Annotated in this window: 63 protein-coding genes and 1 riboswitch (2 of these 64 running past the window's edge); of the genes, 10 read left to right on the top strand and 53 right to left on the bottom strand. The window is 47.2% G+C overall.

From position 1 onward, the window contains the following. Positions 1-490, bottom strand: partial view of a genetic competence negative regulator gene (locus AC1TPC_RS12195; protein ID WP_482067115.1) — the 5' portion only. It extends 125 nt beyond the left edge of the window; only the first 490 of its 615 coding nucleotides appear in the window; its start codon is at positions 488-490; the stop codon falls past the left edge of the window. Positions 491-693: 203 nt separating this feature from the next. Beyond that, entirely contained in the window at positions 694-1,017 is a 324-nt protein-coding gene (locus AC1TPC_RS12190) for a hypothetical protein (RefSeq protein ID WP_482067114.1), read from the bottom strand. Positions 1,018-1,194: 177 nt separating this feature from the next. Between AC1TPC_RS12190 and AC1TPC_RS12185 the strand changes: the two genes are divergently transcribed. Next, positions 1,195-2,058 (top strand): polysaccharide deacetylase family protein, encoded by an 864-nt coding sequence (locus AC1TPC_RS12185; protein WP_482067113.1) that lies wholly within the window; start codon positions 1,195-1,197, stop codon positions 2,056-2,058. Here the strand turns inward: AC1TPC_RS12185 and AC1TPC_RS12180 are convergent. Continuing rightward, positions 2,048-2,281: a hypothetical protein gene (locus AC1TPC_RS12180; protein WP_482067112.1), complete on the bottom strand. Its 234-nt coding sequence runs from the start codon at positions 2,279-2,281 to the stop codon at positions 2,048-2,050. The genes AC1TPC_RS12185 and AC1TPC_RS12180 overlap by 11 nt on opposite strands. Continuing rightward, the gene (locus AC1TPC_RS12175) at positions 2,278-2,871 is read right to left on the bottom strand and encodes a CPBP family intramembrane glutamic endopeptidase (protein WP_482067111.1); all 594 of its coding nucleotides are present in this window, start codon (positions 2,869-2,871) and stop codon (positions 2,278-2,280) included. Before AC1TPC_RS12175 ends, AC1TPC_RS12180 begins: the two co-directional genes overlap by 4 nt. Positions 2,872-2,982: 111 nt before the next feature. Between AC1TPC_RS12175 and AC1TPC_RS12170 the strand changes: the two genes are divergently transcribed. Further along, entirely contained in the window at positions 2,983-3,903 is a 921-nt protein-coding gene (locus AC1TPC_RS12170; RefSeq protein WP_482067110.1) for a hypothetical protein, read from the top strand. 21 nt (positions 3,904-3,924) lie between these two features. Here the strand turns inward: AC1TPC_RS12170 and AC1TPC_RS12165 are convergent, their stop codons facing one another. Continuing rightward, on the bottom strand, positions 3,925-4,251 hold the full coding sequence (locus AC1TPC_RS12165; protein ID WP_482067109.1) for a rhodanese-like domain-containing protein: 327 nt from the start codon (positions 4,249-4,251) through the stop codon (positions 3,925-3,927). 240 nt (positions 4,252-4,491) lie between these two features. Here AC1TPC_RS12165 and serA point away from each other — a divergent pair, with 240 nt between their 5' ends. Continuing rightward, complete coding sequence (serA, locus tag AC1TPC_RS12160; RefSeq protein WP_482067108.1) at positions 4,492-6,084, top strand: phosphoglycerate dehydrogenase; 1,593 nt, start codon at positions 4,492-4,494, stop codon at positions 6,082-6,084. 125 nt (positions 6,085-6,209) lie between these two features. On the opposite strand, the gene AC1TPC_RS12155 is transcribed toward serA, so the two are convergent. The 33 genes from AC1TPC_RS12155 to ald form a co-directional block, all read right to left on the bottom strand. Continuing rightward, a complete protein-coding gene (locus tag AC1TPC_RS12155) occupies positions 6,210-7,685 on the bottom strand; it encodes a HAMP domain-containing sensor histidine kinase (protein WP_482067107.1) in 1,476 nt (491 codons plus the stop codon). Then, complete coding sequence (locus tag AC1TPC_RS12150; protein WP_053376699.1) at positions 7,686-8,402, bottom strand: response regulator transcription factor; 717 nt, start codon at positions 8,400-8,402, stop codon at positions 7,686-7,688. It lies immediately after the preceding gene. Between the two features lie 27 nt (positions 8,403-8,429). Continuing rightward, entirely contained in the window at positions 8,430-9,689 is a 1,260-nt protein-coding gene (gene ccsA, locus AC1TPC_RS12145; RefSeq protein WP_482067106.1) for a cytochrome c biogenesis protein CcsA, read from the bottom strand. Then, positions 9,686-11,350, bottom strand: coding sequence for a cytochrome c biogenesis protein ResB (gene resB / locus AC1TPC_RS12140; protein WP_482067105.1), 1,665 nt, complete (start codon positions 11,348-11,350; stop codon positions 9,686-9,688). The genes ccsA and resB overlap by 4 nt, the downstream gene beginning before the upstream one ends. Positions 11,351-11,361: 11 nt before the next feature. Continuing rightward, positions 11,362-11,895: a redoxin domain-containing protein gene (locus tag AC1TPC_RS12135; protein ID WP_482067104.1), complete on the bottom strand. Its 534-nt coding sequence runs from the start codon at positions 11,893-11,895 to the stop codon at positions 11,362-11,364. Positions 11,896-11,979: 84 nt separating this feature from the next. Then, on the bottom strand, positions 11,980-12,726 hold the full coding sequence (locus AC1TPC_RS12130; RefSeq protein ID WP_482067174.1) for a pseudouridine synthase: 747 nt from the start codon (positions 12,724-12,726) through the stop codon (positions 11,980-11,982). A 54-nt stretch (positions 12,727-12,780) separates the two neighbouring features. Beyond that, positions 12,781-13,308, bottom strand: a complete 528-nt coding sequence (locus AC1TPC_RS12125) for a spore maturation protein (RefSeq protein WP_482067173.1) — start codon at positions 13,306-13,308, stop codon at positions 12,781-12,783. A 1-nt stretch (position 13,309) separates the two neighbouring features. Further along, a complete protein-coding gene (locus AC1TPC_RS12120) occupies positions 13,310-13,969 on the bottom strand; it encodes a nucleoside recognition domain-containing protein (protein WP_482067103.1) in 660 nt (219 codons plus the stop codon). A 68-nt stretch (positions 13,970-14,037) separates the two neighbouring features. Beyond that, positions 14,038-15,228, bottom strand: coding sequence for a D-alanyl-D-alanine carboxypeptidase family protein (locus tag AC1TPC_RS12115; RefSeq protein WP_482067102.1), 1,191 nt, complete (start codon positions 15,226-15,228; stop codon positions 14,038-14,040). Between the two features lie 130 nt (positions 15,229-15,358). Then, a complete protein-coding gene (gene ytfJ / locus AC1TPC_RS12110; RefSeq protein WP_482067101.1) occupies positions 15,359-15,844 on the bottom strand; it encodes a GerW family sporulation protein in 486 nt (161 codons plus the stop codon). Then, positions 15,817-16,512 carry a DUF2953 domain-containing protein gene (locus AC1TPC_RS12105; protein ID WP_482067100.1) on the bottom strand — a complete coding sequence of 232 codons (696 nt, stop codon included), beginning with the start codon at positions 16,510-16,512 and terminating at the stop codon, positions 15,817-15,819. Before AC1TPC_RS12105 ends, ytfJ begins: the two co-directional genes overlap by 28 nt. Positions 16,513-16,567: 55 nt before the next feature. Then, entirely contained in the window at positions 16,568-17,170 is a 603-nt protein-coding gene (gene scpB, locus AC1TPC_RS12100) for an SMC-Scp complex subunit ScpB (RefSeq protein ID WP_482067099.1), read from the bottom strand. Beyond that, positions 17,139-17,918, bottom strand: coding sequence for a segregation and condensation protein A (locus AC1TPC_RS12095; protein WP_482067098.1), 780 nt, complete (start codon positions 17,916-17,918; stop codon positions 17,139-17,141). The genes scpB and AC1TPC_RS12095 overlap by 32 nt, the downstream gene beginning before the upstream one ends. A 36-nt stretch (positions 17,919-17,954) precedes the next feature. After that, positions 17,955-18,425 carry a 6,7-dimethyl-8-ribityllumazine synthase gene (gene ribH, locus AC1TPC_RS12090; protein WP_441960079.1) on the bottom strand — a complete coding sequence of 157 codons (471 nt, stop codon included), beginning with the start codon at positions 18,423-18,425 and terminating at the stop codon, positions 17,955-17,957. Between the two features lie 21 nt (positions 18,426-18,446). Next, the gene (locus AC1TPC_RS12085) at positions 18,447-19,682 is read right to left on the bottom strand and encodes a bifunctional 3,4-dihydroxy-2-butanone-4-phosphate synthase/GTP cyclohydrolase II (RefSeq protein ID WP_482067097.1); all 1,236 of its coding nucleotides are present in this window, start codon (positions 19,680-19,682) and stop codon (positions 18,447-18,449) included. Between the two features lie 1,111 nt (positions 19,683-20,793). Continuing rightward, a complete protein-coding gene (ribE, locus tag AC1TPC_RS12080) occupies positions 20,794-21,453 on the bottom strand; it encodes a riboflavin synthase (protein ID WP_482067096.1) in 660 nt (219 codons plus the stop codon). Positions 21,454-21,473: 20 nt separating this feature from the next. Next, positions 21,474-22,571 (bottom strand): bifunctional diaminohydroxyphosphoribosylaminopyrimidine deaminase/5-amino-6-(5-phosphoribosylamino)uracil reductase RibD, encoded by a 1,098-nt coding sequence (ribD, locus tag AC1TPC_RS12075; RefSeq protein ID WP_482067095.1) that lies wholly within the window; start codon positions 22,569-22,571, stop codon positions 21,474-21,476. Between the two features lie 222 nt (positions 22,572-22,793). Continuing rightward, positions 22,794-23,003: riboswitch (FMN riboswitch) on the bottom strand. Positions 23,004-23,036: 33 nt separating this feature from the next. After that, positions 23,037-23,468, bottom strand: coding sequence for a peptidylprolyl isomerase (locus AC1TPC_RS12070; RefSeq protein ID WP_482067094.1), 432 nt, complete (start codon positions 23,466-23,468; stop codon positions 23,037-23,039). 53 nt (positions 23,469-23,521) lie between these two features. Continuing rightward, entirely contained in the window at positions 23,522-24,853 is a 1,332-nt protein-coding gene (lysA, locus tag AC1TPC_RS12065) for a diaminopimelate decarboxylase (RefSeq protein ID WP_482067093.1), read from the bottom strand. Positions 24,854-24,984: 131 nt separating this feature from the next. Next, entirely contained in the window at positions 24,985-26,634 is a 1,650-nt protein-coding gene (locus tag AC1TPC_RS12060) for a spore germination protein (RefSeq protein WP_482067092.1), read from the bottom strand. A 25-nt stretch (positions 26,635-26,659) separates the two neighbouring features. Beyond that, a complete protein-coding gene (locus tag AC1TPC_RS12055; protein WP_482067091.1) occupies positions 26,660-27,088 on the bottom strand; it encodes a stage V sporulation protein AB in 429 nt (142 codons plus the stop codon). Continuing rightward, the gene (locus AC1TPC_RS12050) at positions 27,081-27,731 is read right to left on the bottom strand and encodes a stage V sporulation protein AA (protein WP_482067090.1); all 651 of its coding nucleotides are present in this window, start codon (positions 27,729-27,731) and stop codon (positions 27,081-27,083) included. Before AC1TPC_RS12050 ends, AC1TPC_RS12055 begins: the two co-directional genes overlap by 8 nt. A 115-nt stretch (positions 27,732-27,846) precedes the next feature. Further along, a complete protein-coding gene (sigF, locus tag AC1TPC_RS12045) occupies positions 27,847-28,602 on the bottom strand; it encodes an RNA polymerase sporulation sigma factor SigF (protein ID WP_053376717.1) in 756 nt (251 codons plus the stop codon). A 19-nt stretch (positions 28,603-28,621) separates the two neighbouring features. Then, positions 28,622-29,068 (bottom strand): anti-sigma F factor, encoded by a 447-nt coding sequence (spoIIAB, locus tag AC1TPC_RS12040; protein ID WP_482067089.1) that lies wholly within the window; start codon positions 29,066-29,068, stop codon positions 28,622-28,624. Then, complete coding sequence (gene spoIIAA, locus AC1TPC_RS12035) at positions 29,065-29,418, bottom strand: anti-sigma F factor antagonist (protein ID WP_169081868.1); 354 nt, start codon at positions 29,416-29,418, stop codon at positions 29,065-29,067. The genes spoIIAB and spoIIAA overlap by 4 nt, the downstream gene beginning before the upstream one ends. Before the next feature lie 257 nt (positions 29,419-29,675). Continuing rightward, positions 29,676-30,881 (bottom strand): D-alanyl-D-alanine carboxypeptidase family protein, encoded by a 1,206-nt coding sequence (locus AC1TPC_RS12030; protein WP_482067088.1) that lies wholly within the window; start codon positions 30,879-30,881, stop codon positions 29,676-29,678. Positions 30,882-31,038: 157 nt separating this feature from the next. Next, positions 31,039-32,370, bottom strand: coding sequence for a pyrimidine-nucleoside phosphorylase (locus AC1TPC_RS12025; protein WP_482067087.1), 1,332 nt, complete (start codon positions 32,368-32,370; stop codon positions 31,039-31,041). Positions 32,371-32,407: 37 nt separating this feature from the next. Continuing rightward, on the bottom strand, positions 32,408-32,566 hold the full coding sequence (locus tag AC1TPC_RS12020) for an aspartyl-phosphate phosphatase Spo0E family protein (protein ID WP_169081870.1): 159 nt from the start codon (positions 32,564-32,566) through the stop codon (positions 32,408-32,410). A 110-nt stretch (positions 32,567-32,676) separates the two neighbouring features. Continuing rightward, the gene (locus AC1TPC_RS12015) at positions 32,677-33,531 is read right to left on the bottom strand and encodes a purine-nucleoside phosphorylase (protein ID WP_482067086.1); all 855 of its coding nucleotides are present in this window, start codon (positions 33,529-33,531) and stop codon (positions 32,677-32,679) included. Between the two features lie 61 nt (positions 33,532-33,592). Beyond that, on the bottom strand, positions 33,593-34,768 hold the full coding sequence (deoB, locus tag AC1TPC_RS12010) for a phosphopentomutase (protein ID WP_482067085.1): 1,176 nt from the start codon (positions 34,766-34,768) through the stop codon (positions 33,593-33,595). A 45-nt stretch (positions 34,769-34,813) separates the two neighbouring features. Beyond that, positions 34,814-35,704, bottom strand: a complete 891-nt coding sequence (xerD, locus tag AC1TPC_RS12005; RefSeq protein WP_482067084.1) for a site-specific tyrosine recombinase XerD — start codon at positions 35,702-35,704, stop codon at positions 34,814-34,816. Positions 35,705-35,821: 117 nt separating this feature from the next. Then, positions 35,822-36,055: a DUF4227 family protein gene (locus AC1TPC_RS12000; RefSeq protein WP_482067083.1), complete on the bottom strand. Its 234-nt coding sequence runs from the start codon at positions 36,053-36,055 to the stop codon at positions 35,822-35,824. Positions 36,056-36,150: 95 nt separating this feature from the next. Continuing rightward, positions 36,151-37,275: an alanine dehydrogenase gene (gene ald, locus AC1TPC_RS11995; RefSeq protein WP_482067082.1), complete on the bottom strand. Its 1,125-nt coding sequence runs from the start codon at positions 37,273-37,275 to the stop codon at positions 36,151-36,153. Positions 37,276-37,531: 256 nt separating this feature from the next. Here ald and AC1TPC_RS11990 point away from each other — a divergent pair, with 256 nt between their 5' ends. Further along, positions 37,532-38,692: a S8 family peptidase gene (locus tag AC1TPC_RS11990; protein ID WP_482067081.1), complete on the top strand. Its 1,161-nt coding sequence runs from the start codon at positions 37,532-37,534 to the stop codon at positions 38,690-38,692. Positions 38,693-38,750: 58 nt separating this feature from the next. Here AC1TPC_RS11990 and fur read toward each other — a convergent pair whose 3' ends face one another. The 3 genes from fur to AC1TPC_RS11975 form a co-directional block, all read right to left on the bottom strand. Next, positions 38,751-39,227 carry a ferric iron uptake transcriptional regulator gene (gene fur, locus AC1TPC_RS11985; RefSeq protein ID WP_482067080.1) on the bottom strand — a complete coding sequence of 159 codons (477 nt, stop codon included), beginning with the start codon at positions 39,225-39,227 and terminating at the stop codon, positions 38,751-38,753. Between the two features lie 92 nt (positions 39,228-39,319). Next, complete coding sequence (gene spoIIM, locus AC1TPC_RS11980; protein ID WP_482067079.1) at positions 39,320-39,967, bottom strand: stage II sporulation protein M; 648 nt, start codon at positions 39,965-39,967, stop codon at positions 39,320-39,322. A 534-nt stretch (positions 39,968-40,501) separates the two neighbouring features. Further along, positions 40,502-41,065 (bottom strand): NUDIX hydrolase, encoded by a 564-nt coding sequence (locus tag AC1TPC_RS11975; protein WP_317618279.1) that lies wholly within the window; start codon positions 41,063-41,065, stop codon positions 40,502-40,504. Positions 41,066-41,162: 97 nt separating this feature from the next. Here AC1TPC_RS11975 and mciZ point away from each other — a divergent pair, with 97 nt between their 5' ends. Continuing rightward, a complete protein-coding gene (mciZ, locus tag AC1TPC_RS11970; RefSeq protein WP_082198572.1) occupies positions 41,163-41,327 on the top strand; it encodes a Z-ring formation inhibitor MciZ in 165 nt (54 codons plus the stop codon). Between the two features lie 127 nt (positions 41,328-41,454). On the opposite strand, the gene AC1TPC_RS11965 is transcribed toward mciZ, so the two are convergent. The 6 genes from AC1TPC_RS11965 to lpdA all read right to left on the bottom strand — a co-directional run bounded on the left by AC1TPC_RS11965 (position 41,455) and on the right by lpdA (position 48,481). Next, on the bottom strand, positions 41,455-42,588 hold the full coding sequence (locus tag AC1TPC_RS11965; RefSeq protein ID WP_482067078.1) for a M20/M25/M40 family metallo-hydrolase: 1,134 nt from the start codon (positions 42,586-42,588) through the stop codon (positions 41,455-41,457). 188 nt (positions 42,589-42,776) lie between these two features. Then, positions 42,777-43,478: a lipoyl(octanoyl) transferase LipB gene (gene lipB, locus AC1TPC_RS11960; RefSeq protein WP_482067077.1), complete on the bottom strand. Its 702-nt coding sequence runs from the start codon at positions 43,476-43,478 to the stop codon at positions 42,777-42,779. 17 nt (positions 43,479-43,495) lie between these two features. Next, complete coding sequence (locus AC1TPC_RS11955; protein WP_482067076.1) at positions 43,496-44,815, bottom strand: dihydrolipoamide acetyltransferase family protein; 1,320 nt, start codon at positions 44,813-44,815, stop codon at positions 43,496-43,498. 121 nt (positions 44,816-44,936) lie between these two features. Beyond that, the gene (locus AC1TPC_RS11950) at positions 44,937-45,920 is read right to left on the bottom strand and encodes an alpha-ketoacid dehydrogenase subunit beta (RefSeq protein WP_482067075.1); all 984 of its coding nucleotides are present in this window, start codon (positions 45,918-45,920) and stop codon (positions 44,937-44,939) included. Next, positions 45,920-46,954 carry a thiamine pyrophosphate-dependent dehydrogenase E1 component subunit alpha gene (locus AC1TPC_RS11945; RefSeq protein ID WP_482067074.1) on the bottom strand — a complete coding sequence of 345 codons (1,035 nt, stop codon included), beginning with the start codon at positions 46,952-46,954 and terminating at the stop codon, positions 45,920-45,922. Before AC1TPC_RS11945 ends, AC1TPC_RS11950 begins: the two co-directional genes overlap by 1 nt. Positions 46,955-47,053: 99 nt before the next feature. Beyond that, on the bottom strand, positions 47,054-48,481 hold the full coding sequence (lpdA, locus tag AC1TPC_RS11940; RefSeq protein WP_482067073.1) for a dihydrolipoyl dehydrogenase: 1,428 nt from the start codon (positions 48,479-48,481) through the stop codon (positions 47,054-47,056). 217 nt (positions 48,482-48,698) lie between these two features. Between lpdA and AC1TPC_RS11935 the strand changes: the two genes are divergently transcribed. Next, positions 48,699-48,992: a DUF2627 domain-containing protein gene (locus tag AC1TPC_RS11935; protein WP_482067072.1), complete on the top strand. Its 294-nt coding sequence runs from the start codon at positions 48,699-48,701 to the stop codon at positions 48,990-48,992. A 118-nt stretch (positions 48,993-49,110) separates the two neighbouring features. On the opposite strand, the gene coaD is transcribed toward AC1TPC_RS11935, so the two are convergent. After that, positions 49,111-49,587, bottom strand: a complete 477-nt coding sequence (gene coaD, locus AC1TPC_RS11930; protein WP_482067071.1) for a pantetheine-phosphate adenylyltransferase — start codon at positions 49,585-49,587, stop codon at positions 49,111-49,113. 135 nt (positions 49,588-49,722) lie between these two features. Between coaD and AC1TPC_RS11925 the strand changes: the two genes are divergently transcribed. Further along, a complete protein-coding gene (locus tag AC1TPC_RS11925) occupies positions 49,723-49,890 on the top strand; it encodes a mechanosensitive ion channel protein MscL (RefSeq protein ID WP_482067070.1) in 168 nt (55 codons plus the stop codon). A gap of 185 nt (positions 49,891-50,075) precedes the next feature. Here the strand turns inward: AC1TPC_RS11925 and AC1TPC_RS11920 are convergent, their stop codons facing one another. After that, positions 50,076-50,279: a dockerin type I domain-containing protein gene (locus tag AC1TPC_RS11920; protein ID WP_482067069.1), complete on the bottom strand. Its 204-nt coding sequence runs from the start codon at positions 50,277-50,279 to the stop codon at positions 50,076-50,078. A 91-nt stretch (positions 50,280-50,370) separates the two neighbouring features. Here AC1TPC_RS11920 and AC1TPC_RS11915 point away from each other — a divergent pair, with 91 nt between their 5' ends. The 3 genes from AC1TPC_RS11915 to AC1TPC_RS11905 all read left to right on the top strand — a co-directional run bounded on the left by AC1TPC_RS11915 (position 50,371) and on the right by AC1TPC_RS11905 (position 52,224). Further along, positions 50,371-50,700: an AraC family ligand binding domain-containing protein gene (locus AC1TPC_RS11915; RefSeq protein ID WP_482067068.1), complete on the top strand. Its 330-nt coding sequence runs from the start codon at positions 50,371-50,373 to the stop codon at positions 50,698-50,700. Continuing rightward, a complete protein-coding gene (locus tag AC1TPC_RS11910) occupies positions 50,630-50,926 on the top strand; it encodes a helix-turn-helix transcriptional regulator (RefSeq protein ID WP_482067172.1) in 297 nt (98 codons plus the stop codon). Before AC1TPC_RS11915 ends, AC1TPC_RS11910 begins: the two co-directional genes overlap by 71 nt. 77 nt (positions 50,927-51,003) lie before the next feature. Beyond that, positions 51,004-52,224 carry a GNAT family N-acetyltransferase gene (locus AC1TPC_RS11905; RefSeq protein WP_482067067.1) on the top strand — a complete coding sequence of 407 codons (1,221 nt, stop codon included), beginning with the start codon at positions 51,004-51,006 and terminating at the stop codon, positions 52,222-52,224. Between the two features lie 120 nt (positions 52,225-52,344). On the opposite strand, the gene spo0A is transcribed toward AC1TPC_RS11905, so the two are convergent. The 4 genes from spo0A to ahrC form a co-directional block, all read right to left on the bottom strand. Next, positions 52,345-53,157: a sporulation transcription factor Spo0A gene (spo0A, locus tag AC1TPC_RS11900; RefSeq protein WP_482067066.1), complete on the bottom strand. Its 813-nt coding sequence runs from the start codon at positions 53,155-53,157 to the stop codon at positions 52,345-52,347. A gap of 305 nt (positions 53,158-53,462) precedes the next feature. Continuing rightward, complete coding sequence (spoIVB, locus tag AC1TPC_RS11895) at positions 53,463-54,791, bottom strand: SpoIVB peptidase (RefSeq protein WP_482067065.1); 1,329 nt, start codon at positions 54,789-54,791, stop codon at positions 53,463-53,465. A 123-nt stretch (positions 54,792-54,914) separates the two neighbouring features. Further along, the gene (gene recN / locus AC1TPC_RS11890; RefSeq protein WP_482067064.1) at positions 54,915-56,627 is read right to left on the bottom strand and encodes a DNA repair protein RecN; all 1,713 of its coding nucleotides are present in this window, start codon (positions 56,625-56,627) and stop codon (positions 54,915-54,917) included. A gap of 15 nt (positions 56,628-56,642) precedes the next feature. After that, positions 56,643-56,989 carry the 3' portion of a transcriptional regulator AhrC/ArgR gene (gene ahrC / locus AC1TPC_RS11885; protein ID WP_482067063.1) on the bottom strand. The gene runs 106 nt beyond the window's last position, so the window shows 347 of its 453 coding nt (coding positions 107-453); its start codon lies off the right edge, out of view; its stop codon occupies positions 56,643-56,645.

Genomic DNA, 56,989 nt, shown 5'->3' with positions numbered 1-56,989 from the left:
CAGCATTGTGCCTGGAAACATCGATCAATGCTGGCTCTAACGCTAAAATATACTTGCCATTATAGGAATACAAACGTCCATCCTCGGTGAGAGTGGAGCTTTGCAATTGCTTGCATACCGAGATGACATCCTCAAATTCTCGAAAGGAATACATCACGACATCGCTTTGCTCAAGCGTAACTTCCATCTCATATATTTCATCTTCCGTGTCGTCATCTTCGGTTGCCCGATCAACTGCATGACTGTTCATTTTGCCACGGGTGACAATCACTACCATACCTTGAGCGGGGAGGGCAAACACTTCGACCGCTAATGGGCCGCTGGCATCGAATCCAAGTTCACTATATGCTTGATCCATCATTTCACTGAATAGTTCGTGTACTTTTGGAATTTCGCGCCACATGTCGTCCTTCTGGATCCCCCGTTCCAGCAGGTCGTCGAACGTCAGGAAAATCCGTATCTTATCCTGGCTCAGTCGTTCGATCTTCATGACAGGATCCTCCTCTGCAGCATCTGTTGTAATAACGTATGAATTTTTTAGAAAGATGTGATCAAATTGACCAAATCATACTATGTAACTACTTTATCATTTCTTTTCTTCGAATGCACTAATATTGAATGAAAAAAAAGAATCGTTTGGCCGTTTTGCATCACTGCTTAACGTCCAACGATTCAGCTATCTTGCTGTGTTTTTTAATGGGCAACTGCCGACGATTCCGCCTTGATTTTATCCGTTTCCCGCTTGAGGGCGGGGTCACTATTTACAATAGTTTCAATTTGTCCCCAAGCGGCATCTGATTTTTCGACGGTATCGTCTGAATGCTTTGGGGCTAGATTTACCGCCTCTTCTTTAAACGATTTGCTCATTATTTTCGAGACCGATTTGCGGGCAACCGACGAGCAAGCATCCGACAATGTGTTTGCTGCCCATGCCACAGCTCCAGGCTTCCTGCGCGAGACATACACGGTAGCAGCCGCACCAATTAATCCACCGACCAAAAAACCACTCAACTTCATGATCACGAACACCTCTTTCCTAGATCATCTTGTGTATTCAGGTGTTAGTTTGACCGTCAGAACAGACCCTCATTCGATATAAAATAAGGAAATCATTCTAGCTCTTTGATTAGGCAAGTATGATACAATGATGTCGATTTAGCTTGAATGACAACTTAGCCATGGAGGTCCATCACAATGAAGCGAATCACTCTAACGATCAGCATCCTGCTAATTGGTGCAATGCTGGCATCCTGCTCTGCACAGCAGCCTGACGAGAATTTTCCTGCTTCAGGAGAAGCCGAAGCGACGATGCAGCCTGCTGCTTCACCAGCTCCTGTAAGGCTAGAGGATAATGGAAATACGCCAGAAACGATACAGCCTGCTGAAACGAATGCTCCTGTCAGCAAGGATGAGACGCTGAATGCTCCTTTATACCGAATGAACGAAGCCTATCGCCTCGTACCGATCGAGGAAAGCACACCGAGCAAGGTCGTATTGCTGACCTTTGATGACGGACCGAAGGATGAAGCGGTACTGACAAGCATACTAGACACGCTTGATAAGCATAAGGCGAAAGCTATCTTTTTCGTTAACGGCTATCGGATCAAGCAAAACCCTGAGCTACTCCAACTCATCAAAAATCGTGAACAGGCAATCGGGAACCATTCCTGGGACCATATTAATCTAAAAGATGAAAACAAATCGGTCGTTGAAAAACAAATCGGTGACGTTCAATCTGATATTGATAACTTAATCGGACAAAAACCTGTATTTTTTAGACCGCCCTACGGCTCAGGCGGAGAAGTCGTGAAGGAAACAGCAAAAAACCACGGCATGCTTTACATGACGTGGTCGAATGGTTCCCTTGATTGGGATAAAACGGCTAAAGATAAGCCGGATGTGGTCATCAAAAACGTGCTCGAGCAGCTCCATCCCGGAGCCAATATATTGATGCATGAGCTGCAATGGACAGCAGATGCGCTTGAGGAATTGTTGACGACATTAGAGAGTATAGGCTACGGGTTTATTGACCCAGCTGCAATAGAGCTTATTCGCTAAATTTTAGTCCGTACCAGAACAAGCCCCCCACCAGACAAACGAACAATAAAAATAAAAGATTATAATACCATTTTGTTACTTTATTAATGCTGGAAGGATGTTTTCTCCGCCTTGGCGGCAGAGCCTCACCTTCATTGGAATCCGTTCCGATGATTGACGGCTCCGCCGTCATTTCTTGCTGACTTGCCACCCTCGGGCTTCCAAATTTCTCTTTCCTGCTCATGACTCCCTCCTGAATCGTATAATTAACCCCATTATGAAATCAATTAGAAAATGAGCGATAATCGGTGCCAATATAGAATCTGATTGTATATAGATCCAACCCAAGCCATAGCTAATCGAGAAAACGAGACCTGTCGGAATCCAGTGCTTTAAATACCTTACATGTATCGTAGCAAAAATAATGCTTGTCCAATAGGGACCAATGGCATGCTGCAGCGCCCCGCGAAATAGAAGCTCCTCGCATACCGCGACTACGAATGAAAGAACAGCAATATGCCAGATTGGTCGAGTTCGGAAAATTCGGTCGTTGACACCGCCGTCGTCAGCCGCTTCTTCTGGAACAAAACGGGAAATCAGTAGATCCACAACGACAACGGCGGCAGCGAGCCCAAGTCCCCAATATACAAATGCAAGCTCTTTAGGAGGCGTAAATAATCGGATCACATTTTGATGCTGAAATAAAACCCATATCAAACCGATAATAAAAGTAACAGCCTGTGTAGTATATAGATTGATAAGGAGCATACGGTCATCTAGATCATCAACGGACACCTTGCGAATGCGAATATTGCGAATATCAAATTTCTTCATAGCTTCCCGCCTGTCTGAATCATTCATATTTTCTTTTTCGACCTTTTCACCTATACTGGTAGAGCAATTCGACAGCATAATTTTTTTACATAGAAGGAGATAAAGGAAGAGATGGAAAAAAGATTAACGACCACCGCAATGCTATTTAGTATTGGATTTGTGTTTATGCTTATTTGTACGGTTGGAGCGTTCTTTTACGGCGTTCAAATCGGTACAGAAAAGACAGAAGCAAAATACGTGACCAAGGACGACGGCTCGAAGAAGGCGACTGCTTCTGTAAACCCTTATCAGCAGCAAGATCTTGTTTCTTTCTATCATACTGTATTTTTGCCTTATCGTGAATTTCAAAACGAATGGTTCGCAGCCATGAATAAATTGTCGCAAGGAAAAACAAGCGAAGCAACTTCCATGTTCAAGGATTTGGCCAATCTTGCCAATGCGAAATCAAAGGATGTGAGCTCGGTTGACATGCAAAAGTCTCCTCTGCTTGGACAATCACAGGTTAGCTACATTCGCAGCCTAAAGCTGTTTGAAGAAGCAGCAGACAAAGCGGCGATCAGCGCAAAAACATTGTCGTTCAACGAGCTTAAGAAAAATGTTGAGCAGGAGAAAACCTATCTCTCCGCCTCTCAGTTTGCGCTTAGCGCGCAGCAAGCCTATTATTCAGCTATGCTGAAGTGGTCAGCAACGGTTGATCTTAATATTCCTGGGGATTTCAAATCTCCCGCGCTGTTAGAGCTAAAGACGTGGAAAAGCCTTCCTATTACGATAAAAAACAAGCTGATAGCCGATCAGCTCATGACGCGCAAAAAGCTGACTCCCTACTATCCGCAGGATTTGACCAGCCGTGTTGACGAATTCGTCCTATCCGGACAAGCTGCAAAAATGAAGATGCGAACCTTGTCAGCGGTCGTTGATCTCCTCATTAATACGGAGGCCGTGCGCACTGGCGATTTTATGGAGAGCAAATCACGACTATACCAGAAGGCCCTTCTGCCTCAGCTTCCGTTTTTCTATCCAGAAACCAAATAGCCATTCTAAAGGATGCAACGATTAATCGTATTGAAATCCTTTTAACGAGGCTATAGCTGCCATCCCGCCTTCAACGTTGTGGAGGCCGCTGTAGCCTTGTTCTTCTAAATAATTGCAAACCGCAGCACTGCGAACCCCATGTGCGCAAACGATGTAAATAGGCTTTGAATCATCAATTTCGCCTATGCGTGCCGGGATCGAATTCATCGGGATCAACACCGAAGGCTCCAAATGATAAAAATCCCATTCAAACGCTTCTCTCACATCTATGATTTGTTTCCCGTCAACTTGTCCATTCTCCAGCAAATCAAGCAGATGTTGAGGAGTCATATCTTGCCAATTATTCATGCATAATGGCCCCCTATGTCATATTATGTTGTTAATGATGCTTGAATCATAACGAAATTTTCACAATTCAGCAAGTTTGAGGATTGCTTTTGTCCACTGCCTTGCATTAAAATAGTAAAGTCTGAGATCGATGATCAAACTCTCGTCCCGCTGCTGCATATCGGTGCCGGTAAGAGGGTTTTTCTGTTCATATTCAGCGAGGCGTCATAGCTTCGCCCCAATTTAGGAGGCATACTTCACATGTTTAAAGTGTTAGTTTCCGATCCAATCAGCGATTTGGGCATTCAGCAGCTTGTTGATGCGTCTGATGTCGCAGTCGACAAAAAACCTGGACTAAGCGAAGACGAATTGGTTGCCATTATCGGCGAATACGATGCATTGCTTGTTCGCAGCCAAACGCGCGTAACACCAAAAATTATGGAGGCCGGCAAGCAGCTCAAAGTTGTTGGACGTGCAGGCGTCGGCGTCGATAACATCGACCTTGAAGCCGCAACTCAACGCGGTATCATCGTAATCAATGCACCAGATGGCAATACCATTACGACTTGCGAGCATACTTTTGCGATGATGATGGCGGTTGCTAGGCATATCCCGCAAGCGTACATGAAAACCGTTAATGGGACATGGGATCGCAAATCGTTCCTAGGCGTTGAGCTTCGCGGCAAAACGCTTGGCGTACTTGGCATGGGCCGTATCGGAAGCGAAGTTGCTAAACGCGCTAAAGCTTTCGGCATGGAAATTATGGGCTACGACCCGTTTATGACGGAAGAAAGAGCGGAGAAAATCGGCGTTAAGCTAGCTAGCGTGGACGAGATCGTTCGCAATGCTGATTTCATGACGGTACATACGCCGCTCACTCCTGAAACTCGTCATATGATCGGCAAAGCACAATTTGAAGTAATGAAGCCTGGCATGCGTATCGTAAACTGCGCACGTGGCGGCATCATTGATGAAATCGCATTGGTTGACGCTGTAGATGCTGGAATTGTAGCTGGCGCAGCATTTGACGTATTTGAGGTAGAGCCTCCTGCAGAGGATCACCCTTTCCTTACTCATCCTAAAATTATCGTAACACCGCATCTTGGCGCATCTACTGTTGAAGCGCAAGAGAACGTAGCGATCGATGTATCGGAGCAAGTGCTTCACATCCTTCGCAACGAGCCGTTTATCAATGCGGTTAACATGCCTCCGATTCCGGCAAATCTGCAAAGCATCCTTCAGCCTTACTTTACGCTTGGCGAGAAGCTTGGCAGCTTCATTTCACAATCGACAGAAGGCGCAGTAATCGAAATCGTAGTTGGGTATGCAGGTGAGCTTGCAGAGGTTGATACTCAGCCGCTTACACGCCATATCGTTCGCGGTGTTCTTGCTTATCACCTTGGCTCAGAGAATGTCAATGTGGTTAACTCCCTGCACCTTGCGAAAGTACGCGACGTGAATATCGTTATTCAAAAGTCGCATGCTTCGAAGGACTTCACAAACCTTGTAACGGTAGCCCTTCGCACGAAGAAGGAAGAGCGCGTTGTATCGGGTACATTGCTGACGGGCTACGGTCCTCGCATCGTACAGATCGACAAGTTCCCTGTCGACGTCACGCCAGAAGGAAACCTGATTCTTATCTCGCATAACGATAAGCCTGGTATTATCGGGCGCGTAGGAACGCTGCTTGGCAATAATGACGTTAACATCGCTACGATGCAAGTAGGTCGTCAGCTTGTTGGCGGATCTGCCATTATGGTGCTGAGAGTCGATAAGGCTACGCCTAAAAATGTGCTTGAGCAGCTTACGAGCATGCCTGAGCTGAATACAGCTAAAGAAATTACACTATTTTAGTAGTAGCTAACAAAATGCTTAAAAGAGCCAATCGGGTGACCGATTGGCTCTTTTTGTTTCACGAACAACAAGAATTATCTGCTGTATTCTACAAAAAAAGCGTTCCCGAAGGAACGCCGTGACAACTATTGATGCGCTTCGACAGGAAGCAGAAGCGTAAACGATGTTCCCGAACCGGAACTGCTTTCGACAACGATACGTCCATGATGGAGATCAATTAAGTTTTTGACGATGGCAAGTCCTAGTCCAGTCCCGCTCGAAGCTCCTCGTTTGCGTGCTTTATCTGCCTTGTAGAAGCGTTCAAATATATAAGGAACGTCTTCGCTAGGGATGCCTTGTCCTTCGTCTCTAACACTCAGCTGAACATATAAGCTGTCATTTACATTTTCAAGCTGTCCAGCTAGTGTAATGGACTTTCCTGAAGGCGTATGCCTTAAGGCGTTATCAAGCAAATTTGTCAACACCTGCTCAAGCCGATCTTCGTCAGCTTCCTTGACGATAAGAGGCTCTAGCGGCAGTTCTGCCACCAGTTTAACCTCGCGCTCCTTCGCATACACTTGGAACTTCCGATGCACTCGCTTTAAGACATGCTTCAAATCAACCTCTTGAAAATTCATGTCCACATGTCCAGCTTCCATACGAGCGATATCCAGAAAATCATTGACAAGCCTGCCCATTCGAAGCGATTCATCATAAATGACTTGAACGAGCTCCTTGCGGTCTTCCTCGGATACAACGATATCGTCAAGAAGCGCTTCGCTGTAGCCTTGCAGCATAGACAGAGGCGTCCTAATCTCATGCGAGATGTTCGCGACAAAGTCACGCCTAAGCTTCTCCAGCTTATGCTCCTCCGTCACGTTCCGAATAACGGCAATCGCTCCCCGAACAACGCCTTTGGATTGCAATGGCGCCATAACAACGGACCATACATTGCTGAGCACATGAATCTTATCCGTCGCGTCGCGCCCCTCTTCCATGACGCTCTGAAACAAATCGCGCAGCGGCATCGGAACTTCAGAATTGGATGAATAGCTGTCATACATATCCTCTTGCCAAGCAAGCTCTACACCAGACCATTGATTAATTAGCAAATGTCCGCTTGGATTCGTAAGAATCACCTTGCCATTCGCATCGAACGTCATAACCGAATCACCCATACTCCGTAAAATGCTGGCAAGATGGTTTTTCTCATGATTCAAGTCATGAATAAGCTTATCCAGCTGCTCTGTCATATGGTTAAACGTATTTGCAAGCTCTCCGATCTCATCGCTGGAGCGAATATTCACTCTGGTCGAATAATTTCCTTGAGAGATCGAAACAGCGGCATCCTTAAGCTGCAACAGCGGCTGTTGAATCTTTTTGGATAAGAAGAAAGCAAAGAATGTCGATAATAAAAAACCAACAATCGCCGTAAGGACAAATAACACTTTTACTTGATGAGAGCTGCCATGTGATTTATCATCAAACCAAATATCGACATACTGGAGAAGAAAAACACCTACAATAAGCAATACGACTGCAACGAGCAGCATAATCGTCGCCCAAAGCTTCCCGACTACACTGCGCCACAGCTTTCCGATCAAGCGATGCCACCACTTCATTTACTTAGGCACCTCAAGCTTGTAGCCGACACCCCAAACCGTCGTTATCATCGATGCAGCATCGGGCGATACTTTGTTCAGCTTCTCGCGAAGACGCTTCACATGCGTGTCGACCGTTCGCAAATCGCCAAAAAACTCATAGTTCCAAACATCCTTAAGCAGCTCCTCGCGCGAGAAAACCTTATCTGGCGATACGGCCAAGTAATGAAGCAGCTCATACTCCTTAGGTGTTAAGCTTACTTCCTGACCGCCTGCTGTTACGCGGTGCGCATCATGCTCAATCACAAGATGCGGAAATACGATGTTGTTGCTCGAATTAATTTCTTTCGTAAGAAACGCTGTAGCCGATGAACGTCTCAATATCGCTTTCACGCGGTAAATGACCTCGCGAGGGCTGAACGGCTTTACGACATAATCATCCGCTCCAACCTCAAAGCCTTGCACTCGGTTCATCTCTTCGCCTTTTGCGGTTAGCATAATGACAGGAGTTGCCTTCACTTGGCGCAGACGCGAGCACACTTCAACCCCATCGATTCCCGGAAGCATCACATCCAGCAAGATGAGCGCATAATCGGTATTCGAGGCAAGCCTTAGCGCGGTTTCACCGTCTTCCGCCTCGTCGATTGTGTAGCCTTCCTTCTCTAAATACATTTTGAGCAAACGACGAATGCGTTCTTCATCATCTACGACCAAAATACGGCTTGAATAATCAGACATAGGGCACTACTCCTCTCAATCTATATTCTAAACACCCGAATATGAATGTAAACCCGCTATAACGAGGTTGACCCCGACAAGCGTGAACAACACCACAACAAAACCGATTACCGCAAGCCAAGCGGAGCGATGGCCCTGCCAGCCGCGCGATAGGCGGAAATGCAAATATGCACTGTAATACAGCCAAGTAATGAGCGCCCATACTTCCTTCGGATCCCAGCCCCAGAAGCGGCCCCAAGCTATATTGGCCCAGATCATCGCGAATATTAAGGCGCCCAGCGTAAAGATCGGGAAGCCAATAGCAATTGAGCGATAGCTGATTTCATCCAAATCCTCCGGATCGATGCCTTCCATAACGGGGTGAATGACTGCGCCCAGCGGCTTGCGGAATACGAGACGCAGCAAGCCATAAAGCAAGGTGCCTGCAATGACGGACCATACGACCGTATTTAGCTTTCGGCCGGAATTCGCGCCCGTCATCCAATATGGAGCTTCGAAGATTGGTTCCTTCATGCCAAGGAACGAATCAAATTTCACAATTTCGCTGTTATAGGGCTTAACGATTGCCGGCAGCGTATAAATGACTGTCTCCGTCGTTGTTGACTCAACGCCCTTTGCGTCAATGTTCGATTTTTCTTGAATAAATTGTGCTTCGTAGCCCATACCGCGGAACGCAAACACGGCTACGATAAAACCTACGATAAGGATAATGGAGTATAACGAAAATTCGACCCAGAACTGCGATCTTTTCGCTTCCTTCGTTTTCCCTTTAAAATCCACTACGCGCAAAAGGTACATAAGTCCAGCAGCAAATCCAACTGCAAAGAAGGCTTCGCCTAGAGCAGCTGTCGTAACATGCACTTTGAGCCAATAGTTGTTGAGAGCCGGTATTAACGGCTGCACCTCCTGTGGAAATACAGATGCGTATGCAACGATAATAACGGTGAGCGGCAATGAGAACATGCCGAGCAATGGTTTTCTATAGATGCTGTAAACGATTGTGAATGCGATCATAATCGCCATGCCGAGGAAAGTCATAAATTCATACATATTGCTTGTTGGAATTTGACCGCTTCCTGCCCAGCGGGTGAAGAAGAAGGTCATATGCGATGCTAATCCTAGGCTGGATGTGATGAACGCGATCCGACCCCATCGTTTCTCATGCTGCTTGGGGTCACGATTGCTCCATTTCTTGCCCGCAATCGCGATCACATAAAACATAAATGCAAAACAGTAAAGGAAAAATGCGACGATAAATGCGTCGCTGCTAAAATCGACTAAACTCACGCGTTGTTCCCTCCGTTATCAAGCGACTTCGGATCTACGGTTATCCCTATTTTTTGAAGCGCTCCCGCAACATCTGAACGCATACCGTACCAGTTTTTATTCGTATGTGCGCCTAATGAAAGCTCATTGCCATCAACACGCAGCCATATGCGGCGGTGCTGCCAATACGATCCCATTAACAGGCCGACCATAGAGAAGGCTGCTCCAACCCATACATAAGGCAGCGCCTTATCCATACGGACATTTAAGTAAGTGGATGCTTCGGAAAAATCTACGTTTTCCATCCCGTCGACCCGGATTTCAATTTTATCCGCAATGCCATGATTGATGGCGTCCTGCGAAAATTTCACCTTGTCCTTCTGCATCGGGAAATACATATACGGCTCGCCGTCTGCCGCGAGTCCCGGTCCTTTAACCGTAAATACAAACGCCGGAGCGATCGGATCACGAGATAAGGTAGTCGGCTCGCCGTTGTCGCCAATCGCAAATTCCATGTAATTGGCATATAAGTCCAGCGTGTATGGCCCAAGCTTATGCTGAAGCGCCGAGTCCTTCATCGGAAGATCAAACGGACCATATTTTTCACCTGTTTGTTTATTTACAAGAACGGGATGAACCGCATTCAAACGAGGTGTCGTATCAAAATCGAATTGGTATAGCTTTAGCCCCTTGTAATCTAGCGGCTCGTTTACGATAATATCGTGACGCTTCACTTCCTTGAGCTCCGGCTTCTTCGATTGATCGCTGCAGTTGCTTACGCATTCATATAATACCGCTTTCGTTTCGAAGAGCTTGGCTCGAGCTGTTCCCTTAAGCTTATCAGGCAATTCCTCATCCTTGTAATACTCAACGGTAAACTTTTCATTTTTGACAAAATAATGTGTATCCGCAATTTGTACGGTATCGCCATCGGGAACCGTAATGTAGCTATCCATCTGCCAGCTTGGTATGCTTCTAGCCAATATCGCCAGCAGAAACAGGATAAGACCGATATGATTGATATAAGGTCCCCAGCGGCTGAAACGATTCTTCTCGGCAAGAAGCGCCGAGCCGTCGCGATGAATACGATAGCCCTTGCGCTTAAGCTGTGCGCCGAATTTTTCTACCCATTCCTCAGAGTCGCCATCAATCGTATGCTTGTACACCGTTTTTTGGCGATGAATGAACTGCAAATGCTTCCGAATTTGCTGCTTGCTCAGTGCCCGGTAAAGCGGCAGCACCCGGTCAAGACTGCAAATAACAAGCGACGTTCCGATCATCACGAGCAAGCCGATAAACCACCAGGTTTCGTAGGTGTGCGACAACCCGAACAAATAATATAATTTGCCGGGCAAGCCGTAGGTTTCCTCATAATAAACAGATGGATCAAAGTTATTTACAAACGTGTTTTCTTGGGGATATATCGTTCCCAGCATCGCAGTCAAAAATGTGATAACGATCAAGTAAATCGCGATTTTGACGGACGAGAAAAAATTCCAAATTTTATCGATGTAATTCGGATTGCTCTTTTGCGATCTGCGGGCTACCCCGTCATATCGCATTTCAAGCGGCAGATCAGAAACATCATTGTATTCGAGCGGCTTGCCGCAGCTCTCGCAAAGCACGGTGCCGACTGAGTTTTGATGTCCGCACTCGCATTTTGTGTTTTCAACTACCAACACAGTAAAACCTCCTACATTTGAAGAAGCCGTTCAATCCGTTCGTCAATTTCCACCTCAGTCATTCCGCCTACTTTTATTTCCATTATCGAACCGTCCGGTTTTATGAAAAAAGTAGTAGGATATGACTTTAGCCCATAACTGCGTTCTGTTTTGCGGTTCACGTCGCGCAATATGGGATAATTCAAATCAAAGCGGCGAACAAAATTGTTCACGGTTAACGTGTCCTCGCTTAAATTAATCGCCAAGATTACGAGGCCTTGATCTTTCCATTTCGCATATTGTCGTTCAAATTCCGGCATCTCCTTCACGCAAGGCGGACAGAACGTGCCCCAAAAATTGACGACGACAGCTTTACCCTCATAATCGGTTAATTGCTGCGTTTTTCCTTCCAAATCAACAAGCTCAAACACCGGCGGCTTGCTGCCTTCCTTCAGAGGGCCTTTATCATCCGCGGCAAATAAGGTAGATCCTATCGCATATCCGCCAATTATCAAGACAGCAATCAATATGACGATTTGTACCGTCTTGCGCGATTTTCCCATCATTTAATTCACCACCAGCTTCTTTCTATACAGCCACGAATATTACCATTATAACGAAAAGTCGACGGCAATTACTGCCGCCGTCGATTACTTTTTATGAACTTTATGTGTCTTGTTTTGCGCTATTGCCAGCAGCTCTTTGATTTCCTGAGGCGTCAAATGGCGATACTTTCCTCTGCCTAGATTCTCTAGTCCAACCTCGCCAAATCGAATGCGCTTCAGCCTGATAACCTTATGTCCAATCGCTTCAAACATACGGCGAACCTGACGGTTGCGGCCTTCAAAAATCGTAATTGTAATCGTCGCTTCATTACCTTCCGTATCCACATCATGATACTCTACCTCGGCAGGAGCGGTCATGCCATCCTCCAGCTTGATCCCCTTCTGAAGCTGCTCAAGCGCAGTTCCATGAGGAACACCTTTGACGGTAGCGCGATAGGTTTTCGGTACGTGATGGCTCGGATGTGTCAACAAATTGGCGAACTCGCCGTCATTTGTTAGAATGAGAAGTCCTTCCGTATCGTAATCCAATCGACCGACGGGATATACTCTCTCTTTGATGCCTGGCAAGAAATCAGAAACCACTTTGCGTCCTTGCGGATCTTTGGCGCTTGTGATGACTCCTTTGGACTTGTTAAGCATGAGATAGAGCTTCTTCTCGCTCCGGATCGCTTTGCCGTTAACCGTTATGGCATCGACTGCAGGATCTGCTTTGACGCCAAGCGTCGTAACCTTCTCACCATTAACCTCAACCATGCCGGCCAAAATCATTTCTTCACATTTGCGACGGGATGCAACTCCCGCAGCGGCTAATATCTTCTGTAAACGTTCCAATGCTTTCACCTCAATCTCCATCATAACGATATGAAGAACAAAGTACAAGCTTCACTATCCGAATATGTATAAGCAAATGAAAATCGCGGCAAAAAAACCGACCAAATCCGAAAATAATCCTACTTTTAAAGCATAACGCGTTCGACGAATGCCTATAGCGCCAAAATAAACGGTGAGCACATACAAGGTAGTATCCGTGCTGCCTTGTATGGTTGATGCGATTCTGCCAATCATGGAATCCGGACCGAACGTCTGGATGAGATCGGTCGTGAATGCAAGTGAGCCTGCGCCTGTAAGCGGGCGAAGAATGCCGAGCGGTAACACTTCGCTTGGAATGCCCACATAATCAAATAAAGGCCTGACTGCTGAAAGCATCAAATCTAATGCACCCGATGCGCGGAACATGCTGATGGCGACCATCATGCCAACCAAATGCGGAATAATGTTGATCGCTGTCCCAAAGCCGTCCTTGGCGCCTTCAACAAACGTTTCATATACCGGCACCTTGCGCCTAAGCGCTGCATAAAGCGGAATAAATACAATTATGGCTGGAATCATCCACGCAGATAAGCTTGTGAACATACTATACAACCGGCTCACCTCCAGCAGCAGGGAGTGCCCCCTTCATTTTCGCGGGTCCTGAGAGTGTCGGAGTTATTGGCGGCGGGGGAGATTTTCTTCTGTACCAACGATCGGCAAGTATAGCTGCGGTAGTTGCAACAAATGTTGCTGCCAGCGTCGTGCCGATAATCTCTGCTGGATTAGCTGAACCATAATTCATCCGTATCGCTATAAGCGTGGTCGGAATAATCGTTATACTCGATGTATTAAGTGCTAACAGCGTACACATCGCTGGAGTTGCAGTGGAGGGATCCGGATTCAGCTTTTGCAGCTCTTGCATCGCTTTTATCCCCATTGGCGTGGCTGCATTCCCGAGCCCAAATAAATTAGCGCTCAAATTACTCATGATGTAGCCAATTGCCGGATGATTGCGGGGAACGTCAGGAAACAGCATGCGCACAACCGGCCCCAGCATGCGAGCCAATTTTTGCAGCAATCCAGCGTCCTCCGCAATTCTCATCATCCCCAGCCAAAATACCATAATGCTGATTAAGCCAAAGCTCACGGTGACGCCTGATTTGGCTCCCTCGAAGGCAGCTTGCGTCACCGCATCCATCTTGCCGGTTGCCGCAGCCACAATTACGCTCGCTACGATGAAAAACAACCAAATCCAGTTAACCATCTATGCCGCCTCCCCATTTGCAACATCCCTTTTATTAACATTAAAGCGTCTCCCGCGCTCCTCATGCCCTAATGATCAAATAATGCATCCAATACCTTCGATAAGGACTCAGTCAACTTTCCGCGATCATCCAGCGAAGAAGCTTTTTTAAATTCCTCTAACGATTGCATCGCATTTAAAGATTTTGTCGGCAGCTGAAGCCTGCTGCTAGAGACTTCATACACCGGAACAGCACCAATGCGATTGTCATTCATGTACCACTCCATAATACCCCGCTCGCCTAGCATGTAGCGTGTCGTATCCGCATTGTACAGCACCAATCGCGATTGAATCGCATCAGACTCATTCTCAGCAACAGGATACTTGAACGATTGGCCAATTGAATAAGGATAACCTGCGATCGATTGGCCTTTAGATGCAATTTCCTGAAGCGGATAATGGCCAAAGCCCCAATCGAGCATTTTTCGATGATCTGACCAATCATCGCTGTCATTGATCGTTACGGCAGCAAGCTGCTGGCCATTCCTTGTTGCCGAGCTTACTAAGCAGCGCAGCGATTTTTTTGTATAGCCCGTCTTTACGCCGTCTGCACCTTCATACATCGTAAGCATTTTATTTTTGTTCGTATAGCTGTACTCCCACTTCTCATGAGGGTTTGGCACCTTTTTCACTTTTGTGCTGACGATTTCTGCGAATACATCATTTTTCAAAGCATAAGCTGTCAGCTTGGCCAAATCATTTGCAGAGGAAAAATGCCCGTCCTCATCAAGTCCATGCGGATTTTTAAATTGCGTTTGTTTCAGGCCAAGAAAGGTCGCCTTTTCATTCATTAAATGAACGAAGCCATCCTCAGAGCCGCCTACATGTTCAGCTATTGCGGTCGCTGCATCGTTGCCGGATCTTAACATAAGACCGTAAAGCATGTTAAGAAGACTCATTTCCTCGCCAAGCTGAAGATAGATCGAGGACCCTTCCTTGCCTACCGCACGCTTGCTTGTTTTCACCATATCCGTCAGCTTCCCATGATCAATAGCCACGATTGCTGTCATTATTTTTGTTAAGCTTGCAATTCTCATCGATGTATCGCCGTTGCTGCTATACAGCAGTCTTCCCGACTCAACATCAATTAGCGCAGAAGCTCTCGCATTCGTATGCAACGGACTGGGATTGGCGCTTGCAGCAGTCATTCGGCTTGTCCCAACCACTAAGATCGCCAATAAACCAATCATGGCAAACCGTTGTAGCTTTTTGAAATACATGTGATAACTTTCCCCTCTCGCAGCGTTAGTAGATAAATCATCTTGTATATTCCAGTATATGCCTGTACACGTTGCTCTAGACGAAATTCAGCTAACTAAAAATGAAAAACTGCCCTCTCGGGCAGTTCTGTCATAAGAGGTGATCGTTTGCTTCTACTCGTCCGCTGATAATAGTGGAATTCGGATCGTTGTATGCTGCTGTGCTTGATGGCTGCTTCATCATCGATTGAAGCTTCTCGAAGACATGCGGAGCAGAATCGATAACCCGCTCAAGCAGATGCGTTTGATTATCGAGCGGAACAATTTTCACTCCGTGAGTGCCTACGACCAAAAACGCGATTGGCGTAATCGATACGCCGCCGCCGCTGCCGCCGCCAAATGGCATCGATACGGAAGCATGCTGCGCATCAGAATTTGCCCCATGCTTATGATCGGCATCATCCAATCGAATGTCGCTGCCCCCTGCCACAAATCCGAAGCCCACCTTAGAGATCGGCATAATAATGCTGCCGTCCGGCGTTTGAACAGGGTCGCCCACGATTGTATTGACGTCAACCATTTCTTTAATATTTTCCATTGCGGTTTGCATTAAGCCTTGAATAGGATGTTCTGCCATGCTTTGACGCCTCCTTTCCATATCCTCATCCGAACTGAAAGCTGCAGCCCGGCAAGAATAGCATAACCGAAGCGGATTTGAGCTATGCATGACCACTCTGTTCGAAAGGCAGATCCAATGTAAATGGGCTGAACAATCATTTTGGGCTCTGCCTTCAGCTTAACCATTTGAGACAGCACGCCGATAATCGATGTCTTCACTGACCATACCGCACCCGTTGCCATGGCTGTCCACATCGCGTCACCCGTCCCGACTGACGTTGACCAATTCCATTCAATAAGTCTAACCTTCGATAGCGTTTGCCTTACCCAACCCTTTAGATTTCGAGTTATTTCCAATATGTACTTGAATTTATCGATGCCTTTCATGATTTTATCTGCGTCAATATCCTCGTAATACTGCGACCAAGTGTTCTCTGATATGTTCGTTTTTGAAACCTGTTCCTTCAGTTGGACAGAAGTACCGGTAAATTGAATAATAGGCACCTTTAATTTGTATCGGATTATTCCGTATAGTGCTTTTATATTCAACTCAACATCATCATTGTCTCCCAGCCTCCGCAGATGTCCTGCTACAACAACCTGAGAGCTTAGGATAACTATTAAAATGAGCAAAAAAAAGAGACCGGCCGCCGTAATCCAACCGTAAGGGTAACTGAGCACCATCATGCTTCCTCCGTTTCCCTCATATGGGTTGAATATAGTATGACCCGGCGGTCAAATCTCATTCTTTAATTTCTTCAATTGTCATCTGCCGACCGTCTAAACGCTCGAACAGCAGCTGCGTTTGTTCCTCAAGAGCATCGTCCAAATCGACATTCCCTGGCTCTGGTAGCTCCTTGATCGAAGGCAAGCCGAAATAATCTAAAAATGATTTCGTTGTACCGTACAAAATCGGCCGACCGATTTGCTCGGCGCGTCCGACCTCCTCGATCAAATCCTTGGATACGAGCGATTGTATCGCTCTATCGCTCTTCACACCGCGAATTTCTTCGATCGATATTCTTGTAATGGGCTGACGATATGCCACAATGGACAACGTCTCGAGCGCTGCCTGCGAGAGCTGTGAACGGGTTGGCGTATAAGCCATTCTCTCAAAATAAGGCGCATGCTCCAAATGCGTCGTCAGCCGAAAGGATCCGGCGACCTCGGCGATTTGAATGCCGCGTTCCTCGCGCTCCAAGTCACGCTGCAAATCATAAACCAAATCAGAGGCAAGCTCGGCATCCAGCTCCAAAATATCGGCAAGCTGCCGCTTCGTCAGCCCCTCATCGCCTGCCATGAACAGCAGGCCCTCAATAATCGTCTTCAACTTCTGATAATCCAATTTCTGACGACTCTCCTTTCCAGTGAATGACGATGTCGTCAAACAGCTGATGCTGGAAGCAACGAATATGCTTCATCTTCATTAGCTCCAGTATCGCTAGAAAAGTGACCACGATTTCATGCCTGTCCATATTTTCACGGATAAGCTTCGAGAAACGAACCGTTTCAAATTGCTTCAACACAACGACAATATCCCGTATCCGGTCCTTGACCGAAATCTCATCGCGCTGCACCGTCGCAACTACATTTCGCCGTGAGGCTCTGCGAAGCGCCTTTTGGAAGGCAACGATTAAATCCGATAAATGCAAGCCCTCCACCGGATTAACCTTTTCTTCCTTCAAGAAAGGCGACATATCCTCAGGCTCTCTTGAATAGACGAGGCTGCGCTCGAATTCCTTCTCGCGCAGCTGCTCGGCAATTTGTTTGAATTTCCGGTATTCGACGAGCTTCTGGATGAGCTCATCGCGCGGATCCAGTCCGTCTTCTGGCCAATCCTCGTAATCATCCTCAAATACCGGAGGCTTAGGGAGAAGCTGCTTGCTTTTTATCGCCAAAAGGGTAGCCGCCATGACCAGAAACTCACTCGTAACCTCAAGCTCCAGCTCCTTCATCGCATGCAAGTAATCCATATATTGAATAGTAATCTCGCTGATAGACACTTCATGGATATCGATCTCGGCCTTGTCGATCAAGTGAAGCAATAGATCAAGCGGTCCCTCAAATGAATCCAGCTTATAAAGCACCGACACTTACATTTCCTCCCGCCTAGCCTTAAACTTTGCTGCTTAGCCTTGCAATTGCTTAGTCAAATTCGCCATTTCAATTGCGCTAGTTGCAGCTTCATAGCCTTTGTTGCCTGCTTTCGTACCGGCACGCTCAATGGCTTGCTCAATCGAATCAACCGTCAGTACGCCGAAAATAGTCGGAATACCTGTTTTTAATGCAATTGCCGCTACGCCTTTAGCTGCTTCGTTGCATACAAAATCAAAATGCGGAGTTGAACCGCGAATAACGGCGCCTAGCGTGATAACGGCGTCATACTTGCCGCTTTCAGCCATTTTTTGCGCGATTAACGGAATTTCGAAAGCTCCTGGTACCCAAGCTACTTCAACTTCGGAATCCTGCGCGCCGTGACGCTTGAACGCATCAAGCGCTCCGCCAAGCAGCTTGCTTGAAATAAACTCATTGAAACGACCAACTACTACTCCATATTTTAAACCTTCTGATACTAAATGTCCCTCATAAATTCGTGTCATTTGTCATCTTCCTTCCGATATTTAAATGATATAATCAATATCTTCAAAGCTTAACAAGTGGCCAAGCTTCGTTTTCTTCGTGCGGAGATAACTTTTGTTATCTTCATTTTCGTCCATTTGAATGGGAACACGCTCTACCACCTCGAGTCCGTAACCCTCTAGTCCTTTAATTTTGCGGGGGTTATTCGTTAGCAGGCGCATTTGGCGGACACCAAGATCCTTCAAAATTTGCGCTCCTATCCCATACTCGCGCAAATCGGCCGGAAAGCCAAGCTTTAAATTCGCATCAACCGTATCAAGGCCTTGCTCCTGCAGCTCATAGGCTTTTAACTTGTTGATCAAGCCAATGCCTCTTCCCTCTTGCCGCATGTACAGAAGTACGCCGCTGCCCGCTTCCTCAATCTGCTTTAGCGCAGCTCCAAGCTGCGGACCGCAATCGCAGCGATGCGAATGGAATACATCGCCGGTAAGGCATTCGGAATGTACGCGCACAAGCAGCGGACGCTCAGGATCGATGTCGCCTTTAACGAGTGCGATATGTTCTTTATTGTCCACGATGTTCGTGTAAGCTATTGCGCGGAAGGTGCCAAAATCAGTTGGCAGCTTCACATCAACCGCACGCTCAACGAGCTTTTCCTTTGCATTGCGATACTGAATCATCTCTTGAATGGTAATCAGCTTCAGATTGTGCTTTTCCTTAAAGACAAGCAAATCCGGCAAGCGAGCCATCGTACCGTCTTCGTTAATGATTTCACATATAGCTGCACCTGGAGCAGAACCGCACATGACTGCAAGATCGATCGCTGCCTCCGTATGACCAGCGCGACGCAGCACGCCGCCCGACCTTGCTATAAGCGGGAAAATGTGTCCCGGCCGGCGGAAATCCGCTGCCTTTGTCGTTGGGTCGACAAGCGCTTTGACCGTTTCCGAACGCTCATACGCCGAAATACCGGTCGTCGTTCCGATATAATCTACCGATACGGTAAAAGCCGTGCCATGGTAATCGGTATTATGCGACACCATAGGAGGCAGATCCAGCTGTTCCGCACGTTCCTGCGTAATCGGAACACATACAAGGCCGCGAGCCTCCGTTATCATGAAATTGATGACTTCCGGCGTTGTTTTATCTGCGAGCGCGATGAGGTCGCCCTCGTTTTCCCGATCCTCGTCATCAACGACTATGATCGGCTTGCCGAGTTTAAGGTCTTCGAGCGCTTCTTCGATTTTATCAAATGTAATTTTATCTGTTTGTTCCATATGAGTTTCCCTCCTTTGTGACAACCAAACCATTGAGACAACCAAACCATCGTAAACAACCAAACCTTTGTAAGGCTTCTACCTAACCTTCAAAGGCTTTCTACCAAACCTTTAAAGGCTTTAAAACCAATACCAAACCTTAAAGGCTTTTAACCAAACCTTAAAAGGCTTTAATTCCAAACCTTAAAGGCTTTAATTCCAAACCTTATAGGCTTTTCGAACCCGCCCAAACCCTCCCTTCCAAGGGAGGGCCCCAAGGACTGCGTCCTCTGGACACCTGCAAATGGACTAACGTTGAAGGGAATCAGTCGGTTGTATGCTGCTTTTTCTGTAGGAACGCTACCGTCCCTGCGGGACACGCTTTACTTTTAATGCTACTACCAAGCCTTCAAACATTTTATCAAAACCTTCAAAGGCTTTAGTTCCAAACACTCAAAAGCTTTAGTTCCATACCTTCAAAGGCTTTAGTTCCATACCTTCAAAAGCTTTAGTTCCAAACCTTTAAAGGCTTTTCGAACCCGCCCAAACCCTCCCTTCCAAGGGAGGGCCCCAAGGACTGCGTCCTCTGGACACCTGCAAATGGACTAACGTTGAAGGGAATCAGTTGGTTGTATGCTGCTTTTTCTGTAGGATCGCTTCCGTCCCTGCGGGACACGCTTTCTGGTTGAGCGCTTATGTCACTTAAGTGACTTAACACCTGAATAACTTTTGAGTTAATGAGTTGATATGCTGCTAAGTTTACCCTTGGCTCGCTTTCGTCCCTGCGGGACACGCTTTCTGCTTGCTCAAGATATTGGTTACTGGAAACCACCTAATTAGCTTGTTCATTAGCTTATTTACAGTATAGATGGAACTTCTCCAGCTAATTTGCTTGTTCACTAGCTTTTTTACAGTTTAGATGGAATTTCTCCTTCTAATTCGGCGCATTCCACCTGAAACAAGCTAATTTCTTATTATTACATGGAGCTTTTCCTGTTAAATGCATTTGGTTAAGACATTTTCATTAATTAACGTGAGTTTTTACCGTTATGATTAAAGTAGTGACAAAAAATACTCTTTTTTGAATTAACTGCAAATCGTCCTTAAAGATGCAAACTCACTCACCATATTATTATAAGAATCCATTTTCCATTAAAAATGATGTGGTGAGCTTGGTGCTTGCTTTTGCAGCTTCCGGCTGCTTGAAATGGAGCAGGTGATCGACGTATTTGCCGATTACATCGCACTCTATATTGACGGAGTCGCCTGCGTGCTTGTGCTGCAGTGCTGTTTCGCCAAGGGTGTGCGGGATGATCGATACGGTAAACGAACCGGAGCCTGTATCAACCACCGTAAGACTTATTCCGTCTATCGTAATGGATCCTTTCGGAATGACATAACGCAGCATATCAGCATCATCTAGCTGTACTTTGTACACCACTGCATTCGCATCTGTTTCACGATTGAGTATCTTTCCGGTTCCATCGATATGTCCTTGTACGATATGACCGCCAAACCGTCCGCCCGCCTGCATCGCGCGTTCTAAATTCACTCGCTCACCGGCACGAAGCTGGTGGAGGTTCGATTTGCGATATGTTTCAGGCATCACATCTGCCGAGAATGAAGACCCGTCAAAGGACGTTACCGTAAGACATACGCCGTTAACCGAAATACTGTCTCCAAGCATGACGCCATTCGTCACATGAGTGGCCCCGATGACAAGGCGCATCGCTTCACCCTGCTTCGTGATCCCTTTCATCTTTCCCACTTCTTCCACTAATCCGGTAAACATGGGGTTCCTCCTCAAACACCTTAATAAACGGGATAACCCGAGACGCAAATGTCTTCGCCGGCCATTTCCACGCTCACATGCTCAAGCTGTATGGCATCTGCCATTTTCTCGATTCCAGCGAAGGTGAAGGTGCCAGGAGCATCTGCTCCTCCGATAATTTTGGCTGCATAGTAGAGTATAATTTTATCGATAAGGCCTGCCTCAAGCATCGCACCGTTTAATTGACCGCCGCCCTCGAGCAGGATCGAGCCGATCTCAAGCTCTCCGAGCTTCTTCATCGCTTCGACTAAATCCACCTTTGGCCCTGTTCCGCAAATGACAACTTCAATACCAGCGGCCTCTAAAGCTTGTCGGTGTTCCCCGTCTGCCTCGCTCGAAGTCAATACGATGGTCCTGATAGACCGATCGGTTACTACGCGTGCATCTAGCGGCAAACGTAGCTTTGAATCTACGATGATGCGTACCGGGTCGATAGCTGGGACGGAAGCGCGTGTATTCAATAAAGGATCGTCCGCAAGCACTGTACCGATTCCGACCATAATCGCTTCATGCTGATGACGAAGCGTATGAACCTGCTCGCGTGCCGCAGCTCCCGTCACCCATCTGCTGTCGCCTGTACGCGATGCAATTTTGCCATCAAGCGTGCTAGCTGTTTTCAAAGTGACGAATGGCAGCCTTGTCGTAATATACTTATTGAACTTTTCGTTCATTTGCTGAGATTGCTGCTCCATGACGCCAACGGTAACATCAATTCCTTCTTCACGCAGCCTGGCGATGCCGCGGCCCGATACCTCGGGATTGGGATCACCGCTGGCGACCACAACCCTCGCCGCTTTCGCAGCGATGATGCGCTCGCAGCAAGGAGGCGTTTTGCCAAAATGACTGCATGGCTCTAGCGTTACATAAACAGTGGCGCCCTCTGCCTCATCTCCTGCCATCTGAAGGGCATGCACCTCAGCATGGCCGGTACCTCGCTTAAGATGCGTTCCGATTCCGATAATGCGGCCATTCTTCACGACAACACATCCGACAACAGGATTAATCCCCGTTTGGCCTGAAGCTTTTGACGCCATGTCGAGCGCTAAACCCATATAATATTCATCATTTAACACGTCCATATACAAAAATCACCCCTATCGGCAAACGATCCGACAGGGGTGATGAGTGAGTGATCCGAGAACTACGACAAAACCAATAGGCGTTGTCGGCTTTAATATCCGACTCCATCCTATTCCGCAAAAATTGCGAAAACGGTTTGTAAAATACGCTAAAAAAACAAACCTACTATGTAAGTGAAATAAAACACACATACAAATAAGCTGATATTATAGCTGTCGAAGCATCCCCTTCTCCCATCCAGACTATACTGTCGGTCCCGGATTTGCACCAGGTCCACCGTTCCAATCACCTTTGCATCTCAATAAATCAGAAAACAAAGTTTCTTAGACCGGGTCACGGACTGACGACAAGCACAGAAGTTCGGTTAACCGATCCTCCTGTACCTGCCGATCACCGCCGGTTAGGAATTTCACCCTACCCCGAAGGAAAGCTGCACTTACATAATTATAGTTAGTATCTTATCACTAAATCGTTTCAACTTCAACCTTTTCCATTTTGTCTCCGCCTTTGAAAGCATCAACAAACTCCATACCCTTCGAAACTTTGCCGAATACAGTATGACCGCCATCCAAATGCGGCTGTGGAGCGTAACCGATATAGAATTGGCTGCCGCCAGTGTTACGGCCAGCATGTGCCATAGCTAAAGTGCCGCGTTCATGCTTGTTCGGGTTGATTTCACAATTAATTGTGTAACCAGGACCGCCTGTACCAGTTCCGTTCGGGCATCCGCCTTGTGCAACGAAACCTGGGATAACACGGTGGAACGTAAGACCATTGTAGAAGCCTTCTTTAGCAAGCTTCTCGAAGTTTGCTACTGTGTTCGGCGCGTCTTGATCGAATAGATCGATTAGAACTTCTCCGCCGTTTGCTAGTGTGATTTTTGCTTGTTTTGCCATTGCTGCATCTACCTTTCTTTTATCCAGATAAGACTACGTTACCAATATCGCCCTTATTTCGCAAGCGGTGATTTTTGCAGTCTTGCCGGAATGACGTCATTGCATACGATATTTTCAAGCGATTCGCGCTTAACAGCAAGGTCAGCCTGACCGTCTTTTACAAAAACGACTGCCGGACGACGAATGCGGTTATAGTTGCTCGCCATTGCATAATTATAAGCACCTGTGCAGAAAACAGCAAGCAGGTCGCCATTTTCGGCTTTAGGTAATTCCAAATCCCAAATCAGCATATCGCCGCTCTCGCAGCATTTGCCGGCAATAGAAACCGTTTCTTCTGCTGCATCATTCGCACGATTTGCAAGCACTGCCTCGTATTTCGATTGATAAAGAGCTGGGCGAGGGTTGTCCGTCATTCCGCCGTCAACAGCGATATACTTGCGAACACCAGGAATGTCCTTGCTCGTACCTACTGTGTACAAAGTCGTTCCTGCATCGCCAACCATGCTGCGGCCTGGCTCAACCCAAATTTCAGGGAGCGGGAACTCGGCATTTGTGAAATTTGTAATAATTGCGCCAGTAATTGCCGCTACATATTCACTAATTGGAAGCGGAGTATCACCCTCAACATAACGAATGCCGAAGCCGCCGCCAAGATTGATGACTTTAAACGTAAGGCCAAGCTCGTTGCGAATCGAAACCGCAAAATCAGCAACCTTGTCTACAGCCATGCGGAAGCCTTCAACTTCAAAAATTTGTGATCCAATATGGGAGTGTACGCCCAAAATAACAAGGTTTGACAAAGCAAGCGCTTCTTGAATAGCTTGTTTCGCTGCGCCATTGCCAAGGTCAAAGCCGAACTTTGAATCCTGTTGGCCAGTTGAGATGTAATCATGCGTATGTGCTTCTACGCCTGGCGTAATACGAAGCAAAATATTCACTTTCTTGCCTTTGTCGCCTGCAAGTGCATTCAGCAGCTCTAGCTCCATGAAATTGTCTACTACGAAGCAGCCAATGCCTGCATCAAGCGCCATGTTGATTTCTTCAGGCGTTTTGTTGTTGCCGTGGAAGTGAATACGTTCCGCCGGGAAGCCCGCTTGCATAGCTGTATACAGCTCGCCATCGGACACAACATCAAGCGATAGTCCCTCTTGCTCGGCAATCGCGCACATTGCCATTACGCTGAACGCCTTGCTTGCGTAAGCGACTTGGAAACGAAGTCCGGAAGCTTTGAAAGCTTCAACATACTCGCTCGCGCGTTGACGTACGAGAGCCTCGTCCACAATATATAGCGGCGTTCCAAACTGTGCAGCCAAATCAGCTACATCGCAGCCGCCAATTTCCAAATGTCCTTGAGTGTTAATTTTACTAGTTCCATGCAGGTACATAATTTCCCCTCAGCTTTCTTCTATCTGCATGCAGATAGAACGGATAGAATTTGCATCAATAGCATCAGTATAACGCAATCTACCCGCGCTGCGAAATGGATAAATCCACATTTCATTTGCATTTTATGAATTTACTCGGTGCTTGGCATCTTATCGCGCTGCTGCGCTCTTAGATTATTTGGACGCGTCCGATTGTACAGCACCGGCTGGCGGATGATAATGCTCCATAGCGCCCTCATGTCAAAGGGGATGAATGGCCACATATATGGACGGTTGAACGAACGCTCCATCGTCAGCATCAGTATTATGGCTGTCGTCGCAATGACGAAGCCGGGCACACTGAAGGCAGACACCGATATGATTAGGACAAGCCGTACGATTCGGTTCGCAAGTCCAAGCTCGTAGCTTGGCGTTGCGAACATGCCGATAGCCGCTACGGACATGTACAAAATAACCTCATTGACGAAGATGCCTGTCTGCACCGCAATATCGCCGATCAAAATCGCAGCAACCAGCGACATGGCCGTCGCAAGCGAGGTCGGCGTATGCACGGATGCCATCCGAAGCAGGTCGACGCCTATTTCAGCTAGAAGAAACTGTACGACTAACGGCAGCTTGGCTGTTTTATTGGGACCGAGAAATTCAAGAGCAGGCGGCTTTAATTCAGGATGCATAACGAACAGCAGCCAAAGCGGCAGCATGAACAACGAAGCGAATATGCCAATGAATCTTACCCATCTCAAATAAGTACCGATAAATGGGGTTTGACGATTTTCCTCCGCATGCTGCATGAGATCCGCATAAGTGGTCGGGAGGGTCATAACGCTTGGCGAGGTATCAACGAAAACAGCCACATAGCCTTCAAGCAAGTGAGCTGCCACCGTATCAGGCCTCTCCGAATATCGAACCATCGGAAAAGGATTCCATCCTCGCTTTACAGTGGCCTCCTCAAGCTGCTTGTCCGCAAGCGGCAAGCCGTCTATCTTCACCATGGAAATTTTGTCTTTAATCGATTTGAGGAGCTCCTTGTCGACTAAATCATCGATATAAGCGATACACACATCCGTTTGCGTTCTCTCGCCCACTCTTACGATCTCATAACGCAGCTGCGGGTCGCGCAATCGTCTGCGAACAAGTGAAACGTTAACCATCAGCGTTTCTACAAAGCCGTCCCTGCTTCCGCGAACAACCTTCTCAAGCGAAGGCTCCTCGGGTCCCCGTGCTGGGAAAGCCTTCGCGTCTATCATGATGACACATGATTCACCGTCGATAAAAAAAGCAGTGCCGCCGGACATCACGCCGGTCAGCATATTGTTCCAATCCTCTTCCTTCGTCGCCTGCGCAGCAGGCACATACAAATCGAGGAACGAATGAAAGGCATGCACCGACAGATCCTCTGGCTGCAGATAAGTCAACCGTTTAAGCACTTCAGTCAGTAAGGTGTCCTTCACCAATCCGTTCATGCAAAGCATAGCCGTTCGCCGTTCGCCAAACGTCATCTCTCTTACGACTACATCAAAGCTTGTTTTATACCCAATCTCATGTTCCAAACGAGACAGCACTTCATCCAGCTGATCTGGAATCGGCGTTTTTTCCTTTTCCCCAGCTTGATGCGAAGCTGAGCTCCCTATCCTTGGCCTCTTTTTTACATGTGAGATGGAAGCCTCATCTAGTGCTAACCCCGACTCCTCCTGCTGCTGCTGTTCTCCGGCATTCACTGCGTTAGACGCCACATGGTTATCCTGATCTTCATGACCCTGCTCTGAATGATGATCCTTCATATACCCTCACCTCGTCGTTAATAAGCTACCATTGAAAAACCAGCCAATCGAATAATGAGCCAAGTGTTTTCCCCAGCACCATCGCCATTACGAGCCCAACCATATACGCCGATAGATTCATTCTCTTGGCCAAAATAGGCAGCACGTTCATAACCTCCGTCAATGCGGCGGCCAACATGCCGATGAACATGCCATCAATCAAACCCGCGGCGCTCAATAATAAGCCCGAAGGCAGCATTAATCGCCAACTCATAAAATCAGCGAACGTCCAGTACAACGAGCCGCATATGACGGCAGACTCAAACCATGCAGACAAGCGATATGCATTGGCAACCTGTGCCAGACGCGGAATAAGGTCAAGCACGATAAGCAGAGCTACCAATCCGCTGCCTACCGCAAGCCCGCCCGCCAAGCCTAGCAGCGCTACAAAAACATTTGCTAGCGAATTAATCATGCTTGTTACCGTTTGTCTGGTCGAAATCCGACTTTTTGCGCATTTCATCGGCGATGACGTAGGCATTCACATTTTCCTGATACATATATAGCTCAACCTCAAGCGGGTTCGGCTCCTCATTGAACCGTTTGCGGAATAAGTGATTGAAGAACAATACCATTCCAAGCCCGATTCCGAGCGAATAAGGGATTTGAAACCAAAGCGGATGCTCCGTTCGCTTTCCCGTAATCAGCTCAACAATCCGAATATGAACCTCCTTCATGCTGACATCTGTATGAAAGTTCATAATGGCGAGACCCGCTCCAAAAAACAAAAGCAGCCATGCCAGGATGAGTACCGAAATGCGCGGCTTAACCGGTTTCTCCGCAACCATAACCAGCACCTGAGGATCTCCATAGGCTTCTACTGCCATATCCGGCTCCTGTTGCCGTATGGCTTTGACGATCTGCAACAGATCGATGACGACGCGATTGCCGTCCGCACTCTTGTGCTCGTACAGGACAAGCTCCTTCAGCCGCCTCTCAAGCACATCATCCTCAGCTAGCAGCCTCGCAGCTTGCCCCAGAGTGACCCGTTGATTCGGCTTCGTGTAAATTCGTTTTTTCAAACGCAGATAGAGGACCGAATGCTTGGATGTTGCCATCTGTCAGCTTCCCTTCTGCTTATGCTTTGGTGTTTGTTTCCCTTTTAGTATGAGAAAAGGAGGATTCGGATACTCATGCAAAATGAGGTAAAAAATAGAAAAAAACCAAATCGCCTCAAAGGGCGATTTGGTCTCTAATCGATTGCAATATTTTTTTCTCAAGCCGTGATACTTGCACTTGTGAGATTCCCAGCCTGCTGGCCACCTCGGATTGCGTCTTGTCTCGATAATAACGCAGATATACGATTAACCGCTCGCGCTCACTCAATCCTTCAATGGCTTCAACCAGCGCTAGCTTGTCAAACCACCGATCCTGAGATTCATCCGCTATTTGATCCATCAGTGTGATGGGGTCGCCGTCATTCTCAAACACCGTTTCGTGAATGGATGTCGGAGGCTTATTCGCTTCCTGAGCGAAAACAACATCCTCAGGGGTAATGCCAAGCCGCTCCGCAACCTCGCTAATGGTGGGCAAGCGTCCTAACGTTTTGGAAAGCTCATCCTTCATTTTACGCACCTTATTGGCGGTTTCCTTAAGGGATCTGCTAACCTTCAACGTACCATCATCGCGCAAAAATCGTTGGATTTCCCCAATGATCATCGGTACTGCATAAGTGGAAAACTTCACATCATAGGACAAGTCGAATTTGTCTACTGACTTTAGCAATCCGATGCAGCCGATTTGGAACAAATCCTCGGGCTCATAACCACGATTGATAAATCGCTGCACGACCGACCAGACAAGCCGGATATTGCACTGAACGAGTGTATCCCTTGCAAGCGTATCGCCTGACTGACTTAACGCAATGAGCCGCTTTACTTCTGCGTCATCCAAATATGGCTGGGCCGTCTGCTTTAGATTGACATCCATGAGGTTCAACCCCTATACGCTAATTGTAGAGCGCTTTTTTCGATTCGATTCGTTTCAGCATCGCCACGCGAGTTCCGCCATCTACCATACTTGTAACCTCAAAATGGTCCATAAAATTTTCCATGATCGTAAAGCCCATGCCTGAGCGCTCTAGCTCCGGCTTCGACGTATAGAGCGGCTGCCGCGCCAGCTCAAGATCTTCAATGCCCTTGCCGTTATCCGATACGGTGATGGAGACGGAATCGCCCTCGATTTTCGCCTCGATCGTGACCTTGCAGGAAGAATCGCTTTCATAGCCATGTATGATCGCGTTAGTAACCGCCTCGGACACAGCCGTCTTCAAATCGTTCAGCTCCTCGAGCGTCGGATCAAGCTGTGACACAAATGCAGCTACCGCAATTCGTGCGAAGGCTTCGTTCTCCGATCGGGCGCTGAAGGAAAGCGCCATTTCATTCGATCCGTTCATGACACCACCTCCAAACTGGAAATTGCAGAACGTTCATTCTCGTGAATGGTCAATATTTTGAAAAGGCCCGACATCTCGAATAAGCGATGAACATTCGGATTTACGTCGCAGACGACCATTTTACCGCCCTTGCTCTTTACTTGCTTGTACCTGCCCAGGATAACGCCAAGACCGGAGCTGTCCATAAACTGCAGCTCCTTCAAGCTGAGGATGACATGCTCGCTGCTGCCTCGAAGGAGCGCCTCCTCCATCTTATAGCGCACGACATCGGCTGTATGGTGATCCAGCTCTCCCCTTAGCCTTACGATCAGCACATTGCGGTATTGCTCCAATTCTGCTTGCAGACTCATTATGCTGTTCATCTCCTTCAGGTTTTTTCAAACATAAGAAAGAATAAGCGAAGCCAGTATCCTTTCCTTACATTTTCACCGTGTAACGTACGATGATCAACAGACGATCATAATCAAACGTTTACACTTGCCGAGATAGAACTAGCAATTCTCCGCTCCGGCGACCATTTCCTGCATGCCGACAAAACTAGAAGCATACCGCTAACAGCTGACAAAATACGAGCAAGAAAACAGATGCAAACGCGCTGTATATTGCTCTATGCAAACAATCCTGAGAACGACCGCTTCAGCAATTTCCACCAGCCTGCCCGTTCAACCGAGAGCGGCGCATCTACATCGAACTCCTTCAGCACCTGATCGCCTTGATAGACGACAAGCTTGCCGATAGGCTGACCAATTTGAACAGGCGCCTTTAGGGGACCGTCAATTTTCAGCTCGTAGCGAATATCCTTCGTTTGGCTTCCTTTTTTGAGCAGCACGCTATAAGCATGCTTGGCGACAAGCGGAAGCTCAGGCGCAGTGCCCTTCTCAATTTTGAGCGTACCCATCGATTCGCCTTCTTTGATAATCGAGTGGTTCATGTATTGCGCGAACGTGTAGTCAAACATTTGTGATACTTCAGCGTTTCTTGTTTTCGTATCCGGCTCACCCATTACGACGGCGATGACTCGCATGTTATCTCGCTTCGCCGTAGCCGATAAGCAATATTTCGCTTCACTGGTAAAGCCCGTTTTCAGACCGTCCGCCCCGCTGTAGAAACGCACCAGCTTGTTCGTATTTACGAGCCAAAATGGCTTCTCTGACGTTTTGCGCAAATAATCCTGATACAGCCCTGTATATTTCGTAACTTCGGAATGCTTAAGCAGCTCTCTCGACATCACTGCAATGTCATGTGCCGATGAGAAATGATTGGCTACGGGCAAGCCGTTCGGATTGGAAAACTGCGTGTCGTTCATGCCCAGCTGCTGCGCGCGCTCATTCATCATCGCTACGAATTGCTGCTCCGTGCCTGCCAGCTTCTCTGCCATCGCCACTGAAGCATCGTTGCTTGAAGCGAGCGCAATCCCTTTGATCATATCGTCAACGCTCATCTCTTCTCCCGGTTCAAGGAAGATTTGGGACCCGCCCATTGAAGCAGCATACTCGCTTGTCTGCACTTTATCTTCCAGCTTGATCTTGCCGTCATCAAGCGCCTCCATGATGAGCAGCAGTGTCATAATTTTGGTAATGCTTGCAGGGGGGAGCTTATCATGGCTATTTTTTTCATAAATAACCGTTCCGCTATCTGCATCCATTAAAATGGCGGAACGAGCCGAAGTTGCCAAGTTGGGAGCTGGCGATTGATTAGGAGCCTGCTTCTGATCGGGAGCAGGTGTTGGCTCCACTGCGGCAAACGCTGCAGCAGGCAGCGCAATCACTAATGCGAGAATAAATAAACATAGCTTGATAGAACGATTTTTCAACTAGATCTCCTCCTGAAAGTTTATTGCGGCATCATTCGCTTATATTTCTCTTTTCAGTGTTGACTCTTAAGTTGGAAATTATTCCATTCGCTAGAGCTAATTGCGCAACAAAAAAATCCGCCCCTTCGTTCGGGACGGATTTCGAATTGCTTATTCATTAATTGCAGCGTGTAATCCCATCTGCCGTAATGACGGACAGCAATAACGGACGAGGCTCAGGCCGATCCGCGCGAATCGTATACGCTAGACGCACTCGTTCAGCAACTTCTTGTGCCGATGCGTTTGCCTCTCGAACATGAAGAAGCGCAAGCGTCTCGCCTGCATCCACTGAATCGCCAACCTTCTTGCGAAGCGTGACGCCAACCGCATAATCAATCGATGCGTCTTTTGTGGCTCTTCCCGCTCCAAGCAGCATGGCTGCAAGACCTAGCTGCTCAGCTTCAATCGCATTTACAAAGCCGGAAGCAGTGGCCGTCACCTCAACGATGGCTGGTGCTTGCGGAAGTTTGGAATAATCCTCGACAACAGCTGCGTCTGCGCCTTGTGCGGCAAGAAATGCTTTGAACTTCGCCAAGGCTGCACCGTTTGCAATCTGATCTCGCAGAAGCTGCTTCGCTTCGTCAACAGTGTCAGATTTCCCGCCTAATACAACCATATGAGCGCCTAAGGTCAAGCAAAGCTCTGTAAGATCGTCTGGCCCATTGCCCTTGAGTGTTTCAATCGATTCCTGAACCTCTAGCGCGTTCCCAATTGCGAAGCCTAAAGGCTGATCCATATCGCTAATGACTGCGGCCGTATTTCGGCCGACTTCAGTTCCAATATTAACCATGGCCTGCGCGAGCTGCTCTGAATGCTCCAGCGTCTTCATAAAGGCGCCGCTGCCCGTTTTGACATCAAGCACGATCGCATCCGCGCCCGCTGCAATCTTCTTACTCATTACAGAGCTTGCAATAAGCGGAATGGACTCTACAGTAGCTGTAACGTCGCGAAGAGCATAGAGCTTCTTATCTGCTGGCGCGAGATTTCCGCTTTGGCCGATAACGGCAAGTCCAATTTCGTTTACTTGGGTCATAAACTTCTCGCGCGAGAGCTCCGTACGGAAGCCTTCGATCGATTCAAGCTTATCGATTGTACCGCCGGTGTGGCCTAAGCCGCGACCGGACATTTTCGCAACGGGGATACCGACTGAAGCCACTAAAGGCGCAAGAATTAACGTCGTTTTGTCGCCTACGCCGCCTGTACTATGTTTATCTACTTTAATTCCACTGATAGGACCAAGATCAACCTGGTCGCCAGAGTTGGCCATTGCAAGCGTCAGAGCCGCTGTCTCCCTAGGACTCATTCCTTGGAAAAACACAGCCATCGCCCATGCAGACAGCTGATAATCGGGTATATCACCACGAGAGTATCCGTCAATCAAAAATGTTAACTCCGACGCGGTCAGCTCGCCGCCATCTCTCTTCTTCTGTATAAGATCTACCGACCGCATAGTTCTCTCTCCATTCGCCAAACCGTTATTGATCTGTTTATAACGCACGTCGTTCTCTTTGCACCTGAACAATAATCTCATCAAGCGATTGGCTTAGCACGAGCACGTCCAAATGCTGAAGGCTTTCATTCAACAGAGCTGTTTCAATCATCTTTTTACGCAACTGCTCCATCTGCGTGAGTAATTGCTTGTCCATGTTTTTGTCCACTCCATCTTTCTTTAATCATGGACATTATACGACGAAACGTAAAAAAAACACTGTCATATTGAGTCGACGCAAATATTACAATTGTGTTACAAAAAACATTACACAGCAGCAATTAATGAGGTAACTAGTCCCAAAAATTGGGACTTGACGCGTTCCGTCGTTTCCATAACTTCAGCATGCGACAACGGTTGATCCAAAATACCCGCGGCCATATTGCTAATACAGGAAATGCCAACAACTTCGATTCCCGAATGACGAGCTGCTATTACTTCGGCAACAGTCGACATTCCGACAGCATCGGCGCCAATTACTCTCAGCATTCGAATTTCTGCAGGTGTCTCATATGTTGGTCCAAGCAGACCCGCATATACGCCTTCACGAAGCGTAATTCCTTGTGCTTCTGCAATATCGCGAGCGATGGCGCGAAGACGCTTGCTGTAAGCTTCCGACATATCGGGGAATCGCACGCCAAGCTCATTGTCGTTTGGACCAATCAGCGGATTTTTACCGGTCATATTCAGATGATCGGAGATCAGCATCAAATTGCCCGCTTCATAATCGGTATTCACGCCGCCAGCTGCGTTTGTAACTAGCAATGTTTTTACGCCCAGCGCCTTCATCACGCGAACCGGAAATGCAGTCAGCTCCGGACCATAGCCTTCATACATATGAAAACGTCCGCGCATCAGGATGACCGTTTTGCCCGATAATGTTCCGATCAGCAGCTCACCTGCGTGGCCTTCGACCGTAGAGATGGGAAAGTGCGGAATGTCATGATACTGAATCGTAACCGCATTTTCCAAATAATCTCCCAGTACACCTAGTCCCGAACCCATAATCAATCCGATTTCCGGTCTTTGCTCCGTTTGTGACTCAATAAATTTTGCCGCTTCTTTAATATAAGCTGCTGTTAGTCCTGCTGCTGTTAGTCCTGCTGCTGTTATCGTACTCATCGTAATTCCTCCTAAAGTGAACTAATAAACGTAATTTAATCTTATGAAAGACTGCTCTTCATTAAAGCTCAGACAGAAAGCTTGTACCATTCGGAGGCGCTTGAATCCCGAAATTATCGGCGATTGTCGCTCCAAGATCAGAGAAGGTCGAACGTGTGCTCAGCTGTCTAGGCTGCTTAAATGATGGGCTATACAATAAAATAGGGACATATTCACGGGTATGATCAGTTCCAGGATGAACGGGATCATTCCCGTGATCTGCGGTAATAATCAACAAGTCCCGCTCGCCAAGCTGTCGCTCCAAATCGGGAACAGCACGATCAAACTCCTCCAATGCAGCTGCATAGCCTACTGGATCACGGCGGTGGCCGTAGAGTGAATCAAACTCGACGAGATTAGTGAACAACAATCCTTTAAATGGCTGCTTTAGCTGCTCAAGCGTTTTTTCGATACCGTCTGCGTTGCTTTTTGTAGGCAAGGAGGCTGTTATTCCTTCTCCATCGAATATATCGTTGATTTTTCCTACAGCAATCGAATCAAAGCCTGCATCCTTCAATGCATTCAAGACGGTTGGCTGAGGCGGCTTCACCGCATAATCATGACGATTCGGCGTACGCTTGAAATCGCCTGGCTTGCCGAGATACGGCCGTGCAATAACGCGGCCTACGGTAAATCGCTCATCCATCGTAAGCTCTCTCGCAATTTCACAAGCACGGTACAGCTCCTCAAGCGGAATAACATCCTCATGCGCCGCGATTTGAAATACGCTATCTGCGGACGTATAAACGATCCATGCGCCTGTTTCCATTTGCTCTGCTCCGAGCTCATCCAAAATGTCGGTGCCGCTAGCGGGCTTATTGCCGATTACTTTGCGGCCTGTACGCTCTTCGAATGGACCGAGAAGCTCTGGCGGGAAGCCCTCGGGAAACGTTTGGAACGGTACGGTCAGCTCCAATCCCATTAGCTCCCAATGACCCGTCATCGTATCCTTGCCAACTGACACCTCGGCCATTTTACCATAATAAGCTGCTGGAGCTTCCTTAGGCGGCTGCCAATTATGAATAGCCGCTATACGATCAAGACCCCATCTTCGCAAATGGGGAAGCTGGGTTCCAGGCACTCTCTCCACAATATGTCCAAGCGTGTGCGAGCCTGCATCACCAAATGCTGCTGCATCAGGCAGCTCGCCTATTCCAACGCTGTCCAAGACGATAACGGCAATACGATCAAATTTCATATGTATAACTCCCTTCTTTAGCATTGGATGCGCCTCGCATGCCGATCAGGCACGCGGATGCGCGCGGTTGTAAGCTTCCTTCATGCGCGTTTTGGGAACCTGTGTATATTTGAGCGTTGTCGAAATGTCCGCATGCCCAAGCAGCTCCTGAACGGCACGAATATCCGCGCCATTATCCAATAAATGCGCCGCAACCGAATGCCTAAGCGTGTGAGGCGTAATCTCCTCAGCAATCCCGGCTTCCTTTGCGTACTTCTTTATCGTCTTCCAAAATCCTTGCCTTGTCAATCGCGTCCCCAAATGATTTAGAAATAACGCCGATTGCGACTCTCTGAGCGTCATCAATTCATCTCTGCCCGAATGCAAATAATCTGTCAATGCTTCTGCAGCAAGCCGCCCGAAAGGAACGAGCCTTTCCTTCTGATTAGATCCGATGCATTGCACAAAACCCAGCTGCATATTGATATGTTCCACATTAAGCGATACTAGCTCCGTAACTCGTATGCCTGTAGCATAAATAAGCTCCAGCATCGCTCTATCTCGCTTGCCGGCAGCATTTTCAATGTTTGGCATTTCAAGCAGCGTGCTTGTGGCATCGACGCTCAATATGCTTGGCGGCTTCTTCTCTTGTTTCGGCGCTTCCATATAAATAGAAGGATTATTCGCAATAATCCCTTCTGTTAGCAAATAGTGAAATAAGGCACGAACAGAAACGATATGACGCGACAGCGTTGCAGCCTTCCTTCCCTGTTCCTTCAAGTGCAGCATATACCTTGAAATATGATGCCTTTGCACTTCGGCAAACTCCGATTGGCCATGATCTTGCATATATAGGATGAATTGATTTAAGTCCCTTTCGTACGATGAAAGTGTATTTGCCGACAACCCTCGTTCCAAGCGTAAATATTGAATATAACGAATTAAATGAGCTTTCATTGGACTTCCTTTCACATTTGACACGTTTCTGACTGGCTTATCTACAAAACCATTCAACATTCGACGCTAAAAATCCTGCTTGCACCCATTTTCTGTGCAGTCTGCATCATGCAAGCGCTACTCTCCGTACCAGTAAAACCAGCGCAATCGATCAGCAGCATTTTTGCTGTCAGGCGAATTTGGATCGGTAACAAAAACTTTTAGGGCAGCACCTTTAGGCTCCCTATAAGGATGGATTGGAGATATGGCATCAGCTAGCCAGCGATAGCCGCCTGTAACGACAAGCAGCAATACGGTAAAAACAACAATAAAAACGATGCGGCTCGTCCATCTCCGAATCGAGAAAACCATACAAACCAGCCTCCTTATGATGTCAATACGATTGTCCATCCGTATCACCATATGAGGAGGCTTATCCGAATATGCCATCAACTCTGAAGACTGTCTTAAGATACACTGTTCAACCATATCTCAAGCGATGTGTATGGCAATTGCACAGCGCTCGCGACCGGCTCGTAGGTCACGTTGCCAGCATGCGTATTGACTCCTTTTTGCAAAGGGATGCTTTTGCGTACAGCTTCCATGCCATGATTGGCCAGCTCTAATGCATAAGGAATCGTAACATTGGTTAACGCGAATGTTGAGGTGCGCGGCACGGCACCTGGAATATTGGCTACTGCATAGTGAACGACTCCGTGCTTCACATAGATCGGGTCTGTATGGGTAGTCGGACGGTCTACGGTAGCGATTGAACCGCCTTGATCAACGGCAACGTCTACGATGACCGATCCTTTCTTCATATTTTGCACCATTTGCTCTGTCACCAAATGAGGGGCTCGCGCGCCTGGTATGAGAACAGCTCCGATCAGCAAATCCGCTCTGGAGACGGCTTCGGCTATGTGATAAGGACTTGACATTAGCGTCCGGACTCTTCCTCCGAAAATATCATCCAAATACCTCATACGATCCGCGCTTCTCTCTAATATGATGACATTGGCTCCCATGCCAAGCGCAATTTTTGCCGCATTCGTACCGACTATGCCCCCGCCAATAATAACAACCTCCGCAGGCGGAACGCCCGGCACACCGCCAAGCAGGACACCTCTTCCACCGTTAAACGCTTCTAGAAATTGTGAGCCTACCTGTACAGACATTCTGCCCGCAACCTCGCTCATCGGGGTAAGCAGCGGCAGACTCCCATTTGCGAGTTGAATCGTTTCGTAAGCAATGCCTGTTACTCCTTTATCAACCAAGGCCTTCGTCAAATCAGGCGCTGCTGCCAAATGCAGATACGTAAACAGCAGCAAGCCTTCGCGAAAATAGCCAAACTCCTCGGAAAGCGGCTCCTTAACCTTCATAATCATTTCCGCCCTAGCCCATACCTCTGCAGCCGTGCTGATTAGCTCAGCACCCTCGCGCTCATAATCACTATCCTCGAAGCCGCTCCCGTTCCCTGCTCCCGACTCAACGAGCACCTTATGGCCTGCCGCTGCCAGCATCGTAACACCTGCAGGGGTTAAAGCAACGCGGTATTCGCTTTGTTTAATTTCCTTCGGCACTCCTACGATCATGACCATTTCCTCCTCCATCGCATTTTTCGCTTTCGCTCACTAATATTCTCTTTCTATGTTGTATGAACGATCGCCTTGGAATGATCGTCCTTTTTTGTATCTTTTTGCGGAGAAAAACAACTCCATTGCAGCCATCCTTTTTATGCTTTGTTATATTTCAAAAAATATGTGCGATTCTGGCTATCACCCATACGGAAACGCAGTTTCTGCCATAAACTGGTTAAGGAAAATGCCGGAATAGGGGGTTCTTTGTCCATTGTCTAATCTTAGAGCCATATTAAAAAGTTGTGCGACATGCAAACCTTCTAAGCATACTTATCGAAAGCTCATTACGTTTCGCTCAGCGAATGCCTATAAGCGCTGCCTAAAGCAACTGAATGCAATTGGAATCAAACCATTTAAAACCGTTTCACGCAGCCGGATCATTGGTTGCCATTTTCATAAGAGCCTTTCATGGCAAGCCTTAGCGAGCCATCCTGAGGTCAAGCTAATAGAAAAAGACTTCAAAATCCGCGCTCATGGCGCATTGCGAAGCAAGCCTGTCAAGCTGGGCGGCATGTCGATCCCATTGCTGATGCCCGCAGCGTCGCCTGCCTATGTTACTTGGAATATAAGACGCGTTAAAGCGCCTGAAGCGTGGGCAACTGCGAGAGGCAAATCAATAAAAGTCGCCATCATCGATTCCGGGATCGCCAATCATCCGGATTTGCAAATAGCAGGAGGAATCAACACCATTAACGGGGGCTCATACGCGGATGATAATGGACATGGTACCCATGTAGCGGGAATCATAGCTGCTGCTGGCAAAGGAGGAAAAGTAATAGGCACTGCCCCAGAGGTAAATTTGTATGCGGTCAAAGCGTTGGATCAATACGGAGATGGATTTGTATCTGACATTATCGATGGCATCAACTGGTGCATCACAAACCGAATGCATGTCATAAACATGAGCTTTGGCATTCTCGACTCGAATAGCAGCGGTACTTTGCATGAAGCAATCAAGCGTGCAGCAAAGCAAGGCATAGTCTTAGTTGCCTCAGCCGGTAATTCCGGAAAATCATGCAAGCAAATAGATGTTCCAGCTTCATTTAAGGAGACAATCGCCGTTGCCGCTTCCACTAAAGCGAATAAAGTGACTGACTTTAGCAGCAGAGGCAAAGGAATAGGACTTACAGCACCAGGTGATCGTATTTTGTCTACATGGTTGAACGGTAAGTATGAGAGGCTCTCCGGCACAAGCATGGCAGCTCCGCATGTTGCAGGCGGTGTCGCCTTGCTGCTGGCAGCAAAACCAAGCTTTAGCGCAAGAGCGGTCAAAAGAAGGCTGAAGTCGCGGGCGCTCAAGCTGAAAAAATTCAAATCACGAGCGCAAGGTGCAGGTCTGATGCAGTTGGATCACATTTTTAAAGCCAAATAGTATCTTATAAAATGCCAAAACGGCTTTGCCGTCCAGTTATGCTGGGCAGCCAAGCCGTTTATGATTGATTTTCTGTTGGTGGGTTTGCGATATCGTTCTTCTCTTTGCAGCGGCGACAAATGCCTTGGAAATCAAGGCGATGATCGACTACAAAAAATCCATATTCCTGCTCTAGCCGCTCTTCTAAGGGCAAAAGCCAGTCTTCCTTGATCTCATCCATCGATCCGCATTGCACACATATTAAGTGATGATGATGATGCTTGTTGCTGTCCGTACGCAAATCATAACGTGCTACACCGTCGCCGAAATTCAATTTTTCGACAACATGCATTTCACTTAGCAATTCCAATGTCCGATAAACCGTTGCAAGTCCGATTTCTGGAGCTTTATCCTTAACTAGCATAAATACATCTTCTGCGCTCAGGTGGTCGTCTTCATTCTCTAGCAAAACACGTACCGTTGCTTCCCGCTGCGGGGTTAATTTGTAGCCCTGCGACTGCAACTGTTGTTTAATCTTCTCAATCCGGGCTTCCATGATTTCCCCCCTACCACATGTCTGCGCCTTTTTCAGGAAACGTTTGCTTTCATTATAGGTGTTAACCTGTAATAAAGTCAAACATTTTGGTGTCATATTGTGGCGTTAGCAGACGAAAGAAGAGGGGAAACCCAAGCGATTAGAGACGGCGAAATATAAGCTTCAAACAGCGCTGCGCCTGCAAAAAGAATCAGCATCAGCATGGCGGTCGACGTGAAGGAACCAAGCTGAGGAGCTAGCTCTCCTGTCTGCCGAAGCAGCCTGTTTTTGATCACAAAAATGGAGAAGGAAATGGCAGCAGCACTCGCTATGATCATCGCTGGTACTGCTATGATGTTTTGAGGTGCGATAGACACCAGCGAGAAAAGCACTCCCTTCCATGCATATTGATTGATCAGCGTTCCTACTGAAAAGCCGACCAACGCTCCCTTTAAGAAATTAAGCGCAAGCACCCCCGGTATTCCAACTACCGTAATGCCAAGCAGCCATAAAACGAGCAGCCATTTGCTATGGAAAAAAAACCGCTCCCAGAACGAATGCGCTTCTCCAGAGCCAATTCCCTCGCTCATCAGCTGAACATATTGATCCACGTCCAGTGCGAGCTCCTGCTGCTGCTCAAGCGTAAGAGCGTTGACCATGAGTGCCCCGAATATGGCGCCCACCACAAACAATACTGAGACGAATACATATAGCGATAATTGATTTTTGATCATCGTCACCGATCCTTTCAGTTGCTGCAACCCTGTAACCCTTGATTGAAGGGTTTCTACCTTACCATAACCCACTACCCCTTAAGGGATTTTCGAACCCACCCAAACCCTCCCTTCCAAGGGAGGGCCCCAAGGGTTGCACCCTCTGGACACCCGCAACTGGACTAACGTAACAGGAATGGAGATGGTTGTGAGGAGGCTATTGTTTAGGAGCGCTTTCGTCCCTTCGGGACACGCTGGAAGCCTGCGCTCCCGGGTTACCTCCTAAATATCCGGGAAACGTTGGTGTTCTAGCTTCGGTACTGATATGACCGCGAATAGCTCTTCGGACTGACAAATTGATCCAATAATTAGATTTATTTATCAAGGATGTTTGAATGGTGACAATATAGGTTTAAAAATGAGATCAATACAAATAAGAATTATCTAAATTGATCAACTTAAGAGGTTGGATTTTATCCAGAGAATAGCGAGTGGCGTTTCATAATTAGGGTTGTCTTACTCTTGTATTGTATGAGGGGTTTCAATGAGGTATGACGGGTATGTTGAGGAAGACAGGGCCGGCTAAAGCCGACCTGTCAGAATATAAAGTTTCCATGCGTAGACAGCTAGAATGGTTTTGGCATCGCTGATACGGCCTTCCTGTATGTAGGCTTCAGCCTGCTCTAAGGTAATCGCTTCCACCTTCAGATCCTCATCCTCATCTGGATTCTGGACGCCTTGCTCGACCTTGTCGGTGAAATAGATGTAGAGCTTCTCGTCGGCAAAACCAGGTGAGGTATAGAAAGCGCTAAGAAGCTTCAGATCGTTTGAACGATAACCTGTCTCTTCCTCCAGCTCGCGAGCTGCTGCTGTGAGCGGGTCTTCGCCGGGATCAAGCTTGCCTGCCGGAATTTCAATTTGAAATTTTTCGAGCGGCTTGCGGAATTGCTCAACGACAAGCAGCTTGCCATCTAGCAATGCCATAACTGCAGCTGCACCCGGATGCTTCACTATTTCTCTAGTAGCTGTTCTACCATCTGCCAGAGCAACCGTGTCTACCTGCAGCGTTATCATTTTACCTTCGAAAATCGGTTCGGTCTTAATGGTTTCCTCACGCCATAGCGCAGCTGGTTGTTGTTCTTCCAATCTTGATCGCTCCTTTTAATATTGCATGTATACACTTGCATAACTTGTCCTGCACCTGCATAACTATCATTATATCAAAACGACAGGGGCGAATAATATGAAACAATATGTTGCGGTTAATCATTTGCGTTTAGTAGGAAAAGGCTGGGAAATTCGTCATCAGCTGCGCAAGCTGTCTGCTTCTTCCCTTTCCAGAACACCAATGTCCGAATATACAAACGTCATCAGCGTCCGCCGACTTCCCCTGGATAAAACGAATTAATCGCGTGCACATAATCGTCAATATTTAGACAAAAAACCCTCCATCCACCTTCAGCTTAAGCTGAGCGCTCGGATTGAAGGGCTTTCTGTCATGCAGCGGCATTTCATGCCGTCACAGCATCGACTTGTTACTCTACTGTCGCCGCTTGTTTGATGATTTCAACGACAAGCTCGGTCGTTTTAACCAGATCCTCAACTTTTATCTGTTCTTTGGTCGTATGAATATGCTCATAGCCAACAGCCAAATTGACGGTAGGAATGCCTAAGCCGTTAAAAATATTCGCATCGCTGCCGCCGCCGGAATGGAATGTGCGAGGCGTGCGACCGATCGCTACGATCGCTTTTTTCGCCAGCTGTACGACGGGATCCTCATCGTCATACTGATAGGCTGGGTAAATCACTTCGCTTTCCAGCTCGCCGCGTGCTCCAAATTCCTCTGCTGCGCTTTCCACTGCCTTGCGCATCGCCTCGATTTGACTGTCCAGCTTATGCTGAACGATACTTCTTGCTTCTGCATCCAGCTTCACAAAATCGCAAACGATATTGGTGGCGCCGCCGCCCTCGAACCGGCCGATATTTGCAGTCGTTTCATTATCAATGCGTCCAAGCGGCATTCTCGCGATCGCTTTGGCCGCTACCTGAATCGCACTAATGCCATCCTCCGGATTGACGCCTGCATGCGCGGAACGACCGTACATTTTGATCGATACCTTCGCTTGCGTTGGTGCTGCTACCGCAATATCGCCGATCGCTCCGTTTGAATCCAGCGCATAGCCGAATTCCGCCTCCAGCTTCGACGCATCAAGCGATCGCGCCCCAAGAAGACCCGATTCCTCGCCAACCGTGATGACGAATTGGATGCGTCCATGCGGAATAGCTTGCTCCTTAACGACACGAATTGCTTCAAAAATAGCTGAAATCCCTGCTTTGTCGTCGGCGCCAAGAATAGTGGTGCCGTCGCTTCTAATATAGCCGTCCGCATCAAGCTGCGGCTTAATGCCAACGCCTGGCGTTACGGTGTCCATATGGCAGGTAAAAAAAATCGTCGGCGCTGCAGCGTCCGCACCCTCTGCTTCCCAAATGGCAAACAGATTGCCTGCTCCATGCCCCGTCTTAGCTGCGGCATCATCCTCGCTGATTTCCAAGCCAAGCGCTTCGAATTTTTGCTTTAGCACACGGCTAATTTCCTGCTCATGCTTCGTTTCGCTATCTATCTTCACCAATTCCATAAATTCATTTACTAAACGATCTTTTTCAATCATTACATTTCCTCCGTTCATTACTTTCGTATACAATAGAATAAATGACAAGCTCTAATTGAGCTGTGATGTTCCAAATCATGAAAGGGGTTTTCCTTATGCGCAGACAACGATTGATTCGAATTGTTGCCATTTTACTCGTATCCGCACTTGTTTTATCGTCCTTGGTGGCTGGACTTGGTTCGCTATTTCTATACTAGGTCAGTCTCACACTTAAATTCCTTCACAAAATGAGGGAGCAGTTCTTTAGCCGCTTCCTCAACCGATAGCTCGAGCCCTGTCAAATCATTAAAGGAGGTCACGCCGAATTGCTGAATGCCGCAAGGTACAATTCCGCTAAAGCCTTCCGCAGCTATCCCTGATTTGATGTTAAGCGCAAATCCATGACTTGTTATAAAGCCCCGGCGTTGCCGGGCTTTATTAAATTTCACCCCGATGGCTGCAATCTTCAGATCGCCTGCCCATACTCCAGTATATTCTGGTTTTCTGCCCGCTTCTATCCCATACTCGGCTAGCCAATTAATAATGACTTGCTCCAAGCTGCGCAAATAAGCATGCAAATCAAGTCCCTCCGCTTCCAGATAAAGCAGCGGATAGCCCACGAGCTGCCCCGGTCCATGATAGGTAATATCACCGCCGCGGTCGATTTGGAACAAAGTAATGCCACGTTCCTTAAGCTCCGCTTCATCCAACAGCAAATGCTCAGGATGCTTGTCAGAGCCCATCGTATAAGTAGGCGGATGCTGAAGAAGGAGAAGCGACTGCATGCGCTCCTCCTGATCAATCTGCTTTACATATGCTTTTTGCAGCTCCCACGCCTGCGCGTAGTCGAGCATGCCTATATAGTGGGCATCCAGCCGTCTTAAGCCATTTGCGTTAGCCGCTTCAGCCATGATGGTGTTCCCCTTTTCTAATACAATTTGCTTTCCAGATTAAAGCTCTCCAAATTATCCTTCACACGCTGCAAGAAACGTCCGCATATAACGCCGTCCAAAATCCGGTGATCAAGCGATAGGCATAAATTCGCCATCGAGCGGACAGCGATCATGTCGTTAATAACAACGGGACGCTTCACGATGGATTCAAATGTGAGAATAGCTGCTTGCGGGTAGTTAATAATCGGATACGACAAAATCGAACCAAAGGACCCGGTATTGTTGACAGTGAAGGTTCCGCCCTGCATATCGGACAGCGTCAGCTTGCCTTCTCTTGTCTTGCGGGCAAGCTCTTCGATTTCTTTGGCAAGTCCGGCAACGTTTTTGTGATCGGCGTTCTTGATAACCGGTGTAAGCACGGAATCTTCCGTACCAACTGCAAGCGCAATGTTGATATCCCGCTTCACGATAATTTTGTCTACCGCCCACATCGAATTCATAATCGGCACATCTTTGATCGCATTGACGACAGCCTTGAGCAGGAAGGCCAAATAAGTCAAATTAATGCCTTCGCGCTTCATGAAATCATCCTTAAGCTTGTTGCGAAGAAGAACCAGATTCGTTACATCCACTTCAATCATCGTCCATGCATGCGGAATTTCACTAACGCTCTGCCTCATATTGCGGGCAATTGTATTCCGAATTGGCGTTACATCAATAAAGCTGTCGCCTCGTCCGGCTCCTGTAGCGCCTTCCACCTCGATTTTTGGAAATCTAGGTGTTTCCGTCAAATGAAGACCGGAGGAGCGAACCTGCGCAGCCGCATCAACCTTGTGAGCCGCTGGTGCTGCCGCGTTGCCGCCAGACGTGTTGCCAGCTTTAGCCGCACCCGATGCAACGTAAGCGAGCACGTCCTTGCGTGTAATGCGTCCGCCAAGCCCTGTTCCCGGAACATCGGTCAAGCGAATCGCATGCTCTGCTGCTAGCTGCTGTACGGCCGGCGAGAAACGATTGCGCATAGGAGCGTCTTCCGATTCGACCTCGACTGCCGGTGCTGCAGCTGCTGCTGACGGGGTTTTTGCCGTTGCGTCTGCGGAAGGCGCAGCCGAGCCTTCGACTTCGATGATGCAGACTGGCGTGCCAACTGGAACGGTCTCACCATTGCCAACTAAAATTTGCACTAGCTTGCCTGCTACCGTTGATGGCAATTCCGCATTAACTTTATCCGTAATAATTTCACAGACAGGCTCGTAAATATCAACCCAATCACCTGGCTGCTTCAGCCATTTTTCTATTGTGGCCGATACGAGCGATTCCGCAAGCTGCGGCACGACGATTTCCGTCATTGTTTTCATAGATCACATCTCCCTACTGGCCCAAGGCGTAAACGGCTACCGCCGTCCTCTGGCGGCGCAGCATACGTTTCGCGGTAAATATAAGCCTCGTATAAAATCAACTCTTATACTTTCTTATATTCTAATAAAGTGCTAATTGCCGCATGGCTTCTTTCACTTTTTCTTTGTTTAGCATAAAAAATTTCTCGCCTGGCGGGTTAATCGGCATTGCCGGTACATCCGGCCCGCAAAGACGCATGATCGGTGCATCAAGCTCATAAAGCAGCTCTTCTGCAATAATTGCCGACACTTCGGCGCCTACGCCGCCCGTCTTATTGTCCTCATGGATAATAAGCACCTTTCCCGTTTTGCGAACAGCTTCAAGAATACCCTCTTTATCAAGCGGTTGAAGCGTCCGCAAGTCGAGAATATGCGTGCTAATGCCCTCACCTGCAAGCTCGGCAGCAGCCTGCTCGACAAAATGCAGCGGAAGGCTATAGCTGATAACGGTAATGTCTTCGCCCTCGCGCAGAACGTTCGCAACGCCGATCGGAACGATATAATCATCATCCGGAACTTCGCCCGTAACGAGCTTATAGCATTTTTTATTTTCAAAATAAAGGACAGGATCTGGATCGCGAACGGCCGCCTTGAGCAAGCCCTTCGCGTCGTAAGCCCGGTATGGAGCAACGATCTTTACGCCTGGCGTGCCGAAAAAAACGGATTCCGGACATTGCGAATGATATAAACCGCCAAATACACCGCCGCCGATTGGAGCGCGGATAACGAGTGGACAAGTCCAGTCATTGTTCGAGCGGTAACGAATCTTGGCAGCTTCGCTGATGATTTGATTGGTCGCCGGGAACATAAAGTCGGAATATTGCATTTCTGCGATCGGTTTCATGCCATACATTGCTGCACCAATCGCTACGCCGGCAATTGCAGACTCCGCAAGGGGCGTATCAAGTACGCGCGACTCGCCGAATTGTTCCTGCAGACCCTTCGTTGTCGTGAAGACGCCGCCTTTGAGACCTACGTCCTCGCCAAGCACAAAAACGTCCTCGTCCCGTTCCATTTCTTCCTTCATCGCCTTGCGAATAGCATCAATATATTCGATTACCGCCATTATTCCGTTCCTCCTTGCTCAGCATCATCCGCATATACGTGCAGCAATGTTGATTCCGGCGTCGGGAATGGCGCTTTATCGCCATATTCGGTAGCCTCGTCAAGCAGCTTGCGTATTTTAGCTTGCAGCTCCACTTCGAGCTCTTCGGACCATATACCGCAATCGATCAGGTACTGCTTATATTTAGGTATGCCGTCTTTCGCACGATTGAGATCAACCTCTTCCTTCGTACGATAAGCGAGATCGTTATCGGATGTCGAGTGAGGCGAAATGCGGTACATTAGCGCTTCAATAAGCGTTGGACCATCGCCTGCGATTGCGCGCTCGCGCGCTTCCTTTACCACTCGGAACACTTCAAGCGCATCGTTGCCGTCTACCTGATAGCCAGGAAAGCCATAGCCTTGCGCACGATCAGCGACCGTACCTCCTAATTGCTTGTGAATAGGCACGGAAATTGCATATTGATTGTTTTCACACATAAAAATGACTGGCAGCTTATGTACGCCCGCAAAGTTGCAGCCCTCATGGAAGTCTCCCTGATTGCTCGATCCTTCTCCGAACGTGACAAAGCTGACTAGCGGCTTATTTTTCATTCGCGCCGCAAGCGCAATGCCAACCGCATGTGGAACCTGCGTCGTTACCGGGCTTGAGCCCGTAACGATCCGAAGCTTCTTCGAGCCGAAATGGCCCGGCATTTGGCGTCCGCCCGAATTCGGGTCCTCCGCCTTCGCGAACACCGACAACAGCAAGTCGCGCAGCGTCATGCCTACTGAGAGCACAAAGCCGTAGTCCCGATAATAAGGCAGGAAATAATCGTTATCGCGATCAAGCGCATAAGCTGCCGCTACCTGAGCGACCTCTTGGCCCACACCGGAGACGTGGAAGTTGATTTTGCCGGCACGCTGCAGAAGCAGCATACGCTCGTCAAACTTGCGTGCAGTCACCATTGTTGCATACATATCGATTGCTTGCTCGTTGCTAAGCCCGAGTTCCAAATGACGAACATTTTGCCCAGTAGAAGCAGGTTGGGTCACAAGGTGTTCCTCCTTTTTTTAAGCATGATTATAACCTGGTACTAAGACTTGATCATATACATTATAACTCCATTTGTTCCAAAAAGAAAACTCTCTTGCTCAGAACGAAATGGCTTTGCCGTCAACAGCCAGCATTGCTTCTCCGAGCGCCTCTGCAAGCGTCGGATGCGGATGGATCATTTGTCCGACTTCCCAAGGTGTTGCGTTAAGCACGCCTGCCAGCGCAGCTTCAGAAATAAGATCCGTCGCATGCGCCCCAATCATATGAACGCCAACGATATCATTTGTCTTCCGATCGGCAATAACCTTCACGAAGCCGTCCTTCTCTCCTAGCACGAGCGCTTTGCCAATCGCTTGGAACGGAATTTTTCCCGTCTTGATGTCATGTCCCCTCGAGCGTGCTCCGTCCTCAGTCAACCCGTATGAAGCAATCTCAGGACGTGAATAGATACATCTAGGAATCAAATGCGGCTCAATAGCAGCAGGCTTCTTGCCGCTAATATGCTCAGCTGCGATTAACCCTTCATGTGCGGCTGCATGCGCGAGCTGAACACCGCCGATTACATCGCCAATCGCATAAATATGAGGCTCGCTCGTTTGGCCGAATGCATTCACTTCAATTGCACCGTTAATTGTACGAATATCTGTATTTTCAAGACCGATGCCTTCCACGTTCGGCTCGCGTCCTACTGAAACGAGCAGCTTCTCCGCTGTCAGAACGACATCACCGTCGGTCGTTACGGCAACGATAGAAACCTCACCATTTTCTCCCTTATATTGATCCGTTTGCAGCTGAATGCCTGTCAGAACGCGTACTCCGCGCCCTCTCAGTATTCTTGTCAACTCAGCGGAAACCTCAGTGTCTTCGCCAGGCAGCAAGCGGGAGCCCGCTTCCACCAGCGTCACCTGAACGCCAAAATCATGCAGCAGCGATGCCCACTCAACACCAATTACGCCGCCGCCTACAATAAGGATAGAGGTTGGCAGCTTGTCCATCACAAGCGCTTCATCGCTAGTCAAAATATATTCGCCATCTGGCGTTAAGCCCGGCAGCAGGCGAGGTCTCGATCCAGTAGCAATAATCAGATTGGTCGAAACCACTGACTCCATTTCCCCATCTGGAAGTTCAACAGCAAGAGAGCCGCTTCTCGGTGAGAAAATCGAAGGACCGATCACTCTGCCCTTGCCTTGAATGATCTGAATGCCATTTTTTTTCATTAAGCCTTGGAGCCCCCGGTAAAGCTGTTCTACCGTTTGATCCTTGCGCTCTTGTACTTTATCATAATCGAGCGAAATAGCCCCTTCAGCAACCTGAATGCCGTAGGAGCTTGCTTGAAGAAGCGTCGAGTATACCTCTGCGCTGCGAAGCAGCGATTTGCTTGGAATGCAGCCTTTGTGCAAGCATGTGCCGCCGAGCTTGTCCATTTCGATAATCGCAACCGTCTTGCCGAGCTGAGCAGCCCGTATAGCTGCCGTATAGCCGCCAGGACCGCCCCCGAGTACCGCTACGTCCACCTGTATAGCCATAAATATCATCCTTCCGTAATAGCCCTCAATATATGCTGGTAAAGCCTATTCGTTCGAGTCTCAAGCTTGCCCATTCGCATTGTAACATGACATTCATTCCTATTGTACCTGTTTTTACCGATCATAGCATCGTCCTTTTACGAAATAGACACTCTACTTCTAAAAAGGTATGATAGAGCTAACTGTATATTTTGACCGATAAGGAGACACCGTATTTATGAAATTAGTTGCTGCCCGTTTTATCGCGATCCTCATGCTCGTTATTCCAGGCCTGCTCGCATGCTTCGGCTTTCTCAAAATGAAGGATTCCGTCTTTGTCTATTTCTCCGATTTTGGAAATGAAACGATTACTCCCGACTTCGAATGGTTGAAATTTCTGCTCGGATTTATTATGTTCGCCGCTGGCGCAGGCTTCATTGCCGGTTGGACCTTTTTCCGCGACCGCAAGCGTAATTATGTAGCGCCTCGGTTTAAAGAGAAACGTCCGCGCCCGCCAAAACCGCAAAGCTAGTCAGAACCTATCAATTAAAGTACGCTCGCAGCTCAGCATACATAACCGCAGTGCAGCGGATCAAATCCGATTCATGCACTGCGGTTTTTTTGCATTCTCTCCTATGCGTGCATGCAGCTTATTCCACGTAATCGAGCATTCGCATATACGCCCTCGGCACCATATAAGAAGCAGCCAGCTCTGTCTTATCGGACATCAGAAACATTCTGACAAGCGAGCTGCTCGTTTGCATGTAATGCGTATAAGGGGATAAATAGATCGTATCGGCCATCGTCGTATTGCGAATATATTGCTCAAGCTGAAGCTCGTATTCAAGATCCGTTGCATTACGAATTCCCCGAATGACAACATTGATATCATGCTCATTAATATAATCCGCAACGATACCCCCATAAGGAATGATCTGAATTTTTTCATCCTGCTGAATCGATAAAGCGACAAGCTCCGTTCGTTGTTCTATCGTAAAATGGTGCTTCTTTGATCGATTATTGGCGACGATAATATGTACCTCGTTAAACAAATGGAACGCTCTCTCGATAACAGATACATGTCCCAGCGTAATGGGGTCAAAGCTGCCTGCATATACGGCTTTCATCCTGTCACCTCAACTCAATTATTTTACATTGCGATAATGCTTTTGATATAAAATTACATTCATCCTGATTTTATTTTATCATTCCATAATACAATTTCACTATGATTAAAACATCAAAAGAAAAGAGGTGAGCACTTGAAAATTGTTTTTGACGTTACCGTAGACGGAAAAGTAAAAGAGACGATCCAACCGAAAAGCCAACGCTTAAAGGAAATCCGCAGCTTTATACAAACAGAAGCTTCCGGATTAATCGAGAAATATGGAAGCAACGTCTATTTAAACCGCAGAGTCGTTTACAACTGAGGCATCCAATGATGGCCTTTTTTTTTTTTCGAAAAACAATCAAACCTCCTCCCTTCTTGCCCTCCTCCTTCTACTGAACAAACGAATGAGCTCCAATCGGACACGGAAAAAATACCACCCCATTTCCGGCATTTAATCACCGATAACGAAGTGGTATTATGAAAAATACTTTAAGAAAAGGTTTGCTACTCGATCAGTGATTTAGCTACGATCGCAAGATCCTCCAGGCCAATGCTGCCGTTACCCGAAACATCTGCTGCTTTTATTTGCTCCCAATCTGGGCTGGCATTAGTCTTCCCGTAATTAGCGGCAATGATCGCCAGATCACCAATTGATATTTTGCCATCCTGATTGATATCGCTTGATACGCCAGGCCCTATTTTTATCAATAATGTGCTCTAATCGTTAAATAATTGACTCCTGTCTATGATCGCATATTCTTGTCTATAGCTAGTCCCTATACGCAGTGAGGTGAATCATTTGAAACCGTTGTCGTCATTAGAGTTCTCGTATAGCACGCTTTCCCATTCACCTAGTTCAGTTGCGATTAAATTTATGTTTTTTGTACAAGATGTTGGCTGGTATGTATGTAAACCTGATTATTCCATTAACCGTTCATTATCCCATTATCAAATCAAATATGTTGTCAGAGGCTCAGGGTATTTGGAGTTGAATGGCAGAACTTGCAAGGTGAACGCAACCGAGTTGTTCATTTTGGACTTAAGTCAGATGCACCGATATTACGCTGATCCGGACGATCCATGGGAATTGCTTTGGGTTCGTTTCGTACTATTTCTCGCGTTTATTTAAACGACACACCTACCATACCATCATCGAATACATCATCAAATATCGACTGATTATCTCCAAACAGCTGCTTATCTCGACGTCCAAATCTATCGGGGAGATCGCTGATCATGTCGGCATGTGCAATCAAAGCTATTTTTCGATGATCTTTAAAAAACAGGAAGGAATTACGCCTAAAGAATACCGACAATATATTCGTTCCTCCACTGACATAACGAAAATTCATTGAAAAGCCAACTGATTTGTTCGCGTTCCAGCCGCATGGTAAACTATTGGAAATGTTCGAATAAATGGGGGTAGACATCCATGAGTCGCAGGAAATTGCAGGATAGACTCAAATTAAAAAACGTTGAAACTCAGCATGGCGAGCAATTCAACAATTTATTGCGATATGTTTTTCAAGTAACCAATCGCGACTTGCAAACCTTTGGGTGGGAAAACAGGGAAATCGCAAAATCCAAGCTGCCGGTTCTCGTCCATGCCGACGTACTAGGCTGGTTTGACGGCGAGAAGCTCATTTCTCAGCTTGCCGTTTACCCGTTTCAGGTAAATATTTTTGGACATATCTATGAAATGGGCGGACTGACCGGAGTTGGGACCTATCCCGAATATGCTAATTTGGGATTGATGAACAAGCTGATGCTGACTGCTTTAAGTAAAATGAGGGATCGGAAGCAATCCATCTCGTACCTGTATCCATATTCGATCCCCTATTACAGACGAAAAGGCTGGGAGATCATATCCGATAAAATTTCTTTTGAAGTTCCTGATACCCAACTGCCTAAGCTCAAGAACGTGTCGGGCAATGTGGAGAGAGTAACCATAGAGCATCCTGATATTAAAACGATCTATAAGCAATTTGCTTTGCTGCATCACGGGGCTATGCTTCGGAACGAGCTGGCATGGGAAGAGTATTTGCGCTGGGATTTGGATGATATGACCGTTGCTATCTATTATGACAGCAGCGATTCCCCAATGGGCTACTTGCTGTATTGGATAGCAGAGGAAGTATTTTATATAAAAGAGATGGTATACATCAATGAAGAGGCCCGGACTGGGTTATGGAACTTTGTCAGTGCCCATTTCTCCATGATTACGCTCGTCAAAGGTGATATCTATAAAGATGAGCCGCTAGCATTCATGTTAGACGATGGTGATATTAAGGAAACGATTGCCCCTTACTATATGGCACGAATTGTCGATATCGTTTTATTCATCGAGCAGTATCCGTTTCTAAGCCAAGAGAAAGAATGCCAGCTGGTTATTAATTTGCATGATCCGATGCTGGAGTGGAATCAAGGAATATTCACCTTAACGGTAGACGGATATGGAAAAGGAATCTTAAAGCAAGGGGGCATCGAGCCGAGTGTTGTGATTGACATTCCCACGCTCACGGCCATGTTAATGGGATACAAACGTCCAGCTTATCTTGCTCGCATCGGCCGCATCCAATCGGACGACGATTCTATCCGTTTACTTGAACAAATGATCAATCAGGAGAAGCCGTATTTTTCGGATTATTTCTGAAAATAAAATACCACTTATTTTATGGTTTGAAGAAACCATTAAATAAGTGGTATGCATGGAGTGATTATACAGAACAGAAGTCAATCGGGTAGAAAAACGAATCCGTTAATCTCCCCCCTTTCAGCTAACTTTATGCTCGATACGCAGCTTGTCAGCCACCATCGCGATGAACTCGCTATTTGTAGGCTTCGATTTGCTGATATTGATTGTATAGCCGAACAGGTGAGAGATGCTGTCAATATTGCCGCGTGTCCATGCCACTTCAATTGCGTGACGAATTGCGCGTTCAACGCGGGAAGGCGTTGTTTTGAATTTTTCGGCAATGGCCGGATAAAGTGTTTTTGTAATTGCACCCAAAATTTCGATGTTGTTATACACCATTGTGATTGCCTCACGCAGGTATTGATAGCCTTTAATATGAGCAGGCACTCCAATTTCATGGATGATGCTCGTAATATTAGCATCCAGGTTTTTGCCTTTGGCAATCGGCACAACATTCGATTTGAGTGAAGAGGAACCAGATGTGAAGCTTCCCGTTGAAGAATAAGTCGGATTGCCAACAAGCTGACGAATGCGATTTGCTAAAATATCCATATCAAATGGTTTCAAAATATAATAAGAGGCGCCAAGTTGTACCGCTTTTTGAGTGATGTTTTCTTGGCCAAATGCGGTTAACATAATGATTTTGGGCATTGGCGACATGTTCATTTCTTTCAGACGCTCGAGAACACCTAGTCCGTCTAAATGAGGCATAATAATATCAAGGATAAGTACGTCTGGAACTTTTCTTGATTCTTCCAAATGTCTTAGAACCTCTTCTCCATTATACGCGACTCCACTTACACTCATATCACTTTGTTCGGATATGTATTCCGATAACAGGTTAGTAAATTCACGGTTGTCATCTGCTAATAATACTTCGATTTTATGCAAGTTGTTAGTCCTCCCTTAAATGTGTTGATGTTTTTCGCTCACTAGTTGTCTGCTTAAAGTTTTCGACATGTGGAGTTGAATTCCTTCTGTCGAAAATTATTTTTATAGATTTTTTTACAGGATTTCGATATAATTAAAAATTTATTACATGTAACGATTCCGTTCGTTCTTCTTCGACAAAATTCATCGCTCTTTACCTTGGCAACGCGTTTTTTAGTTTTTAGCGTGAAATTAAAAAACGTCTGCTCCAGCCTATGTTCAGCTTAAGCAGACGTCCACTAATGCAAATACACTAATGAAAAACTTTATGCAGCATCCCCTAGCCAGCCATTAGCCGATTTCAGTAATACGCCTGCATCCTGAAGCATCCACTCGATAAAGCATCCATATCCCGAAGATGGGTCGTTAACAAATACATGAGTGACTGCTCCGACCAATTTGCCATCTTGGATAATCGGACTTCCTGACATGCCTTGAACGATGCCTCCGGTTTTGCTAAGCAACCGCTTATCTGTAATTTTAATGACCATTCCCTTGGTTGCTGGACCGGATTGCTTCGATACATGAACAATCTCGATATCAAATTGCTCAACCTTTTGTCCATTCACAACAGTCAAAATTTGTGCAGGCCCTTCTTTGACATCTTCGGCAAATGCTACCGGCAATGATTTTTCACTATAGCTATGCGTAGGGACCTCATTCATTTTGCCAAAAATGCCAAAAGGAGTATTCCGCTCAACGTTGCCTAAAATTTTGCTTTCTTTCACAAAATGCGCTCTTTTTTCTCCCGGCTCACCATTTTGACTCTTGTTAATGGACGTTACGCTTGATTGCAATATTTGCCCTTCGCCTACATCGATTGGAGTCTGGGTGTCCATGTCCGTAATAACATGCCCAAGTGCTCCATATACTCCTTGATCAGGAGCATAAAAGGTTAGTGTACCTACACCTGCCGCTGAATCGCGAATGTACAAGCCTAGCCGCCACGCTTTATCCTCTGCATCGAAGACAGGGTTTAGCTGCGTCTTGTTCAATTGTCCATCACGTTTATAAATGACTTCTAGCGGCTTCTTGTCGTTGCCAGCCTTCTCACTTAGCTCTGCAATCCTGTGTACTTGGTTGATGCTCGTTCCATTGATCTTGACAATCAAATCGCCTAGCCGCAGTCCTGCGGCCTCACCGGGCGATTGCTTCATGCCATTGCTGCCAGCAACCTGATGATGTCCGACAATTAAGATGCCTGATGATTTAACCTTGACTCCAATCGTTTGTCCACCTGGAATAACACGAAGATCAGGCACAACATTTACTTTAACTGTCTTGAATGGAATTTTACCAAATAATTTCACTTTCATCTTGGTTTGACCGCTTTGACTTGACTGCAGTGACAATGGTTCGTTCAAATTTACGGATAATGAATGACTTGTTGATCCGTTTATCTGAAGCATTTGAGGATCGACCGTAACTTCTGCATGAACGGGCACTCCATATTGTAGTCGTTTCAGTTGCCCGGAGAATAAACGAAGTTCATTCGGGATTGCGGCAAAGTGTTGAAACGGGGTGGAGCTTCCGATCATGCAAATGAAGAAAACGAGAACTAGGCCAAACCATCGCTTCCTTTTACTGGAGTTCAATGATTTCACGCTCCCTGTTATTCCATCGCATGACGTAGAAGGCTATGTCGCCATTGGCGTACCTTTAAGTTACCCTCACCCGGTCGTTTTATGTCCGCAAAAACATTCCCTAATTGGCTTCCATTACGCTCCCTTCTGCCTGTGAGCCAAATCAAGCATTTCTTGTGCGTGATGCCTTGTTTTTTCTGTAACTTCCACTCCGCCAAGCATGCGTGCAAGCTCTTCGATCCGAACAGTTCCCATTAACTCAGATACAGATGTAGACGTCCTTGCTTCAATAACCTGCTTCCGAATCTCATAATGATGATCAGCCATGCATGCTACCTGTGGCAAATGCGTAATGGAGAATACTTGGCACTTCAAGGCCAGCTTGGACATTTTCTCTGCAATAGCTTGTGCTGCGCGGCCGCTTACGCCTGTATCGACCTCATCAAATATAAGGACAGGAACTTGATCGATTTCCGCGAAGATGCTTTTAAGCGCGAGCATGATCCGTGACATTTCTCCTCCGGAAGCAATTTTGCTAAGCGGCTTTAACGGTTCACCCGGATTGGTGGAGAGCATAAATACGGCTTCATCCATACCGTTTATGTGCAATCGAATTTGCTTATCGTTGTCGGCGCCTCCGACCGTTCTGTCGATTTGAACACAGAACTTGGCTGAAGGCATTTGAAGCTGAACCAGCTCATTCTCGATAGCTTCAGACAGCTTTGTAGCCGCATGCTCGCGCAGCTGGGATAGTTCCTGCGCTAATTGCAAAGCCTGATCATACAGTTGCAGTTCTTTATTTCGAAGCTCCTCGAGCAATTGATCGCGATTTTCAATTTTGTCTCGATCTGCAATCGTTCGATCCAGGTAAGCTAAAATATCAGGAATGGATTCCCCATATTTGCGCTTCAAGCCATTGATCAAATCCAGTCTGTCATCAACCTGTGAAAGCTGATCAGGATCTGACTCGATTCCGTCGCGGTAATCACGAAGCTGGAATGCTGCGTCTTCCGCTTGATAAAATGCAGATTGCAGCTGCTCCAGCAATGGACCTAACTTAGCTGCATCGTAGGATTGGATATCGATCAGCTTTGCAACCGCTTTGCTGACCATATCAAGTCCTTTCCCACCGTATAAGAGCGAATATGCTTCAGACACGGCATCCATTCTTTTCCCAGCGAACATTAGCTTGCGCCGCTGTTCAGTCAGTAATTCGTCCTCCATCGGCTTAAGCCGGGCGTTTGTAATTTCTTCAATTTGAAAACGGTACAAATCAAGCATTTGCACATTTTGCCTCGTTGAATTTTCCAGTTCGCGCAGCGACGTTCTTGCTTGCTGCAGCTCGCTAAATATCGAACGGTAATTTTGCTTGCGCTCAATTAACAGATCCCCGGCGAACAAGTCCAGCCATTCCAGATGCTGCTCCGTCCGAAGCAGAGATTGATGCTCATGCTGACCATGAATATTTACAAGGCATTCGCCGATTTCTCGAAGCATCGTCATCGTTACAAGCTGTCCGTTGACACGGCTGCTGCTCTTCCCGTGCGAAGAAAGCTCGCGCCTTATGACGAGCATCTCCTCGGAGGAGGCATGTACACCAAGCCTGTTCAACACATGCCAGACGGGATGGCTGACGGAAAGATCGAACATAGCCTCCATCTCGGCTTTGTCACAACCGTACCGCACCATGTCTGCGGAGCCTCTGCCGCCAACCAGCAAGCTTAGCGCATCAATAAGTATTGATTTACCTGCACCTGTTTCTCCAGTCAAAACATGAAATCCATGATGAAATGTAACGTTTACTTCTTCGATTACCGCTAAATTCCTAATAGACAACTCACGCAGCATGGTTGAATACCCTCCCTAATTTAATAGCTCAAGCAATCGTTCTACAATTTCTCCGCTCTGCTTCTTCGTGCGACAGATCATTAGAATCGTATCATCACCGCAGATTGTTCCCATTACCTCTGACCATTCCATATTATCGACCAAAGCACATATTGTATTTGCCGTTCCTGGAAAACATTTCATGACGACAAGATTATCGGTAAAATCGATATGTACAAAATGGTCAAGCAGCGCACGCTTAAGCTTGTGGATCGGGTTAGGACGCTGTTGCTCTTGCGGTATCGAATATTTATATCTTCCTTCGCCAGCGGGCACCTTAATGAGCATCAGTTCCTTCATATCGCGCGATACTGTTGCCTGCG

The sequence above is a fragment of the Paenibacillus sp. Y280 genome, from assembly GCF_056786335.1.
This window is presented reverse-complemented; position numbering and strand designations above follow the sequence as displayed.

What these genes read in the sequence shown, in the direction of transcription:
- AC1TPC_RS12190 (WP_482067114.1), bottom strand. Translation starts at nt 1,017, where the DNA reads ATGAAGTTGAGTGGTTTTTTGGTCGGTGGATTAATTGGTGCGGCTGCT.
- AC1TPC_RS12185 (WP_482067113.1), top strand. Translation starts at nt 1,195, where the DNA reads ATGAAGCGAATCACTCTAACGATCAGCATCCTGCTAATTGGTGCAATG.
- AC1TPC_RS12180 (WP_482067112.1), bottom strand. Translation starts at nt 2,281, where the DNA reads ATGAGCAGGAAAGAGAAATTTGGAAGCCCGAGGGTGGCAAGTCAGCAA.
- AC1TPC_RS12175 (WP_482067111.1), bottom strand. Translation starts at nt 2,871, where the DNA reads ATGAAGAAATTTGATATTCGCAATATTCGCATTCGCAAGGTGTCCGTT.
- AC1TPC_RS12170 (WP_482067110.1), top strand. Translation starts at nt 2,983, where the DNA reads ATGGAAAAAAGATTAACGACCACCGCAATGCTATTTAGTATTGGATTT.
- AC1TPC_RS12165 (WP_482067109.1), bottom strand. Translation starts at nt 4,251, where the DNA reads ATGAATAATTGGCAAGATATGACTCCTCAACATCTGCTTGATTTGCTG.
- serA (WP_482067108.1), top strand. Translation starts at nt 4,492, where the DNA reads ATGTTTAAAGTGTTAGTTTCCGATCCAATCAGCGATTTGGGCATTCAG.
- AC1TPC_RS12155 (WP_482067107.1), bottom strand. Translation starts at nt 7,685, where the DNA reads ATGAAGTGGTGGCATCGCTTGATCGGAAAGCTGTGGCGCAGTGTAGTC.
- AC1TPC_RS12150 (WP_053376699.1), bottom strand. Translation starts at nt 8,402, where the DNA reads ATGTCTGATTATTCAAGCCGTATTTTGGTCGTAGATGATGAAGAACGC.
- AC1TPC_RS12135 (WP_482067104.1), bottom strand. Translation starts at nt 11,895, where the DNA reads ATGATGGGAAAATCGCGCAAGACGGTACAAATCGTCATATTGATTGCT.
- AC1TPC_RS12125 (WP_482067173.1), bottom strand. Translation starts at nt 13,308, where the DNA reads ATGTTCACAAGCTTATCTGCGTGGATGATTCCAGCCATAATTGTATTT.
- AC1TPC_RS12120 (WP_482067103.1), bottom strand. Translation starts at nt 13,969, where the DNA reads ATGGTTAACTGGATTTGGTTGTTTTTCATCGTAGCGAGCGTAATTGTG.
- AC1TPC_RS12115 (WP_482067102.1), bottom strand. Translation starts at nt 15,228, where the DNA reads ATGTATTTCAAAAAGCTACAACGGTTTGCCATGATTGGTTTATTGGCG.
- ytfJ (WP_482067101.1), bottom strand. Translation starts at nt 15,844, where the DNA reads ATGGCAGAACATCCTATTCAAGGCTTAATGCAAACCGCAATGGAAAAT.
- AC1TPC_RS12105 (WP_482067100.1), bottom strand. Translation starts at nt 16,512, where the DNA reads ATGATGGTGCTCAGTTACCCTTACGGTTGGATTACGGCGGCCGGTCTC.
- ribH (WP_441960079.1), bottom strand. Translation starts at nt 18,425, where the DNA reads ATGACACGAATTTATGAGGGACATTTAGTATCAGAAGGTTTAAAATAT.
- AC1TPC_RS12085 (WP_482067097.1), bottom strand. Translation starts at nt 19,682, where the DNA reads ATGGAACAAACAGATAAAATTACATTTGATAAAATCGAAGAAGCGCTC.
- ribE (WP_482067096.1), bottom strand. Translation starts at nt 21,453, where the DNA reads ATGTTTACCGGATTAGTGGAAGAAGTGGGAAAGATGAAAGGGATCACG.
- ribD (WP_482067095.1), bottom strand. Translation starts at nt 22,571, where the DNA reads ATGGACGTGTTAAATGATGAATATTATATGGGTTTAGCGCTCGACATG.
- AC1TPC_RS12070 (WP_482067094.1), bottom strand. Translation starts at nt 23,468, where the DNA reads ATGGCAAAACAAGCAAAAATCACACTAGCAAACGGCGGAGAAGTTCTA.
- lysA (WP_482067093.1), bottom strand. Translation starts at nt 24,853, where the DNA reads ATGTACCTGCATGGAACTAGTAAAATTAACACTCAAGGACATTTGGAA.
- AC1TPC_RS12060 (WP_482067092.1), bottom strand. Translation starts at nt 26,634, where the DNA reads ATGAAGGATCATCATTCAGAGCAGGGTCATGAAGATCAGGATAACCAT.
- AC1TPC_RS12055 (WP_482067091.1), bottom strand. Translation starts at nt 27,088, where the DNA reads ATGATTAATTCGCTAGCAAATGTTTTTGTAGCGCTGCTAGGCTTGGCG.
- AC1TPC_RS12050 (WP_482067090.1), bottom strand. Translation starts at nt 27,731, where the DNA reads ATGGCAACATCCAAGCATTCGGTCCTCTATCTGCGTTTGAAAAAACGA.
- sigF (WP_053376717.1), bottom strand. Translation starts at nt 28,602, where the DNA reads ATGGATGTCAATCTAAAGCAGACGGCCCAGCCATATTTGGATGACGCA.
- spoIIAB (WP_482067089.1), bottom strand. Translation starts at nt 29,068, where the DNA reads ATGAACGGATCGAATGAAATGGCGCTTTCCTTCAGCGCCCGATCGGAG.
- spoIIAA (WP_169081868.1), bottom strand. Translation starts at nt 29,418, where the DNA reads ATGAGTCTGCAAGCAGAATTGGAGCAATACCGCAATGTGCTGATCGTA.
- AC1TPC_RS12025 (WP_482067087.1), bottom strand. Translation starts at nt 32,370, where the DNA reads ATGCGGTCGGTAGATCTTATACAGAAGAAGAGAGATGGCGGCGAGCTG.
- AC1TPC_RS12020 (WP_169081870.1), bottom strand. Translation starts at nt 32,566, where the DNA reads ATGGACAAGCAATTACTCACGCAGATGGAGCAGTTGCGTAAAAAGATG.
- AC1TPC_RS12015 (WP_482067086.1), bottom strand. Translation starts at nt 33,531, where the DNA reads ATGAGTACGATAACAGCAGCAGGACTAACAGCAGCAGGACTAACAGCA.
- deoB (WP_482067085.1), bottom strand. Translation starts at nt 34,768, where the DNA reads ATGAAATTTGATCGTATTGCCGTTATCGTCTTGGACAGCGTTGGAATA.
- xerD (WP_482067084.1), bottom strand. Translation starts at nt 35,704, where the DNA reads ATGAAAGCTCATTTAATTCGTTATATTCAATATTTACGCTTGGAACGA.
- AC1TPC_RS12000 (WP_482067083.1), bottom strand. Translation starts at nt 36,055, where the DNA reads ATGGTTTTCTCGATTCGGAGATGGACGAGCCGCATCGTTTTTATTGTT.
- ald (WP_482067082.1), bottom strand. Translation starts at nt 37,275, where the DNA reads ATGATCGTAGGAGTGCCGAAGGAAATTAAACAAAGCGAATACCGCGTT.
- fur (WP_482067080.1), bottom strand. Translation starts at nt 39,227, where the DNA reads ATGGAAGCCCGGATTGAGAAGATTAAACAACAGTTGCAGTCGCAGGGC.
- mciZ (WP_082198572.1), top strand. Translation starts at nt 41,163, where the DNA reads ATGAAACAATATGTTGCGGTTAATCATTTGCGTTTAGTAGGAAAAGGC.
- AC1TPC_RS11965 (WP_482067078.1), bottom strand. Translation starts at nt 42,588, where the DNA reads ATGATTGAAAAAGATCGTTTAGTAAATGAATTTATGGAATTGGTGAAG.
- lipB (WP_482067077.1), bottom strand. Translation starts at nt 43,478, where the DNA reads ATGGCTGAAGCGGCTAACGCAAATGGCTTAAGACGGCTGGATGCCCAC.
- AC1TPC_RS11955 (WP_482067076.1), bottom strand. Translation starts at nt 44,815, where the DNA reads ATGAAAACAATGACGGAAATCGTCGTGCCGCAGCTTGCGGAATCGCTC.
- AC1TPC_RS11950 (WP_482067075.1), bottom strand. Translation starts at nt 45,920, where the DNA reads ATGGCGGTAATCGAATATATTGATGCTATTCGCAAGGCGATGAAGGAA.
- lpdA (WP_482067073.1), bottom strand. Translation starts at nt 48,481, where the DNA reads ATGGCTATACAGGTGGACGTAGCGGTACTCGGGGGCGGTCCTGGCGGC.
- AC1TPC_RS11935 (WP_482067072.1), top strand. Translation starts at nt 48,699, where the DNA reads ATGAAATTAGTTGCTGCCCGTTTTATCGCGATCCTCATGCTCGTTATT.
- coaD (WP_482067071.1), bottom strand. Translation starts at nt 49,587, where the DNA reads ATGAAAGCCGTATATGCAGGCAGCTTTGACCCCATTACGCTGGGACAT.
- AC1TPC_RS11905 (WP_482067067.1), top strand. Translation starts at nt 51,004, where the DNA reads ATGAGTCGCAGGAAATTGCAGGATAGACTCAAATTAAAAAACGTTGAA.
- recN (WP_482067064.1), bottom strand. Translation starts at nt 56,627, where the DNA reads ATGCTGCGTGAGTTGTCTATTAGGAATTTAGCGGTAATCGAAGAAGTA.